Source organism: Rhodospirillaceae bacterium, from assembly GCA_028819475.1.
Classification (GTDB): Bacteria; Pseudomonadota; Alphaproteobacteria; order Bin65; family Bin65; genus Bin65.
This window is the reverse complement of sequence record JAPPLJ010000036.1, coordinates 114,642-170,985: the sequence shown is the minus strand read 5'-3', so window position 1 is coordinate 170,985 and position 56,344 is coordinate 114,642. Positions and strand designations below refer to the sequence as shown.

Below are 56,344 nucleotides of genomic sequence, written 5' to 3'. Positions count from 1 at the left end.
GCGAGGCGGCCATAGAAGTCCAATCGCTGCTCGATTTGGTCAAGCAACGCCTCTTGCGCCGCGCCGGTGTAACGCAGCCAGTATAGACAATATTCTAATGCGTTGAGCAGATGGCCTCGAGACGGACCTCCACATTCCGAGCCCCAAAAGGTCGTGATTTCTTCGTTGTGGGCAAATCCTGAATTTGTTGCGTTATGGCTACCGATACTTAGAATAGACGTCTTTTTCGACAGCAATGTCAGAATTTTTGGATGAAAAGCTGTCGGGTGTACCACCGGTGCCAGCAGATAGTCCTTTCCTGCTCGCGCAGGTTGTCGAAGTGGATCATCCATTGAGGTCGCGAGCTGTCGCGCATCGACGATGACAATATTCAAACGGCTGCCCGCCCGTTCAAATGCTCGAAGCAGGACTTCTTCATAGAACGCGGCGTCAAAGGTAAAGGTCGTGAGAACAGATGCCTCGATCGAGGCCCGACTCTTCACCAAGTTGCGCAAGGTGTCGAGAAGCGGATATCGTGTGATCGACAGACTAGCTTCGGTCATCGGCGGAAGCCAGTCAGCATTTCCAAGCCGAGCTCGGTCAACTCCGGCAGCGCTCCGGCTTGCGACTGGGTAACGCCAAGATCGAGCAGGATTTGAAACGCCTGTCGCAGCCGAGGTTGGGTTTCCACAATATGGTCCAACTGACGATGTACCGACATGCCGGGCTCGGCGATCCGGAACATCAGGGTGTCTTCGCCGGACTCTCCAAGCTTGCGAATTGCAACCCTTTGATGCGCGCAGAGAGTTTCAACGAGGAGACTTTTCATCCATTGGCGACAGGATAAGCCGCGCCAGTGGCTCTTGGCCAATCGATTTAAGCTGTCCAAGGTCAATGGATAAGAAGCAAGCGCACCTTTGTGCAGGGCAAGAGACGCGTAGCAGTCTGGTTCGTCTCCCCAGCGTGCAACTAGACGAATGAACATTTGACATGCGGCTTCAAGGGGTGGCAGCCGTTCGTCTGTCATACGTCGCCAAAGAGCCAATTCATGATTGGAATCCGACAGCAATGAAAGGGTAGGCGCTGCAAGGCGGTCAGCTTGCAGCATTCCGTCGAAGTCGTGTGTTGAAGGAAATGAGAAAGACGGCCGACCCAGGAGCCAATCGGCAAAGTGTCGGACATCGCGAAATGGCTTAGGTCGTCCGTCTAACTCATCCAGAGCAAGCTTGAAAAGTGTGTACCAAGCTAGGCTCATCATTTCATTGCGTGTGTAAAGTGCCCATTTCGATCGCACCGGCGCTAGAATTTCAGGAACGACCCAAGGCTCGTTTCTGATCGCTTCAGTGTAGCAGCTGGACAAGAATTCCTTTACTGGATCCGCGCTAAGCGAGCCGTCGGCGATTTGTAGAAATTCCAAAAGTAGGTGAAATGTCGCTCTTCTCGATTTGCCTGCCACAGTACAATCTTCAAACAACATCTTCATGAGTGAACTCTGCGCAGTATGGCGGCGTCCACTGTGAATGGCGCACGGGCAAAAATCTGCCAAGGCGTCCAAGTCTGTTGCCTTAACAGTAGTTTGTGACAGTACTTCAAAAAAGTTGATTTCGTCGTTTTCATCGGCATAGCTCAATGCCAATGGTTCACCTATTTCGTCTGTATATTTAATTCCAGTCCTGGAATTCCCGTAGAGTACGAAATATTCATCCCTCAGAGGCCCAAGGTAGTACTGTCCCAGTCCTCCTAAAGAATTCTTGAAATATCGCTTCTTATTGTCTTCATCGCGGTTGGCATACTCATTTATGTCAAGCTCGACTCCATTGGATAAGGCTGCTGCCGCTGGACCCAGCTTCCGCCTTCCTGCGCAGGCAGCTCCATGAATGGACGCATTTTGATCATTGCTGACGATTGCATGACGTTCTGCGACCAAAGTGAACAGACAGTCGGCTCGTCGCAAAGCGGTTTTGAACTCCGAATCCGTGGCATTGGGAAATCGCTGTTCGAAAGCTCGGATAAACCAAGGATAGAATCCGAAATAAGCCACCCTATCGGTGACGTTGGTAATACCAGGCAATAGCCGCGAGTAAATTAATATGCACGGTTGTTGCGTGCCAAGATTATCAAGGCCAATCTTATCTTTCGGCCGCTCCAGCCACCCTACGACCGGTTGATCCATCTGCTTCTCCGAGGTTTCATCGTGACCGTTCTCCCATTAGCCAGAATCTTGCCAGACGCTCTCTAAATGAAGCCCAGCTTGTCAAGAGACAGTAGTTCGGGCTGTCCGGTGAGGCAAAGATGAAGGCGATGGGGGAAGGTAATCGCGGGATGGGACAGGACAATGGGGTTGGAGTACGGACCGTCGATTGCCGACCCGCCGCCGCGGATACAGAGCTCGGCTGTGCGCCGGTCAGTATAGCGTCGAGGCGAGGCCGCATGCTACCGTTCCGGGCACCGACCGGCCTCGTCGACGATCGCGCAGCGCGACAGGCTGTCATGGACGAGGTCGCCGGGCGCGCGCGGCGAGCTTGAACGGCTCTGCGCTTGCCGGCTCGACCTGCGGTTCGTCACCGAAAACACCGCGCCCAACCGAAGGGCTGTGGCGCCGCTGCTCGACGGGTCGGACCTCGTGGCGATCTGGACCTCCACGGAGATTTCGCACAAGGCGACAGCGGTGCTGCGCGGACCGAAGGTCCGGAAGGTGCCGAGGCGCGGGGTGGCGGCGCTGGCGGAGGCTGTCCGCAAGCGGTGCGCCGCTGCAGGCGCCTGGGCCGCGAAAGGAGGATGCCGGAGGGCAGTTAACCTTGCGGCGCGGCCTCGGGACCCTCGCCGGACGCCGATGCCGGGAGGGATACGGCACGAGAGCGTACAGCTTCGCGCGCGATTTTTCCCGGATCAAGATTCAAGGAACACAAGCGCCGGAGAGGCGCGGAACCGGCGATATCACGTCTGGGTCTATAGCCGCACCGGCCGGATGTTCCACATACTCCGCCGCGCCTTCCGCTGTCGGAAGTCCGCCCGGACATGGGCATGGATACGTCGGCCGGGCCAGCCGTTCCGCATTTGGCGTTGCTACCTGCCGGACTGCCGCCTGTGCGTCTTTGAAGATGCTCCGGCCGTCGCCGGCGATCCCGGCAGTCTCCAACCGGCCGAACGCAGCTAGCCGTGACGCGATCGTCCCGTTCTGCCGGACTCGATCCACGCCGCATCGCGCCGTGGGACCCTTCCAGCAATCCGGCGACCCTGCCGGGGACAGGCGGAAGACAGCCATTTCCAAGAAAGTCGCGGAGATTTTCGCGGCCCGGAGATCGCCGGGGGAACGTTGAAGCCGGAGCGGGCAAGCCCTATCGTTGTCGGGAGAAATTTTTTTGGGGGAAGGCCGAAAAGTGTTGGGGTGGCTAATGGGCAAGCGCGAGCGCGGCGCCGACAGCATGGTTGCCAAGATCGAAGCCGGCGACCGCGTGCCGACACGGCAGCCGCTGGCCGTGCCGGCCAGTCTGCACGCAGCCTGCGAGGCCGTCCGCGCTGCGTGCGGAGCGGACCTGCTGGCCATGGACCGCGACCAACTGGACGCTTTTCTCTACCCGTTCGAGAAACGCGCCAGGCTCGGCAGGGCCGATGGTGAAATGTGCAAAACAGCGTACTCTGTCCGCAAATGGCGCAACATTGAGCGGGCTGCCGACAGCGGGCGCTATCTCCGGTTCGTCGCCGTCGCGGATCGGAACACGAGCGCGGAACATCTTGCGTGGCATGGGACGGTCCTGCCGATCGATCATCCCTGGTGGCAGACGCACTTTCCGCCGCTGCCAGGCTGCGCGCCGGCAGATGAACCGTACGGCTGCCGCTGCAACGTCATGCAATTGGCGGACCATGACTTGGAGGAGTTCGGCTACCGCGTTTCAGCCGGGCCGCCGGGCGAAGACATCGAGGCCGTTTTGCGCGCGGCCGTCGCGGAGGCCGCCGCGGCAGTCATCGAAAGCGCCGACACAATCGCGGACTGTTTCCGTCCCGATGACCAGGACAGCGCCGTTGCGGCGCTAGAGGCCGCAAACAGCATCGCCGGCGGCGGGGAGATTCTCGACGCAGCCGGGTGGGGGCTGGCTGGCGATGCATTGCGCGTCCTGCAAACCGCCGGCAAAGTCCGGCGATGACTAAATGCACGCGCCCATCCGATCGCTTGCCCTTGCCGCGTCCCTGGCGCTGCTCGCCGCCAGTCCGGCCGCAAACGCGCTGAACGAGCGGCAAAAGTGCGTGTATGTGCTGAAAGGCGAGGGCTGGCCCGACCGGCCCGACAGGATGGACGGCGACGGCCTGACCGCCGGTGATTGGTGCCTCGTACAGTGGGCCGGCCGCCGGAACTTGTCGTGCGCCAACCGGGGCGACGCAGCGGCGTTCTTGGACGTTAGACTTGAAATCTCTCGGCACACCATCCGGGGGCTGAAGCGGAATTCAGCCATGCGAAAGCGATATCGTGCCGCGGAGAGGCGGCACGCTATGGCGCCACCGGCCGCGCCGCCGCCAAGCCGGATGTGGGAGATCGAGCGGCTTACCGCCAAGTTGGCCGAGCAAAACCGCGTAACCGCTCTATACCGCGCCTGCTTGCGCACCCTAGACCGGCTGCGCTCGCACTGAAGCGCTTGAAGCTGCACCCGGTCGCCGGCCGGCCCCTGGCGGCGGTCGCCGGCAGTCCTGGCGGCCGTCCCTGTCGCGGCTGGCGGCGACGATCCCGGATCGGCGGTTGCCAGCCCTGCCGCTCCGGAGCATTTCCGATTGACCATAGAGGCGTGCGAAATGTCGATCGGATGCCGTTACGGCGAACCGCCCACACCATTACGTTTGGGTCATCCACGGCCGGGTGCCTAGACACCGGTGTCCGGTCAACCTTGGGTCTTGTTCGTGGGCTTGCAGGGAATACCGATTGAGGGCGTGCTTCTTTAGTGGACAGATGCGACCGTAACGAGCGGAAGTCTACGACTGCTGGGTCAGGTCGGTAACGTCCGGTGGGGTCGCCTTGATGTTCCCGGCGACGATGGCGATATAGCCGGGGTGAACCGGCGGCTGGAAGGCATCGATCATGAGCGGGAACGGAAACGGCGTGGCGGACAATGTAGTCCGGCTGCGCCCGGAAAAGGAAACCGGGCGGGCATCCGAGAAGAAATGGGGCGAGGAGGTCATCGCCCTGGGCTTCTGCATCGTCCCGTCGCTGCTGCTGCGGGCGCAGAACCGCTTGGGGCTCAACCCGACGCAGCTCGCCGTGCTGATGCAGCTCTGCGATTTCTGGTGGGAACGCGACCGGAAGCCGTATCCCGGCAAGGCCGTCCTGGCCGAGCGGTTGGGTCTCAGTGCCCGTCAGGTGCAGCGCCACATCGCGGACCTCGAAACGGCCGGCCTCGTCAAACGCATCGAGCGTCGGGCCATCCATGGCGGAAAGCTGACCAACATCTACGACCTCGGCGGGCTGGTGGCGCGGCTAAAGAAGCTCGAACCGGAATTCCGCGAGGTGGACGAAGCCGCCAGGACGGCCCGCAGGGCGGTCTCCAGGCGGGGATATCGCCGAAACCGAACCGGCGGTGCGGCCAAACCGTCATGATCGGGTCTGGGATTTAAACAAAAACCCCGGGCGCATACCGGGTGGCAGAGGCGGGTCCGGGGTGTACGCAATGAATATGGAGGACCGGGGGCCGGACGTCAACGACTTCTGCTACACGGACGAAATCCTCGACGATCTCGAGGTCTTCCTCTCGCGCGAGCGTCTCGGCACCTATCTCGACGCCACCCGGGAAAACCGGGAAGGGGCGGTCCGACTTCATGTCTGGAACACCGCGGTCAGCGCCGCCTTCTATGGACCGCTGCAGGGCCTGGAGGTCGCGCTGCGTAACGCCATGAACCGCACGCTTGGCGAACGATACGGCGCGGCCTGGTACGACAACGGTCGCGCGGGGCTTGACAGGGGCGCCCTGGAGCGGATCGCGAAAGCCAGGGCCGAATTGGCGCGGGACGGGCATCGGGACGATCCGCACCGGGTCGTGGCGGCGTTGTCGTTCGGGTTCTGGGTCTCGTTGCTGGGTCCCGGAGGCCGCGTGACCGCAGGGCGCAGGGCCAACTACGAAATGACGCTTTGGCGCCCGGCGCTGCGGGGCGCCTTTCCACATCGTGCCCCGCTGACCCGCAGGCAGGCTCACCGGCCGTTGAACGCATTGCGGACGTTGCGCAACCGGATCGCTCACCATGAACCGATATTCGCGCGGAATATCGTTGAAGACCATGAGCGGATTCTGGAGGTCGCCGGATGGATCTCGCCGGCAAGCCGGGCATGGATCGAACATCACAGCCGTGTCCCAACCGTTCTCGAAAATGCAGGCGGCGCCGGCGATATTCGGTTCTGAGAGGTCGCTGCTCCAGGTTCGGCGAACTGCCGGATCGCGAAAGGAGTCCGCCGTTCGCATCGGCGCTCCGGCACGGCCGGGAATTCCAGGCCCGATCAGTCGATCCCGGATCGATGTTACGAGGCAGCGCAATCGTACGATGCATGGCCAAGCCCGAGTCAGCCGAGCGCGGCGGCCGGGACGGCTACCGTGAAGGCGGAGTCGGGCGCGCGGAACCCCTGGAAGTTCACCACCAGGTCCTCGGCTTCGGGCACGCCCACCGCCTACGCCCTGGGCAGCTCGCGGCGCGCGGCGCGGCCGTCCGCTTCCGCAACGGCACATGACCGGCGGTCACGGATGATGACGAAAAAGGGTTTGGATAAAGATGCTCAATTTCGAAGAACAATTGCGACAGCTCGAAGAGCAAGACGAATGGACTGCCCGGGTACTCGGCAGATTTCAATTGGCCTGGGCAGACATTGAAAGGGATATCCGCACTCTTTGGTTGATGCGGGTAGGCGAGAATGAATTTCGACGGCAAGACACGCAAACCCTCCAAGAACGGCGAAAGCGCCTGCCTGGGCAGAAGTTTCAAAAACTGGTCAAATGCACCGTTCCGGACCGGGAGTTGCAAGCCTTTTGGCTGTTTCCCGAGCATTGGCTGATTCCTGAGCATTTGAGAGAATCCCCCAAATTCACCGTTCCGGGCGGGAATCTACATACTTGGCTGCTGGACAATTGGCCGACACGCAATTTGGTAATCCATGGATGCCTGGGACAAAAAATCGATTTCAGCGGGCCGTCGATACCGTTCATTTCGGATGCTGACGAAATGGCAATGATGCTAGCCGCAGAGCCCGGTGAAAATACAGTCTCTTTCAGGGAATGGATTGACGTGGAAGACCTGGTTCCCCTTACTGAAGAAGCACAGCAGGTAAAGTTCCACCTGATGCAGGTGCACAGGATGGTGCTTCACAATGGAGTCAGCTGCTTCCCTCTCCGGGATCCGGCCTGACCCCCGGCGCGCGGACGCCCATGCAAGTGAACCGCTTCCGGCATGGCGCTTGGCCGGCGGGCGCCGTCGTTGACTCCCGCCAGGGGCCGCCACACCGCACACACCTCGAAATTAGAAACCCGGGAATCCTGTCATTGTACCGTATGCGGGCGCCCCACTTTCCAGCAGAGCCGCAGATTCGAGCAACCGGTATGGCACGCGCCCCGCCGCCCTGACGTCCTCCTCCCGCGTCAGCCAGTTCAGCGTGGGCATGAGCTATTGCTTCCGACCAGTCCAATCATGCCGGCACGATCTCCAATGCTCCTTGAACTTCAGCTATATCCCCTCCAAGGAAATTCCAGAAATCTCTCTCGAATAAGGAAACGGTTCTATGAATATCTCTGGAATCGTTCAGAAAATATTCAGGAAAGCACTGATTTTCTTGCCCAACGTAACTGAATGTATCTACTCGAAACATGCCAGACGCATCGACAAACAGCTTCTCAGCGGTGACTACAAGTTGCAATTGAACGACAAATTCGGCGCCAGGCGCGTCCGCTTGCTGCCTAATTTGATCCGACCATACCAGTATCTGCGCCAGTATCGAGGCGGGCACACCTGCATATAGACTGCCTTCGTGTTCTCCTCCATAGTTGCTGTAGAGTCGGGTTGCGAATAAGCTGATCTCTAAATTGCCACTGCAGTAGATCTCGGAATAGGCGTGCTGTTCTACTTTACTGCCCCACGTCCAACTGTCTTCAGAGCGAGCGGCACGTAGCAAGGGCCGCCAGTTTTCGAATGAAACTTTATGATGATCTTCAACTGCACCTATTGACCATTTTTCATCATCTTTCGTACGATTAAGCTTAATCTTGGGCGGACGCAATTCCGGTATCAGTCTACTGGCGCTAAAGAGAGAGTCTAGTTTAATTTCATCGCCAACGGGAAGAGCCGTAACGCGAAACCCGAAGGCGTCATTGGGGATAGTCAGACGCTTGAATTCCTCCTCAAATTTCGCAGCCCGCTCCCGCAGCCGCCGTTCCAGCCGCTCCGTGTCACGCGCCAGATTGAGGGTCATGTCCCGGATTTCTCGCATGCTCAGGGGTTCGCACCGGTCGGCGCGCCGGATCGGGCACACCAGCGTGGACGTAACACGATGAGGGCCGAGACGCGACTGGCTCGTTCGGAACACGATGACCCCGTCGTCGCCGTTCGTCGGGACCGGGACGATATCGAGCGTTGGGAGTTGCGGTTCGACGGAATCGCGGAACACCAGCCTGAAACGCTCCCCCAAGTCAGCGCAGCGCGGCAGCGGCGTCACGTTCGCAGCGACGGGCGGTTTGGCTCCGTCCTCCGCAATGCCGAGCACCAAGGCGCCGCCATAGGCATTGGCGAACGCCACCACCTCTTTCAATATTTCGTTTCTGGCCCTGTCGCCGATTCTACCATCGCCCTGGATCCAGGGATCGGGATCGCCGGTGCCCCTTGCCGGCAAGCTCTCCTTGAACTCGATCTGCGCCCCTTCCGGCACGCTTTCGTCGATCAGTGCCTGAATATCGCCTGCATCAATCCGGTCGGCCGGTTTGGAGAGGACAGCGGTCATGAGAATTTCATTCCAATGGACAAGGGTCCAAGTTATTCGGAGAAACCGGATTTGAAAACTGCATCCGTCGAAGGGCTCGTGTATTCTTGCCGGCCCGCGATGCAGCGACGGTGATTCTGGCTAAGGCGCGAATGGCGGCCGGTCGTGTCACTGCCACAAAAGAGGAAGCTCCGGGGCCTAGCCTCCAGATTGCGTTTTGTTGGTGTATCTTCCAATCCCTCGCCGGCGCTTCCAAGCTGCCGGGGCGCTCGCCGGTCTTTTGGTTGCGCCTGTGTGTCGGGGCGGGGTAGGTCCGCTCGAACAGCGGGCGGCGGCTCATCCGTTCAGCCGTGTAGGCCATGGCGCGGGCGATGACGGCCGCCGCACTGGCGGCGGAATCGCGAAGCGCCGCTTCGTCGAAATGGGCGTAGATTGCCGTGGTGGCGCGCTAGCGGTGGCCGAGCAGATTGCTCAAGGCGGTCAGCCCGACGCCGTTCATTACACCCTGCGGATTCCGGCAAGCACCCGCAGCTTCAGCCGGCCGCGGCCGAGGTCGGCCGCTGGCGCCGTGCCCTGGTCGTCGGGAAAGACGACCGCATTGATCCGATCCGTGATCAAGGCCACTGATGGGGCTTGCTTCAGAAGCTTCGTTGGAGGGTAGAGGTATTGCACGGGCTCGATGGGCTCCCCCCTGAGGCCTCGGCAGACTAAGTTGAACTATTGAATTGGCACACAAGTGCTCAGGGCCGTCCCCGACACGGGGATCCAGACAACGGACCGTATACTCCGATCATGAAACGCATTTCGCTGGTCCGCTTTGATGCCCTTGCTGGATACGCTCGGCAGCCGATGGCTCGTTTTCAGGCCGAGGAGGTGAGTTGGTTTGAGCTACCCTCCGGGGCTATCGTTGGGGCTGTCATTCGCGACAGGTCGGACCACGATTTCGGGGGTATCGTCTTCGCACGCGACGCAAAACTCAGATTTCGCTGTGTCAACGTCACGAAATTTGAGACCTCGGTTCGCAGAGCTGAAGCAACGCTGAGGCGTGCCATGGAGGAAGCTGCTCTAGCGCCGCCAGAAAACCACTACCAAGGTGATGAAAAGGGTCATCCGGTTGATTTCTTTTCGTTCGCTCGTCCCTTGAAAACTCTTAATTCGGACTTTCTGCAATTGGCAAAATTGGAAGCATACTCACCTGCTAGAGAGATTATTAAAGTTATGATGCGATGGTATGAGGATGCAGATGGCAATTTCATTGAGCAGTTCCAGACGACTGGATTCGATCAAAGGATTTGGGAGCTATATCTCTTTGCTGTTTTCACGGAGATGGGCTACCAGCTCGAGCAAAACGAGCCTATCCCTGACTTCATATGCTCAGGCATAATGGGATCGTTTGCTGTTGAAGCGGTTACGGTCGGACCAACGCGACGGGGCAGAACGGTTATTGACCCGCCGCCACTCACTAGCCCTGGTGAAATCCAAACTTATCTCACGCAATACATGCCAATTAAATTTGGAAGCGCACTATTTTCTAAACTAAAAAAGGAATATTGGAAGCATTCAAACGTGGCAGGAAAGCCTCTTATTTTTGCAATTGAAGATTTTTCCTCGCCGGCTTCTTTGATCCATAGCCGCTCTGCTCTTGAGCGTTATGTTTATGGATACCAGTATGATTGGAGCTTTAATTCACATAACAGTTTAATCATAACACCAAAGAAAATAATGGTGCACTCCTGGGACGGAAAAGAAATTCAATCAGGATTTTTTGATCTACCCGGGGCAGAGAACATTAGCGCCATTCTCTTCAGCAATAGCGGAACGATAGCAAAATTCAATCGCATGGGCATTTTGGGCAACTTCGGTTCGAAACGCGTTCTTTTGGTTCGTGAAGGTACATGCGTTGATTTTGATCCCAACGCCGTAGAGCCCAAGAATTTTCGCCATGTAGTTAATACTCCCAACTATTCAGAGTCGTGGGCCGAGGGTCTGGATGTATATCACAACCCGAAAGCAATAACTCCACTCGATCCTGAGTTAATGCCAAGCGCCGCCCACCATTTCCTCCAGAAAGATGGTACAATCGTCAGCAATACACCAGACTGGCATCCACTTGCTTCAGTAACGGCTCACTTTGCGCCCGTCGACGTCGAATCTGAGGTCAAGAGAATAATGGCTAAGAATGTTGATCGAGGCTTGTAGATTGTGGAGCGTCTGGATCGTAGTGTAGGAGATAGGATTCCAACAAGTATGGTGCGCGAGACTTAAAATGACGGCATACTGATGCTTTGTATTTTTCGGGAGAGGTTTCGGCCTCAATTTTCTTCAACATTGGGCGAAGTTCGTAATGATCTAGCCACGCCTCTAGTTCCGGCTTACTAAGATTCGATTGAATAGTGCGGTCAATTTTTCTTGCAAGATTGATTGTCATTGCAATCAGGCATGAAATATCCTTAAGCGTCGGCCTCTGTTCATCAAAGTGAGAAAGAAGTCTAATGACATTTAGGTCTCGATATTCTTGTGAAATTATATCCATATTGTTTAACAAAATTCGCTTTTGGCGTGCGGCCAATTTTGCGTTTGAGCTTGGGTGTACAACTCGATTTCGCCAATGTACCAGTAGCACTGCTGCAGGGATCAGATAGTCGTCTTTGTCAAGAGCTGCAGTAGCGACGGATGTAAGTCTTTCCGCTACAGAAGTATATGAGTCCCATTTTTTTCGCACATCCTCAAACGAGGGCAATACGCTCACAGCAGCAATAAACTGATTGATTGTCTCGGACGCGCGCACCATTACACTTTCGAGAATAAATTTTCGAGTCTCTCGAGCGGCGCACTTTTGATTTCGCGGAGCCCAAGAAACATCTAATGTATCTGGTTTAGGATACCCTTCTTCTACAGCGTGTAGTCCGACGACCGAAGTATTCATATAGAATACCGCCGGACCAATTTCTTGAAGTAGGGAATGCAGAGCTTGAGAGTGAACCTTAGTTGTAGATAAGACGTCGTCGGGAATCGAACCCGCTCTTCCTGCTTTCATTGGTGGTAGTCCCATACTCGGCAGGTGTGCTGCCATTACACTACGACGTCGTCGGTACGGTAGCGGAAATAGAGGATGTGCACCACAGAAAAGTGACGAGTACGGAAAATACATCGCTCGGGCTTGACTGGGGTGCTTAGCAAATAGCCCTGATGGACGGTGATAGGTCAGGAGGAGGCGCGGGCGCGCCAAGGTGGACAGAGATGGCTGGTTTACACGGGCGTTCAGGTAGGCTGTCGGCAAGACTCCGCACAGGGCGTCCATTGGCATGTGCAGGTCGGCGGAGCCATTGTGGGCTGACAGATGGCGTACCGCCAGGATCAGTGTTTCATCGGAGAGCGACAGCACTTTACCGAAGATTGGCGCTATCGCTCGGTGCCGAAGTTTGACCCTATATGGCCACGGGAAATCAATGAATTAGCGCGCCGATCAGCGCTCAACCTGCGAGCCGATCATCATTCCGCTACCCGGACACCGCTGCGATCCGGTTGGCGATGCGGTTGGCGGCTGACTTGAGCGGGTCGTTGGCGAGGTGGGCGTAGCGGGCGGTCATGTGCACGTTGGTGTGGCCGAGCAGCTTGCCGATCATCGGCAGACCCTCGCCGACCAGCAGGCCGCCGCTGGCATAGCTGTGCCGCAGGTCGTGGATGCGCACGCCCTCCAGCCCGGCCCGCCGGCGGATGCGCTGCCAGTAATGGTGCAGGTCCTTCATCGGCCGGCCGGGCGCGCTCCCGGCGATGACGAAGGGATCGCCGTCGCGCCGCGGGATGGCGCGCAGCACGGCGATCGCCGGGTCGCCCAGATGCACCGTCTTGGCCCCGGTCTTCGAATCCGGCAGGCGCAGCTCCCCGGCCTCCAGGTCGACATGGTCCCAGTGCAGGGTCAGGATCTCCGCGCGCCGGCAGCCGGTCAGCATCAGCAGGCGGATCGCCGCCACGACCTCGGGCGGCTCCAGCCGCTCCTCCTCGCCCGCCTTCAGGGCGGCGCCGAGGCGCGCGTATTCCGCGTCGGACAGGAAGCGCTCGCGCTTCTCCTCGCGGAACCGCCTGACGTGCCGGCACGGATTGGAGCCGTCCGGGCGCAGGCCCCAGACCTCGGCGAGCGTGAACAGGCGCGACAGGATCTGGACCGTCCGGTTGGCCTGGTAGGGCGTCGCCCGCAAGGCATGGTGCAGGGCGACGATGTCGGCGCGCTCGATGTCGGCGACCCGGCGGCTGCCGAGCCTGGGAACGACATGGTTCACCAGCGCACTGCGGTAGACCGTCCGGGTCCCCGGCTTGCAGTGGGCGGGGACATACTCCTCCAGGAACCGCTGCGCCAGCTCGGCCACGGTCGGCCCCCGGCTGCCGCGGCCGCCGGCCGCTGCCGGGTCCCGGCCGGTGCGCGCCGCGGTGATGATCTCGGCGGCCCGGGCCCGCGCCTCGGCCGGGGCGATCGGGCCGTGCGGCCCGATGGTGGTCTTTACGACCCGGCCCCTGTGGCGGTACTTGACGATGTAGACCCGCTTGCCGGTCGGATGGACGCGCACGCCGAAGCCCTTGATCTCGTCGTCCCAGACGACACGCTCGCGCTCCTGGGGTCTGAGGGCGTCGACGACGCGCTTGGTGATTCGAGGCATGACAGCTGCTATCCTGGCTGAGCAATGCGGTACCCGATAGGTACCCGGAATACGCAATTCGGGGTGCAGTGTAGAGCAAGGGATGTCGCGCCGTAAACCTCTTATCTCACTGAAAAACACGAAGAAAAAGCAAGCCCGTCGACAAGAGGCACCGCTCTCGCTTAGATATCTCCGCTCCGCCGCCCGTTGGGCGGCTCCGGTCGATATGACGACGGTCGGTGTGCGAGGCGGCGACTCTGCCCCGTCACCCGCACAGCGCGGGATCGACGGCGACGGCGATCTTGCCGGTCTGTTGGCCGGATTCGAGATAGGCCAGGCCGTCGGGCACCTGTTCGAGCGGCACCACCCGGTCGATCGCCGGCACGAACAGCTTGCGTTCGGCGGCGTCAACCAGGGTGCGGAATTCCTCGAAATTGCCGATGGTCACGCCGATGATGTGCAGCTGGCGGATGAAGACCCGCTGGAGATCGGCCGGCGGGTTGGGCCCGGTGGTCGCGCCGAAGACGACGAGGCGGCCGCCGCCGACCAGCGCCCTGAGCGATATACCCCAGGTGTCCGCCCCGACATTCTCGATCACCACGTCGACGCCGCGCTTCGCCGTGAACCGCCGCACTTCGGCCAGCACGTCCTGCTCCCGGTAGTTGATCGTATGCGTGGCGCCGCGCTCCCGCGCCGCGGCCAGCTTGGTGTCGGAAGAGGAGGTGACGATGGTCCTGGCCCGCCGCATGGCGCAGAACTGCAGGGCGGCCGTCGAGCCGCCGCCGCCAACGCCGTGGATCAGCACCCAGTCCGCGGAGCGCACCTGCCCGGCGGTGGTCACCGCGCGCCAGGCCGTGAGATAGGCGGTCGGCAGCACGGCGGCTTCCAGGAAGCCGAGATCGTCGGCGATCGGGAAGGCGCAGGCCTCGGGCATCGCGATATAGTCGGCGAAGCAGCCGTCGATATTCTCGCCGGGAATGGCGCGGGAGAAGGACAGCATCTGGTCGCCGCGCCGGGTGAATTCGTCGAGGCCGTAGCGCGCCGGGTAGATGACGACCCGCTCGCCGACCCGGCGCGCCGTGCAACCGGGGCCGAGCGCCTCGATGACGCCGGCGCCGTCGACGCCGAGCGTGAGCGGCAATCCGTGGCGGAAGCCCGAGCCGTCGTTGGCCATGTAGAGGTCGACCCGGTTCAGGCCGGCCGCCGCGATCCGGATCAGCACCTCGCCATGGCACGGTTCCGGCTTCGGCCGCCGGCCGACCGTCAGGCTGCCGATCCCCTCGTGCCCCTCCAGAAAGGCGGCGCGCATCGTCTCCGTCATACTTCTCCCCTTTGACGCCGGTGTGCGCCGCCTGCCTGCCGGTGACGCGCCGCCGGACCAAGGATCATTTTGCCGCGACGACGGACTCCGTACGGTTCGGAGACACTCTTCGGACTGTCATGAAATGTCATGACGCTATTATAACCTTGACATAAGGGGCGCGTCATGACATGAAAACTGAATGGACACAAAACACAGAGCGGTCGGCGCCTCTATTAGCGCTGGATGGCTGGCAATATTTGGTCGAGAGCTTATCACCCTCGACCCGCAAAGGACAATAGACGTGTTGGGCGATATTGTTAGCCCAGCATCGCTGTTTTTGGGCTTGGTTGTGATTGGGTGCGGCGGGTTAGTGTATTACGGATGGCCGGTCGTTTATTGGGCAGGAACGTATGGCCGGAGAAAAGCAAAGCGGCAAGAAGTACGAAATAGAGAAATGGAAGAGAAAGCGAATAAGGAGAGAAAAAGGCAAATTGAAGCAGAGCAGCGTTCTAAGGACCGGGCTGTAAACACATTAGAATTGCTGCAAGGCCTTTGTAATTCAATCTTAAAAAATCGCCAAAGACGCAGTATTGGACCGGTAAGCAAGGAAATTGAACACGAGACAACTGCTAAAGTGCTAATAAAGAAATTACTAGAGGCCGGCATAATTACACCAGAATTCTCTACTGAAAGCTACTACCTACTCCACGTTAGGGTGAGCAAGCTAATTCCATACGTCAGAATGTATGGTATTGAACGCGGCAAGAAACAAATTCCAGAAATATTAAAAGACGAGGAATATGATGATGAATGATCGATTTAGCGAAGCCGACACTTGGCGGCGCTTCCATGCGCTCTGCGATGCGATGTTTGCTAAAGGCTCGCCACCAACTCGGCGAACATCGAAGCGGGCCGCTTCCGGCGATTGTAGCGGAACTCAAACTCGCCCAGATACTTCGACAAGTGCTTCTTCGAAACCCAAACGTGCGTCCCACGGATCGACCGCTTCAGGATCAACCAGAAAGCCTCAAGGTTGTTAACGTGATCGATTCCGCGCACATATTCTTTCGACCGATGCTCGACCGTTCCGTGGCTGTAGCCCATCTTCGGCAGCGCCCGGTATGGCATCCATTCGTCGGTGCTGATGTGCGAACCTGGGGCAACGTGCGCCCGGACATGCGGGAAAAGATCGCGGCGCCCAGCGGCTTCGACAACGCGGGTAATGACCTCGCCCTCGCGCTCCAGCATTCCAAAGACGATGGCCTTCTTTGTGCCGCGTCCGGTCAGCCCCTTCTTCTTTCCGCCAACAGCGCGCCCGCCGATGTAAGCTTCGTCCAGTTCCACAATTCCGTCCAACGTACCGTCGCCGTCAACCTTCGCCATGTACTGCCTGATAACGTGGCCCATGCGCCAAGCCGACTTGTAGGAAATATCCAACTGGCGCTGCAATTCCTTAGCCGAAACACCGTGGCGCGACGTTGTAAAAAGGAACATCGCGTAGAACCACTTGTGCAGCGGCAGATGCGTCCGCTCCATTGGAGTGCCGACTGTCGGGTGCAGATGATGGCCGCAATGTTCGCAGACGTACCCGCGCTCCTTGGTCATGCGGTAAAACTTCCCCTGCTTCCCGCATTTAGGGCAATCCAGTACCGTTCCGCCGTAGCGCACCTTCATGATGTGCCGAAGGCAGGCTTCATCGTCGGGAAACTGTTTCTGGAACTGGTAAAAGCCGGTCATTGTCGTCTCCTTTCACCGCATATGGTGATTGGATCGTCTTATGTCAAGGTTATAATAGCGTGTCATGATTTGTCATGTCCGGCTTCCCGGCCGTCCAAATTGCCTACAGTCGTCATTCCGACCGGAGCGATCGGAACGATCGCGCAGTGGAGGAATCCCGTCGCCGTCGTTCGGGGCTGGTGTTTCGTGCCGAGCCGGGATCCCTCCACTCCCTTCGGTCGGTCGGGATGACGGGAGAGAGTGTGCGCCGGGCGGGATGACGGGAAGGGGTGTGCGGCGCAGATCGACCGCCGCCGGCAATTTCAGCCCGGCTGTTCGACCGCGACCGGGTCGAGCATCGCCCGGCGGGCGGCTTCGGCGGCAGCCTCGGCCTCGGCCTCCGCGGCCTTGGCGGCTTCGCGGGCGGCGCGGCGCTCCTCGCGGTCCATCATGGCAATGGCGACTTCGTCGTTGAGCGTATCCTCGTCGCCTTCGGCCCGGCCGAGCACCACCGGGTCTTCGCCGCGGGCGGCGCGTTCGGCCTGCATCTGCGCTTCCTCCGGCGAGCGCGCGACGTTGACCGTGACGGTCACCGACACCTCCGGATGCAGCACGACGCGGATCGGGAACACGCCGAGCATCTTGATCGGATGTTCGATGACGACCTGGCGCTTGTCGACCGTGTAGCCGGCTTCGGTGAGGCCGTCGGCGATGTCGCGCGCGGAGACCGAACCGTAGAGCTGGCCGGCCTCGCCGGCGTTGCGGATCGCCGTGACGGCTGCACCCTCCATCTTTTCGACGACCGATTCGGCTTCGGCCTTGCGGGTCAGGTTGTCCGCTTCGAGCTGCGCCTTGCGCGCCTCGAACAGGGCGACATTGTCGTCGGTCGCGCGCAGCGCCTTGCGTTGTGGCAGCAGGTAGTTGCGGGCAAAGCCGGGCTTGACGGAGACGATATCGCCCATCTGGCCGAGCTTCTCGATCCGCTCGAGCAGGATCACGTCCATGGCGCAGCCCTCCTAGCCCGAAACGTAGGGGATCAGGGCCAGGAAGCGCGCGCGCTTGATCGCCCGGGACAGCTCGCGCTGCTTCTTGGCCGAAACCGCGGTGATGCGGCTCGGCACGATCTTGCCGCGCTCCGACATGAAGCGCTGCAGCAGCTTGACGTCCATATGGTCGATCTTCGGCGCGTTCGGGCCGGAGAAGGGGCAGCTCTTGCGGCGGCGGAAAAACGGGCGGCGGGCCATCAGGCGTCTCCCCCTTTGCTTTCGGCGGTCTTTTCGGCGGCCTCGTCGGCGGCGTCATTGGCCGAGTCTTCAGCGGCTTCCGCGGTGTCTGTAGGGGAGGGTTTCAAACCCTCCCCTACGGTTTCCTCGGCGGACTCTTCGGCAACTTCTTCAGCGGGCGTTTCTTCGGCAGGCGCTTCTTCGGCGGCAGCCGCCTCGACCGGCGCTTCTTCGGCGGCGGCCTCGGCAGGCGCCGCTTCAGCCGTTTCCCCTGCGGAGTCTTCGGCCGGTTTCCCGGCGGCTTTTTCGGTGGCTTTTTCGGCGGCCTCTTCGACTGGCGCTTCTTCGGCTGGCTTTTCTTCGGCCGGCTTTTTCGCAGGAGCGTCTTCGGCGGGCGCCTTGCCGGCCGCCTCCTTCTCCGCGGCAGCCGCCCGCTCGGCCCGGCGCTCCTCGTCGCGCCGGCTGCGCCGCTCGCCGCGGTCGCGCCGTTCCTCGCGCCGCTGCATCATGATCGACGGGCCCTCGTTCAGCTCGTCGACCCGCAGGGTGAGTTCGCGCAGCACGTCGGCGTTGAGCCGCATCAGGCGCTGCATCTCGTGCACCGCGGATGCCGGCGCATCGATATTCATCAGCACATAATGCGCCTTGCGGTTTTTCTTGACCCGGTAGGCGAGATTTCGGAGGCCCCAGTATTCCCGCTTCTTCACCTCGCCGCCGCCCTCGGCGATCGTTTCGGCGAAGCCGTCGCTCAGGGCATCGACCTGGCTGGCGGCAATGTCCTGGCGCGCGAGATACACGCATTCGTAATACGGCAAAACAAACCCTCCTTACGGCTGTTTCGCGACCTGCCGCTTTGTTTTCCGGTTTCGGTGCCGGCCCTCTCCCCCGCCCGGCCACCCATTCAAGGATAATCCCGTTGGGTGGCCGGGCGGGGGAGAGGGCCGGTGCAGCAACAGAAAACTTCAAGCCGCACAGGTCTAGCCGGAGTCTCGGAACGACGTGCCCTCACCCCGGCAAGGAGATATGGCAAGCGCGGAATATACGGCGGGGCGTATCCGGCGCAAGGGTCCGGCCCGGCACGCTATTGCCGCATGTCGGCCCGTGACAACGGTCAGAGGTCCGGGCTAAGAACCGGCGACCCGCGACACGGCAGCAAGACAGGTCATGGCAGAGCGCATTTTCGTCTTTCCGGGGCAGGGTTCCCAGGCCGTCGGCATGGGCCGGGACCTTGCCGAGGCTTCGGCCGCCGCCCGGCTGGTGTTCGAGGAGGTGGACGATGCGCTGTCGCAGAATCTCTCACGGCTGATGTTCGACGGGCCGGGCGAGGAGCTGACGCTGACCGAGAACGCGCAGCCCGCCCTGATGGCGGTCAGCATGGCCGTCCTGCGCACGCTGGAGGAGGCCGGCCTGGCGCTGGCCGAGAAGGCGCGCTTCGTCGCCGGCCATTCGCTGGGCGAATATTCGGCGCTGTGCGCGGCCGGCGCGTTTTCCCTCGCCGATACCGCCCGGCTGCTCAAGGCGCGCGGCCGGGCGATGCAGGCGGCTGTGCCGGTCGGCGACGGCGCGATGGCCGCCCTGCTCGGCGCGGCCCTGGAGCAGGCGGAAGAGGCGGTGGCCGCGGCGGCGGGGGACGAGGTGTGCGCCATCGCCAACGACAACGCGACCGGCCAGGTCGTGATCAGCGGCCATGCCGGCGCCATCGACCGGGCGATCGCGGCGGCGCAGGACATGGGCGTGCGCCGGGCGATGAAATTGCAGGTGAGCGCGCCCTTCCATTGCAGCCTGATGCAGCCGGCCGCCGACGTCATGGCCGAAGAACTGGCGCGGGTGCCGCCGGGCATGCCCGCCGTGCCGCTGGTCGCCAACGTGACGGCGCAGGCGGTGAGCGACGGCCCGACGATCGGCGGCCTGCTGGTGCAACAGGTCACCGGCCTGGTGCGCTGGCGCGAGAGCATGCTGTTCGCCCGGGACGAAGGCTGCTCCGAACTGGTCGAACTGGGCGCCGGCAAGGTGCTGGCGACCATGGCGCGGCGCATCGACCCGGAGATCACAGGAACGGCGGTCAATTCGCCGGACGATATCGACACATTCCTCGCCGCCGCCTGACCGGCCGCGCGGCTCATCGGAACGGCAACCGGAAAAGCACCATGTTCGACCTTACCGGCAGGACCGCCCTCGTCACCGGCGCCTCGGGCGCCATCGGCGGGGCCATCGCGACAGCCCTGCACGCCCAGGGCGCTTCGGTCGCCCTCTCCGGCACCCGGCGCGCGGCGCTGGACGCGCTCGCTGCTGAGTTGGGCGAGCGGGCCCATGCCGTGCCCGCCAACCTCGGCGATGCGGAAGAGACCGAGGCGCTGCCCGGCCGGGTCGAGGCGGCGCTGGGCGACCTGCACATCCTGGTCAACAATGCCGGGCTGACCCGGGACATGCTCGCCCTGCGCCTGTCCGACGAGCAGTGGCAGAGCGTGCTCGACGTCAACCTGACCTCCGCCTTCCGCCTGAGCCGCGCCGCCCTGCGCGGCATGATGCGCCGGCGCCACGGCCGGATCGTCAACATTGCGTCGATCGTCGGCGTCACCGGCAATCCCGGCCAGGCCAACTATGCCGCCTCCAAGGCCGGCATGATCGGCATGACCAAGAGCATGGCGGCCGAGGTCGCCGCGCGCGGGGTGACGCTCAACTGCATAGCACCGGGCTTCGTCCGCTCGCCCATGACCGACGCGCTGAGCGAGCAGCAGCAGGCCGGCCTGCTCGAACGGATACCGGCCGGACGGATCGGCGAGCCCGCCGACATCGCCGGTGCCGCGGTCTTCCTGGCGAGCGACGAAGCGGCCTGGGTCACCGGCCAGACGATCCACGTCAACGGCGGGATGGTCATGGTTTGAGGGGCGGGTTACTACTTTTCGGTAATGGTAATCTCTAATTTGCCGTCTGGGAGAATTAAGCACCGTGCCCGATGCTGAATCTCAACGTCGAAGCTGTTCTTCGTGGAGAACTCCTGAATGACGGTGCGGTTTCCGTTGTTGTGGACTTTCGTTGCGTATCCGAAGAAGTGATGCATATCGAGCGTCGAGGAATGTAAGACTCGGGCTTGTATAGCCCGTTCACATGCTTGCCGAGATTGAGCCTCCGGATAGGGTGTAGGAACTGTAAGAGAAGTGCCGCTCTCTACTTCGTCAGGAGTGAACCAGACATTGAAAGATGGGCCTCCATTCCTAGCTTTACAGGTGACGTAGTAAGCGCCTTTTCGTGAACCGCTGCGGTATCCATCGATAATTTCGGCGCAGTTGGCTTCGTCCTTTAGAACCTTGAGCGCGCCGCGCTTTACAATTTGCTTTTCTCCATCGGTGAATTCGTTCTCGCCATCGATATCCCAGAGCAACCCGGCTTTCATGTTGTCGGAGGCCCGGCTAGTGACAAACTGCTTATGGACCCAGCCGGTCTCCCAATTGACCACCTTGCCATCCGCCTTGACGATCCGGACTTGTACCCATTCGACTGTTTCACACCGACCTTCGAGCAACATGGATGGCCAAAGGGTGCGGTAATGGGTCTTTCCAAGTACACGGGAAGCCTTCCGATTGACTACACGGGCCTGATTGTTGCCCGGCCCTACCCGAATATTGATGTTTCTGCCCTTAACAAAAAATGTGCCCGAAACTGGGGTGCCCCGTTCGCAGCTAGCTAAGAGGCTCTTGGGCACTTTAGGTTCAGAGCGGTTTATGGCCGATGTATGGTCTTGGTCGTCACGACTTGCAAGAATGCCAATGAGACCCAGAATACCGACTAGGACAGCTAAGCTCTTTAGAATCTTCACAGCTTCTCCGTAAGGCCGTCTTCTCGTCAGCAGGTAGGCGAAGCGAACTTGGTCACTCGCACATGCTTGTAGAACGAAGGTGTTATCACGGTTTCACTGGCGGCGTAGGGCGATGATCTGAGGCTGCCGAATCGGGCGCCCCTACTGCCCCATGAAGCGTTCGCGGCGGGAGAGCCACCAGCCGTATTGCTCCGGCCAGGCATCCCAGCGGCCGTCGGCGCCGAGCGCCTTGGCGGCGTGGTGCGGCCAGAACGGGTTGTAGAGCGCCTCCCGCGCAATCGCGATCAGGTCGGCGTCGCCGGACTGCAGGATTTCCTCGGCGTGGGCCGGCTCGACGATCAGGCCGACGGCCATGGTCGAAACGCCGGCCTCCTTGCGGATCTGCGCCGAGAAGGGCACCTGGAAGCCGTATTGCCGCGGCAGGCGGGTCGCGGTCGCCGGGCCGCCGATGCCGCCGGAGGAGCAGTCGACCATATCGACGCCGATCTCCCTGAGCGCGCCGGCGAAGACGACCGAGTCTTCGATCTCCCAGCCGCCCTCGACCGAATCGATGCTGGAAATGCGGTAGAACAGCGGCTTGGTCTCCGGCCACGCGGCGCGCACCGCCTGCGCGACCGAAAGCGGAAAGCGCATCCGGCCGGCCCGCTCGCCGCCCCAGGCGTCGCTGCGATGGTTCGAGATCGGCGACAGGAAGCTGTGCAGCAGGTAGCCGTGTGCGCCGTGGATTTCGAGCACGTCGGCGCCAGCCGCATCCGCCCGCCCGGCCGCCGCCACGAAGGCGTCGCCAATTTGCGCGAGGCCGGCCTCGTTGAGCTCCGCCGGCATCAGCCAGCCCTCCTGCATCGGCAGCGGGCTGGGCGCGACCGGGTCCCACGGCGTCTCGCCGCGCGCGGCGTCGCGCTCGTCCATCGGGCCGTTGCCGTGCCACGGCCGCTGCATGCTCGCCTTGCGCCCGGCATGGGCGATCTGCACCCCGGCCGCCGCGCCCTGGCCCTGCAGGAAGCGGATCGCCGGCTTGAGCGCGTCGGCGTGGGCGTCGCTCCAGATGCCGAGGTCGCCGTAGGTGATGCGCCCGCGCTCCTCGACCGACGCGGCCTCGGTGAAGACCAGCCCGGCGCCGCCCATGGCGAAGCTGGAGAGATGGGCGAAGTGCCAGTCCTGCGCCAGCCCTTCGACCGCCGAATACTGGCACATCGGCGCGATGACGATGCGGTTGCGCAGGGTCAGGCCGCGCAGCGCCTTGGGCTGGAACAGCAGCGGCGTTCCGGCCGCCGCTCGCTTTGAGACGTCTACGGATTCGGGCATCTAGAGCTTCTTTTTCAGGATTTCGTTCACAACCGCCGGGTTGGCCTGGCCTTTCGTCGCCTTCATGACCTGGCCGACGAACCAGCCGGCGACCTTGGGCTGTTCCTTCGCCTGGGCGACCTGTTTCGGGTTCTCGGCGATCAGCCGGTCCACGATCTCCTCGATGGCGCCGGTGTCGCTGATCTGCTTCAGCCCCTTCGCCTCGACGATTGTCTTGGCGTCCCCGCCGGTCTCGAACATCTCGTCGAACACGTCCTTGGCGATGCGGCCGGAAATGTCGCCGCTCTCGATCAGCGCCAGCAGGCCGGACAGCTTCTCCGCCGTCACGGGCGAGTCCGCGCGGCGCTGGCCTGCCTTGTTCAGCCGGCCGTAGAACTCGTTGATCACCCAGTTGCCGGCCAGCTTCGGATCCCTGCGGCCCGCGGCCACGGCCTCGAAGAAATCGGCGTCCTCCCGGTCGGCGGCGAGCGTGGCCGCGTCCCCCGCACTCAGGCCGTAGTCCGCTACGAAGCGCGCTTTCTTCGCGTCCGGCAACTCCGGCAGGCCGACCCTCATCTCCTCGACCCAGTCCGGGTCCAGTTCCAGCGGCAGCAGGTCCGGGTCCGGGAAATAGCGGTAGTCGTGCGCCTCTTCCTTGGAGCGCATCGCCCTGGTCTCGCCGCGGCCGGGATCGAACAGGCGGGTCTCCTGCTCGATCGTGCCGCCGTCTTCAAGAATTTCGATCTGCCGCCGCGCCTCGTGCTCGATGGCCTGCCTGATGAAGCGGATCGAGTTGAGATTCTTGATCTCGCAGCGCGTGCCGAGCGGTTCGCCCGGCTGACCCTTTTTGACTCTTCGGCGCACCGAGACGTTGACGTCGGCGCGCAGGGAGCCCTGCTCCATGTTGCCGTCGCAGGTGCCGAGATAACGCAGGATCGAGCGCAGCTTGGCGAGATAGGCGCCGGCCTCGTCGGCCGAGCGCAGGTCCGGCTTCGAGACGATCTCCATGAGCGCGACGCCGGCCCGGTTTAGGTCGACGAAGGTGCGCTTCGGGTCCATGTCGTGGACCGATTTGCCGGCGTCCTGCTCGAGATGCAGCCGCTCGATTCGCACCGTGCGGCTCGTGCCGTCGTCCAGGTCCACGGTGACTTCGCCCTCGCCGACGATCGGGTCCTTGTACTGGCTGATCTGGTAGCCGGCCGGCAGGTCGGGATAGAAATAGTTCTTGCGGTCGAACACGCTACGCAGGTTGATCTTCGCGTTGAGGCCGAGGCCGGTGCGCACCGCCTGCTCGACGCAGCGCCGGTTGATGACCGGCAGCATGCCGGGAAAGGCGGCGTCGACCAGCGAGACCTGCGTGTTCGGTTCGGCGCCGAAAGCCGTCGCCGCGCCGGAGAACAGCTTGGCGTCCGACATCACCTGGGCGTGGACCTCCAGCCCGATGACGGTTTCCCACGCGCCGGTCCGGCCTTCGATCAGGGTCATGGTGCGTTCCGGGATTCTGTCGGAAATCCAGCATTGCCACCCCGGCCGACCGCAGGGAGAGCCGGGGTCCAGAGCCCGCCCTGAGCCTGTCGAAAGGGCCGACCCGAAAGGCCTGTGCTTGTCGCTCTGGTCCCCGGATCGTCGCTTCGCTCCGTCCGGGGCGACACGAAGGGGAATTCGGAAAACCGACTCCCCGTATCGACACTCACCGTTCCTATCCGCCCTCAGTCCGCCTCGCTCATCACCTGCTCGCGGGCCTCTTTCTCGCAGTCCTCGAGCTGGCGGCGGATCTGGTGGTCGCTTTTCTCGACGCTCCTGGCCTCGAAATCGCCCTTGATCTTGCGGATCACGTCTTCGGGGCCGGGTTCCTCGAAATCGGCCTCGACGACCTGCTTGGCATAGGCCTCGGCATCCGCGCCGGTCAGGTCCATCAGCTCGGCCGCCCACAGGCCGATCAGCTTGTTGCGCCGCATTTCGACGCGGAACTGGAGCTGCTGGTCGTGCTCGAATTTCTTCTCGAACGCTTTTTCTCGGTCGTCGAAAGTCGCCATCGTCCGGTCGTCGTCCCTGTCTTGCGGCCGGGACACGTTGCCGTGGCCCGTGTTTCCTGGATCGTCGGGCCCTTATATAAGGGCGCGTCCCCGGCAGGTAGCGGATTTTATGTGCACTGTTGTCATCCTGCGCCGGCCCGGCCACCGGTGGCCGCTGCTGCTCGCCGCCAACCGCGACGAGATGAAGGACCGGCCCTGGCGGCCGCCGGACCGGCACTGGCCCGACCGGCCGTGGGTCGTGGCGGGCATCGATCTCGAGGCCGGCGGCACCTGGCTCGGCATGAACGATTCCGGCGTCGTCGCGGCGGTGATGAACCGGACGGCGAGCCTCGGCCCGGCGGCGGACAAGCGCTCGCGCGGCGAACTGGTGCTGGACGCGCTCGATTCGGACGATGCAGCGGACGCCGCGGAGCGGATGCGCCATCTCGACGGCAACGCCTGGCGCGAATTCAATCTGGCGATCGCCGACGACCGCGACGCCTTCTGGCTGCGCAGCCGGGGCCGCGCCGCGGGCGGGCGGGTCGAGTGCTTTCCGCTGCCCGAGGGCCTGTCCATGCTGACGGCGCGCGAACGCAACGACCGGGTCTCCAGCCGGATCGACCGCTATCTCGACCGGTTCGCCGACGCCCTGGCGCCGGACCCGGACGCCTTCGGCGGCGACTGGGCGGAATGGCGCGACCTGATGGCCGATACGGAGCGCGGCGCCGACGGCGAACCGGACTCCGCCATGTGCATTGATACGGATTTCGGCTTCGCGACAACGTCCAGTTCGCTGATCGCCCTGCCGGCGGCCGGGTCGCGTGCTTTACGGGCGGGCGCGGCCTCGATCTGGAAATTCGCCGCAGGACCGCCCGCCGCCTGCCCCTACGAGCCGGTTGCCGCGCTCGACGGGCCGGCCGCTCCCGCCCGCGCTGCCGGCTGAAACCCGATCCGCCGCGGTGCGTAAATTTGTTTTGAGAGGCCCGGGTTGCTAAACGTGCCCTGCGGCCAACATTCCAAGGGACCGTGGATGCCGGCCGCCGGACAGGCTGCGTAATCCGACAGTCCGATTTCCAGTATCGTCGGGGGGTTGAGGAGCACCATGGCCAGACGCAGACGGATTTACGAAGGCAAGGCCAAGGTCCTGTACGAAGGGCCGGAACCGGGCACGATCGTCCAGTATTTCAAGGACGACGCCAGCGCCTTCAACGCCCAGAAGAAGGGCGTGATCAGCGGCAAGGGCGTGCTCAACAACCGCATCTCCGAATATATCATGCTGCGGCTGAACGAGATCGGCGTGCCGACCCATTTCGTGCGCCGGCTGAACATGCGCGAGCAACTCGTCCACGAGGTCGAGATCATTCCCCTCGAAGTGGTGGTGCGCAACGTGGCGGCGGGGACGATGTCCCAGCGGCTCGGCATCGAGGAGGGCACGCCCCTGCCCCGCTCGATCGTCGAGTTCTACTACAAGAACGACGATCTCAGCGATCCGCTGGTCAGCGAAGAGCATATCACCGCCTTCGGCTGGGCGACGCCGCAGGACCTGGACGACATGATGGCGCTGGCGCTGCGCATCAACGATTTCATGGTCGGCCTGTTCCTCGGCGTCGATATCCGGCTGGTCGATTTCAAGCTGGAGTTCGGCCGCTGGTACGACGAGAACGACTATATGCGCATCCTGCTGGCCGACGAGATCACGCCGGACAGCTGCCGCCTGTGGGACGTCAAGACCAACGAAAAACTGGACAAGGACCGCTTCCGCCGCGACATGGGCAATGTCGAGGAAGCCTATCAGGAAGTGGCGCGCCGCCTCGGCATCCTTCCCGACGCCGGCCCGCAGGATCTGAAGGGCACCAAGAGCATCAACTGACGATGGCGGCCCCCCTTGAGAGCGCCCTCCACGAGAGTGCGCCCGTGAGAGCGCCCCGATGAGAGCAAGAGTCCATGTCACGCTCAAGCCCGGCGTGCTCGATCCCCAGGGCAAGGCGATCGCCCACGCCCTGGAAGCGCTCGGCTTCGACGGCGTGGCCGACGTCCGGCAGGGCAAGTATATCGAGATCGACCTGAAGGACGGTTCCGGCGGCGATGACAGCGCCGGAGGGGCCGAGGCCCGGGTCGGCGACCGGGTCAGGGAGATGTGCGAGAAGCTGCTGGCCAACACGGTAATCGAGAATTACCGCATCGAGATCGAAGCCTGAGCGTGCGGCGGGCCGGCCGTCAGCGGGATCGGACATGAGGCGCGGCCGGCGATGAAATCCGCCATCGTGGTCTTTCCCGGCACGAACCGGGAGCAGGACATGGCCGAGGCGCTGGAAATGGCGTCCGGCCGGCCGCCGGCCATGGTCTGGCACCGGGACAGCGCGCTTCCGGACGCCGACCTGATCGTGGTTCCCGGCGGCTTTTCCTATGGCGACTATCTGCGCGCCGGGGCGATGGCGGCCCACTCGCCGGTGCTGCGCAGCGTTGCAGAGGCGGCGCAGAGGGGCGTGGCGGTGCTCGGCGTGTGCAACGGCTTCCAGATCCTGGTCGAAGCCGGCCTGCTGCCCGGCGCCCTGCTGAGCAACGCCTCGCTCAAATTCGTCTGCCGGGATATCGGCCTCAGCGTCGCCAGCGGCGAGACGATGTTTTCCGCCGGCTACGAGGCCGGGCAGGTCCTGCGCATGCCGGTCGCCCATCACGACGGCAACTATTTCGCCGATGCCGACACCCTGGACCGGCTGGAGGACGAAGACCGGATCGCCTTCCGCTACGCGCCGCTCGGCGGCGAAGGCGCGGACCGCTTCAACCCGAACGGCTCTGTGCGCGACATCGCCGGCATCTACAACGGGTCCGGCAACGTCCTCGGCATGATGCCCCATCCGGAAAACGCCATCCGCGCCGACCAGGGCAGCACCGACGGGCGCGGCCTGTTCGCCGGCCTGGCCGCCGCGCTGGGATAGCCGGGCTTGAGACCGGCCGGCCCGCCGTGACCCGGACCCTGCCCCTGACGCTCGCGCTGCTCGGCGCCTGCGTCGCCGTCTTCGTCTATGCGACGACCCTGTCCGGCGAGGACTATGCGCAGTTCCTCGTGCGCCATGCGCTGATCCCGCGCCTGCTGTTCGGCGAGCCGGTGGACACCGCCGGGTACAGCCCCCTGCCGGCGCCGGTCACGCTCGTCACCTCCCTGTTCGTCCACGGCGATACGGCACATCTGGTGCTGAACATGATCGTGCTGATCTCGTTCGGCGCCATCGTCGAGCGCGCCCTCGGCGCGTGGCGGCTGGCGGCGATCTATTTCGTTGCCGGGATCGCCGGCGGCCTGCTCCACGCCGCGATCGAGCCGAACAGTATCGTGCCGATCGTCGGCGCCAGCGGCGCACTCTCCGGCGTGTTTGCGACCGCCTTCCTGCTCGAACCAAGGGGCCGGATCATCCTGGTGGTCGTTCCGATGCCCTACTGGCTCGGCATGATCGTCTTCGTCGCCGCCCACGCCGTCTTCATCGCGACCGGCTGGTCGCCGGGAATTGCCTGGCTCGCCCATGTCGGCGGCCTGCTGGGCGGCTTCGCCGCGACGGCGGTACTCGCACCGAGACTGTTGGGCCGGGTGTAACGCCGGCATGATCTCGACGACCGTCCTGCTGGCGGTTCTCGGCTCCGCCCTGCTGCACGCGGCCTGGAACGCGGTGGTCAAGTCGCGCGCCGATCCGGTGATCGGCATCGCCTGGCTGTCGGTCGGCTCCGGCGTCGCGGCCGGACTCGCGCTGCCCTTCGTCGCCTTCCCGGTGGCGGCGGCCTGGCCCTTCATCCTGGCCTCGACGGCGATCCACACCGTCTACAACCTGATGCTGGCGACCGCCTACAGCCACGGCGATTTCAGCCGGGTCTATCCGATCGCCCGCGGCGGCGCGCCGCTGATCGTGACGCTGGTAACGCTTGCGTTCCTGGCCGAGGAGCTCAACGCCCGGTCGCTCGCCGCCATCGGCCTGATCCTGCTGGCGATCCTGGGCGTCGCCTGGCGCCGGGCCGGCGAACGGCGGGCAGCCCAAGAAGGCGGAGGCGGCGACCGCTCCCTCGTCTTCGCCGGCCTGACGGCGGTCGCCATCGCCGGCTACACAATCGCCGACGGGCTCGGCGCCCGCGCCGCAGGCGATGCCGTGCCCTACATCCTGTGGCTGTTTTTCGTCGACGCCTGGCCGACCGTCCTGATCGTCATGTGGATGCGGCGCGGGCGCTTCAGGCAGACGCCGCGCGGCGACATCGTGCGCTCGGTGGCCGGCGGGCTGCTCTCCATGCTCGCCTACGGCATCGTCGTCTGGGCGATGGTGTCGGCCCCGGTCGCCGTGGTCGCGGCCCTGCGCGAGAGCAGCATCCTGTTCGCCGCGCTGATCGGCGTGTTCGTGCTCAAGGAACGGCCGGGCCCGGTGCGCATCGCCGCCATCGTCCTGCTCGTCGCGGCGGTGGCATTGCTGCGGCTTTCGTAACCCGTTGCGCTAACCCTGGATCAGCAGGCCGATGCCGGCGAAGAGCAGGAACCACAGCACGACCAGCCGGAAGGTCTCGGCGCTGATCCGGCGGAACAGCTTCACGCCGACGAAGGTGCCGGCGAGCGTCACCGGCGCGCAGTAGACGACCAGCCAGACGACCTCTTCGGTGAAAAACCCGGCGGCGATCTGGACGCCGCAGGCGATCGACAGGATCAGCGTGTTGAAGGGCTGGTAGATGCTGCGCGCCACCGTCGGCGACCAGCCGCGGAACTGGGACCAGATGACCGGCAGCGCGCCAGCCAGGCCGATCATGCCGCCGAGCACCCCGCCGATAAAGCCGACCGCGCCGTCGGCCACCGGCCGCTTGCCGGGAAACGGCGGTTTTATCCGCACCAGCAGGCCGAAAGCCGCATACAGGACGATCACGACGCCGACCGCCATCTTCACCGTATCGGCCGGCAGATGATCGAGCAGCCAGACGCCGAGCGGAATCCCGACCGCGCCGGCGGCCACCATCGGCATGGTGCGTTTCCAGTCGAGCTGGTCCTTGAAGGCCGGCAGGCCGGCGACCTGGGCGATCACCGAGGCGGCGAGGATCAGCGGCACGGCGACCGTGGGCGCAAGCACATAGAGCCAGAAGGCCGAGGCGGCGAGCGCCGTGCCGAAGCCGGTCAGCCCGCTGACCAGCCCCGCCGCCAGCGCACCCAGCAGCACGAAGAGGAGTTCGAGGGTCATGGGGTCAGGCGGGCGACCTGTAGGCGCTCAGATTTTTCGGACGGTCGAGCGCGCTTTCCAGCAAGCCGCGATCCCGCAGCCCGGAACTACCGCCGGAAGCGGCAAGAACCTCGCGGTGTATGGCTTCGACCATTGCGGCGGTCAGCCATCGCGGAGTCTTCACCGCTCGGCAAGTTTCTTCAGCGCCTCCCGGTGGCGGCGTATATAGCGGCGGCTCGCGTCGAGAACCGTGTCGAAATCGGGATCGTGCGCGGCGGGCGCAATCCTCTCCGGCGCCCGGTCGCGCGAATCCGCCGTCGAGGCTGCGCCGCCCGAATGGCGCGCCTTACCGGTCTTCGAATACTGGACCCTGGAGGTCGGGGCGCTCATTGCTGCGCTTCCGGCTCGGTTCAAGAGGTGTTTGTTGATATGACAGACTTGACGACAGCGGCAACCCCTGCCGTGCATCGACGATCCGGACAGCTGCGTCCCTGCGACCGGATTGTCACTGCGGTGAATCATTTCTCGCAGGCGGGCGGCACGGCGGCGCTATACTGGCCGGCAATGGGGCCCGCAGCACGCCTGGCAGCATGGGGCGACGACCATGAGCGACAGCAGCAAACCGACCCTCGAAGACTGGCGCGCCGTCGCGGCGAAGGAGATGCGTGGCGGGTCGCCCGACGACCTTGTGTGGCAGACGCCCGAGGGCATCCCGGTCAAGCCGCTCTACACGGCCGAAGACCTGGAAGGGCTGGAAAGCGCGGAGAGCCTGCCCGGCCTGTTCCCCTTCCTGCGCGGGCCCAAGGCGACCATGTATGCCGGCCGGCCCTGGACGATCCGGCAATATGCCGGTTTCTCGACCGCCGAGGACTCCAACGCCTTCTACCGGCGCAACCTGGCGGCCGGGCAGATGGGCCTGTCGGTCGCCTTCGACCTCGCCACCCACCGGGGTTACGACAGCGACCATCCGCGGGTCGTCGGCGACGTCGGCAAGGCCGGCGTGGCGATCGACAGCGTCGAGGACATGAAGATCCTGTTCGACGGCATCCCGCTCGACCGCATGTCGGTCTCCATGACCATGAACGGCGCCGTGCTGCCGGTGCTCGCCGGCTTCATCGTCGCCGGCGAGGAACAGGGCGTCGCGGCCAAGAACCTGTCCGGGACCATCCAGAACGACATCCTCAAGGAGTTCATGGTCCGCAACACCTACATCTATCCGCCCGAGCCCTCGATGCGGATCGTCTCGGACATCATCGGCTACACCGCCGAAAACATGCCGCGCTTCAACTCGATCTCGATCAGCGGCTACCACATGCAGGAAGCCGGCGCGACCTGCGCCCAGGAGCTCGCCTACACCATCGCCGACGGGCTGGAATATGTCCGCGCCGCCAAGGCGAGCGGGCTTGACGTCGACCGGTTCGCGCCGAGGCTCAGCTTCTTCTTCTGCCTCGGCATGAACTTCTTCATGGAGGTCGCCAAGCTGCGCGCCGCCCGGCTGCTGTGGGCCGAACTGCTGGCGGCGGAATTCGCGCCGCAGGATCCGCGCTCCATGATGCTGCGCACCCACTGCCAGACCAGCGGCTGGTCGCTGACCGAGCAGGACCCGTACAACAATATCGTGCGCACCGCCTACGAGGCGCTGGCCGGCGCGCTCGGCGGCACCCAGAGCCTGCACACCAACAGCTTCGACGAGGCGATCGGCCTGCCGACGGAGTTCTCGGCCCGCATCGCGCGCAACACCCAGCTCATCCTGCAGAACGAGACCGGGGTGACCAAGGTCGTCGATCCGCTGGCCGGCTCCTACTATGTCGAACGGCTGACCGCCTCGCTGGCCGAGGTCGCGCGCGGCCTGATCGCCGAGGTCGAGGCGGCCGGCGGCATGACCCGCGCGGTCGCCGAGGGGCTGCCCAAGCGGCGGATCGAGGAAAGCGCCGCGCGGCGCCAGGCCCGCATCGACCGGGGCGAGGAGGTCATCGTCGGGGTTAACAAATTCCAGCCGGCCGAGGAAACCCGGGTCGACGTGCTGGAGGTCGACAACACGAAAGTCCGCGAGCAGCAGGTCGCGCGGCTGAACCGGATCCGCGAGAGCCGCAACGGCGCGGCCTGCGACGCGGCGCTGGCGGCGCTCACGACGGTCGCCGGGACCGGAGAGGGCAACCTGCTCGACGCCTGCGTGGCGGCGGCGCGGGCGCGGGCCACGGTCGGCGAAATCTCCGACGCCATGGAGCGGGCCTGGGGCCGCCACCGGGCCGACGCCCATGTCATCGGCGGCGTCTATGGCGCGGCCTATGGCGACGACGCGGAATTCCTGCGGATCCGCGAGTCGGTCGCCGATTTCGCCGGTTACGAGGGCCGCCGGCCGCGCCTGCTGGTCGCCAAGCTGGGCCAGGACGGCCACGACCGCGGCTCCAAGGTGATCGCCACGGCCTTCGCCGACATCGGCTTCGAGGTCGATATCGGGCCGCTGTTCGCCACGCCGGAAGAGGCGGCGCGCCAGGCGGTCGAAAACGACGTCCACGTCGTCGGCGTGAGCAGCCAGGCCGCCGGCCACAAGACGCTGGTGCCCCAGTTGATCGACGCCCTGCACGACCAGGGCGCCGGCGACATCCTGGTGATCTGCGGCGGCGTCGTCCCGCAGCAGGACTACGAGTTCCTCAAGGCCAAAGGCGTCGCCGCGGTCTACGGCCCCGGCACCAACATCCCGAAGGCCGCCGGCGAAGTGCTCGGCATGATCAAGGCGGGGCGGGAGATGGCGGCGGAATGAGGCCGGGCAACCGGAAAACGGGATAACCGATCTTCGTTTTTGTACAATCGTTCAAAATTAGATTCCGGCGATTGGCGCGGAAAATCAGGCGCTTGGCCCGCTTCCCTGATCTGGACAGACCGGTCCATCTTTTCGAAAAAAAATTTCGGGACGGCCCGGCTGCGGCCCCGTGACGATCCCGGCAAAGCCTTGCACCGCAACGCTTTCGGGGAGAGCGGCTACCCGGAGCGCCATGCCGGATAGGGCGCAAAAAATTCCGATGTAGGATTATATTCCTCATTTACTCCTGCCCGGCCGTTCATTCGCCGTTTCCGGAGAACAGGCTGGAAAAACAGAAGGTCGCCCGGTCTTCCTGACTTGGTCCGGCTTGGAGACGGCGCACCCCGTTGTGCAGCAAATTTGCCGGGATACGGCATACTTCACAGGATTCGTCTGCGAAATGAGCGCCGACCGAATCCCCCTCCCCCAGGGGATTCCTCTGCGAAACCCTTCGTCGTCATTCCGACCGAAGCCGCGCCCCTGCGGGCCGGGGCGTAGCGGAGGAATCCCGGCTCGATCCTGACGAACGGGAACCCGGAGTCTTGCGACGAGATTCCTCCACTCCGCGCCCCTGGCGGGGCGCTCCGGTCGGAATGACGGGATGGGAGACAGAAAGCAGGCGCACGGTCTCGCCCCTTGCACAGGGGAATCCTTGGGGGAGGGGCGAATGCGGTGCTTTGCCGGCTGGATCGGACGGGGAAAGGCGCCCGCGGGGCGTTTTGGGCGCAGTTCGGGCGTTGGCAGGGACCCATATAGGAGACGAAAACCGGGACGTCAAGGTAAAAAGTAACATAATAGGTAAATAATTTAATTTTGTCTGACCGTGCCGGATTTCCGCCCCCCAACGCCCACGCGGTCTTGCTCGCCGCCCGGCTACCCCTACCCCGCCCGCACGACGCTCACGAAATTCTCATACAGGATCCGCGCGTCGCGGTTGAAGCCGGGCATGTTGCGGGCGGTTTCGGCGGCGAAGGGGGCGAGGCTGCCGGGCCCGAGGGTCTTTTCCAGCGAGGCGGCGTAAGCCGGCACAGCGCCCCATTCGTCGACCGTCGTCGGCGTCTGCTCGACATGATACTGGATGCCCCAGGCATTGCGCCCGACCCGGAAGGACTGGATCGCGCAGACCGGCGACGACGCCAGGGTAACGCCGCCCTCGGGCAGTTCCGTTACCGCGCAGCCGTGCCATTGCAGGCAGGTCACCGTGTCGTCCAGACCGGCGAGCAGCGGGTCGGCGCGGCCGGCCCCGGTGAGTTCGACCGTGAGCACGCCGACCTCGGCCTCGGCCATGCGCTCGACCCGGCCGCCGAGCGCGTCGGCGAGCATCTGGTGGCCGAGGCAGACGCCGAGGAAGGGCATCTCCCGCCCCCGTACCGCCTCGCGGATCGCCGCCTTTTCGTCGATCAGCCAGGGGAATTCCGCCTCGTCGAACACGTCCATCGGCCCGCCCATGGAGATCACGGCGTCGTAGCCGCCGAGCGCCGGGATCGCCTCGCCCTCGTCGAGCTCGACGGCGTCCCATTCGATGCCGTCTTCGCGCATGAAATCGCGGAACACGCCGGGATGTTCGATCTCGATATGCTGGAGGACGAGGAATTTCATCGCCGGGCTCTCCGGGAAGCAAGGGCCGCCGTCCGATCCGGGCGCGCGGCGGCGGAAGCGCTTCGCGTTAAATCACAGCCGGACGGCGCGGTGAAGCCGCAATACCGCCGGCAACCGCCGACAAAACGGCTTGACAGTGACGCGAACATATCGTGTACATTAATGTTGCTTCGCGACTGTTCCCACGGGCAGGCGGCAGGCGGGGCGAGGGCTTGCGGCCCGACCGTCCGCAAACCACCGGAGCTGCCCGATGACCGGCCGCGCCTCCACCGGGACTCTGCCTGCGGCGCAGCGCGCCCAGGCGCTGATCGCCGGCTTCCTGAAGCGGCACAGGCAGCTGGTTGCCGCCTGCGCACCGGAGGGCCGCGCCGCGCCCGCTGCCGGCGGCGGAGCCCCGGATGCCGACCCGGACGCATCCGCCCCGCCGGCCCGCCCCCGGGGCTATGTGGCAGGCGATTATGCGGTGTATGCCGTGCATTTCGCCAACCGTGCGAGCGCCCTGTGCGCGGCCGCGCTGCCGGGGCCGATGGACGACGAAGCCACGTTCGCCTTCGCCTGCGAACCGCTCGGCGCGGGCCTGGGCCTCGCGCCGCGCGAAGCGGCCGAGTTGATGGTCAGGATACTGCTGCAGACGCCGCACAATGCGGACGGCAGCGAACTCGACGATACCCAGATCAGTGCGCTGTCGAAAGACGAGCTGCGCTGGATCCTGATCGCGGAGATCGCCCAGCGCGACGCGGAAACCGCGGCGGCCGCCTTCGAGGGAGGCGAGTCGTCCGTCACCCTGTCCCAAAGCGACATCGAGCCGCTCGCCGGCCTGCTGGACCTCTCCTTTATCCCCGATCCGGACCACGAGCGGCTTGCTGCGGAAATCGAGCGCAGGCAAAGTTGAACCGGAGGCCGCATCACCCGCCAGCCGCGAGAAGACGCCATGTCCGGACCCGTCACCTTCTATACCAACCCGATGTCGCGCGGGCAGATCGTGCGCTGGGCGCTGGAAGAGTCCGGGGCCGCCTACGAGACCGTCATCGTCGAATACGGCGCCGACATGAAGGCACCGGACTATCTGGCGATCAACCCGATGGGCAAGGTGCCGGCGATCCGGCACGAAGGCCGGGTCGTGACCGAGTGCGCCGCGATCTGCGCCTGGCTCGCCGAGGCCTTCCCGGAGGCCGGGCTGGCGCCGGCGGCCGACGAGCGCGCCGCCTACTACCGCTGGATGTTCTTCGCCGCCGGCCCGCTGGAACAGGCGATAACCGCGCAGGCCATGGGCTGGACGACGGAGGAAGACAGGAGCGCGATGCTCGGTTACGGCAGCTTCGACGATACGATCGACGCCGTCGAAGCCATGCTCCGCGACAACGACCATGTCTGCGGCAGCCGCTTTACCATGGCGGACGTCTATGTCGGCAGCCATATAGAGTGGGGACTGAACTTCGGCACGCTGCCGAAGCGGCCGGCCTTCGAGGCCTACGCCGGCCGGATCGCCGGGCGCGCGGCCCACAAGCGCGCCCGCGGGATCGACGCGGCGCTGATCGCCGAGCGGGAAGCCGCCGGGTCCTGAAAGCCATGAGGATCAGCGCAATTGCGCATATCCTGTCGGAACGAAACCGGAAACCTGCTATATCTTGAGCAACGGCCACGATCGCGCTATTGTCTGCCGGGAAGACACCGGGCGAAAGCCGTGCCATGTCCGCAATGCCTGATCTGTTCGCCGATCCGCCGAAACCGCCCGCGCGCAATGCGCGAAACGGCGCCAGGCCGAACGCGAAATCCGGAGCCCGGTCCGATTCCCGATCTGAGTCTGGACCGTCCCGGAACCCTGCGGGCAAGCCGGCGCGCAAGCAGGCCTATACTGCGCGCGACATCGAGGTCCTCGAAGGGCTGGAGCCGGTCCGCAAGCGGCCGGGCATGTATATCGGCGGTACGGACGAGCGCGCCCTGCACCATCTGGCGGCCGAGGTGATCGACAACGCGATGGACGAGGCGGTCGCCGGCCACGCGACCCGCGTCGAGGTCGCGCTGGGCGCGGACAACTGCGTCACCATCCGCGACAACGGCCGCGGCATCCCGACCGATCCGCATCCGAAATTCCGCGACAAGTCCGCCCTCGAGGTCATTCTCACGACCCTGCATTCCGGCGGCAAGTTCGGTGGCGAGGCCTATACCACTTCCGGCGGACTGCACGGCGTCGGCCTGTCGGTCGTGAACGCGCTGTCCGACCGCCTGGAGGTCGAGGTGGCGCGCGACGGGCGCCTGTGGACCCAGCGCTACAGCCGGGGCGCGCCGCGCGGCCGGCTGGACGAGGCCGGCCCGTGCCACAACCGGCGCGGCACGACGGTGCGCTTCCATCCCGACCCGAAAATCTTCGGCGACGGCGTGGCGTTTCGCGCGGCGACGCTGTACCGGATGGCCCGGTCCAAGGCCTACCTGATTGGCGGCGTCGAGATCCGCTGGAGCTGCGCGCCGGAGGCGTTGCCGGCCGAAGGCGGCCTCCCGGAGAAGGAGACCATCCGCTTTCCCGGCGGCATCCGCGACTATCTTCAGGAGGCGCTGGGCGATCGCGCCGGCTTTACCGGCTCGGCCTTCGCCGGCGCCGCGCCGCTCAACGGCGAGGGCCGGGTCGAATGGGCGGTCGCCTGGCCGGCGGACGAAAAGGGATTCGTCCATTCCTACGTCAATACGGTGCCGACGCCCCAGGGCGGCAGCCACGAACAGGGGTTCCGCGCCGCCCTGGTCAAGGGCCTGCGCAGCCATGCCGAACTCGCCAACATCCGCAAGGCCGGGCAGATCGCCGGCGAGGATGCGATGGACGGCGCCAGCGCGATGCTCTCGGTCTTCATCGCCGATCCGCAGTTCCAGGGCCAGACCAAGGAACGGCTCGGCATGCCGGAGGCCGCCCGCCTGGTCGAGCAGGCCGTGCGCGACCATTTCGACCATTTCCTGTCCGGCGACCCTTCGGGCGCGCGGCGGCTGATCGACCACCTGGTCGAAAAGGCCGAGGACCGGGCGCGCCGCAAGGCCGAGCGCGACCGCAAGCGCGCCAACGCCGCGGCCCGCCTGCGCCTGCCGGGCAAGCTGGCCGACTGTTCGACGCGCTCGGCCGATAATACGGAGATCTTCCTGGTCGAGGGCGATTCGGCCGGCGGCTCGGCCAAGCAGGCGCGCAACCGGGCGACCCAGGCCGTGCTGCCGCTGCGCGGCAAGATCCTGAACGTCGCCAGCGCCTCGGCCGACAAGATGCGCGCCAACCTGGAGCTGAACGACCTGATCCTCGCGCTCGGCTGCGGCACCCGCGGCACCTACGACGCCGACAAGCTGCGCTACGAGCGGGTGATCATCATGACGGACGCCGATGTCGATGGCGCCCACATCGCCTCCCTGCTGCTGACCTTCTTCTATCGCGAGATGCCGGAGCTGGTGCGCAGCGGCCATCTTTACCTCGCCATGCCGCCGCTCTACCGGCTCGCCCAGGGCGGCACGGTCGCCTTCGCGCGCGACGATGCGCACAAGGACGCACTGCTGCGGGAAACCTTCGACGGCCGCGGCAAAGTCGAGATCAGCCGCTTCAAGGGGCTGGGCGAAATGCCGCCGGCCCAGCTCAAGCAAACCACGATGGATCCGGGGAGCCGCACCCTGCTGCGCGTGACGGTGCCGGCGGACAGCGACCCCCACGAGGCCGGCGCGGCGCGGGAAACCGGCGAGCTGGTCGAGAAACTGATGGGCCGCAAGCCCGAGCCGCGCTTCGAATTCATCCAGGAACGGGCGAAATTCGTCGAGGATATCGACCTGTAGTCCGGATTTTCCGCCCGGCTACGGCCGGCGCAGCCCCTTCCGGCGGCCCGCACGCCAGCCTTCGAAACAAGATTGCCGGGGGCGACTCCGGCCCCTTGTCTTGCCGCGTATCAGACGATGCGGCGCCCGGTTTCCGGCAGCTCATACGAATTTGTGACATATCGGAAAAAATATTCCTCTTTACTTTAAGGGCTTTTGACTACATCTTCATCGAAATCCGTAAGTACTCATCTGTCTTTGGAGCATCCGGTCATGTCTCTTAAAAGAATGCTTCACGTCACCCTGGCATTGCTGTTCCTGGGCGGCCTGGGCGGCGGGCTGGCAGCCTGCAACACCATCGAAGGCGTCGGCGAGGACATCTCGTCGACCGGGCGCTTCGTCAAAGACAAGGTGTTCACCGAATAGGGCCGATGCGGGCGACCGGAGCCGGCCGGCCGGTTTCCAGCGCCCTCGCCCAGCGTCTGACCCGGGCCCTGTTGACGCCGAAATCCCAAATTCCGTACTGCGCACGGCTATAGATCGCCGGCGCCGAACTGTTGCTTTGCGCGCCGGGCATCACCGCCACGCTGATCCTGTCGGGAAAGCGGAAGATTCGGCCCGGCCTGCGGGAGCCTACCGGATGAGCGCGGAGACCGCGCGGAATTCCGGGTGGCCGGCCGTGCGCAGCCATTCGAACAGGACCATTTCGGTGCTGACGATCCCGATGCCGGCGGTGCGCATCCGCTCGACCGCCAGGTCGCGGTTCTCGGCCGTGCGGGATGTAACGGCGTCCGCCACGACATGGACCCGGTAGCCGGCGCCCGCCAGATCGAGGGCGGTCTGCAGCACGCAGACATGGGCCTCCATACCGCACAGTATGGCATCGCGCCGCCCGGTTTCGGCCCCGGTTTTGGCCCCGGTTTCGGCCCCGGTCTCGGCAAGGACGGCGGCCAGCCGGTCGTCGGCCTGGCACGAGAAATGGACCTTGTCGAAGATCCGCTCCGGGTCGGCCTTCTCCCGCACGGCGGCGACGGTAGGCCCGAGGCCGCGGGGATACTGTTCCGAGACGGTGTGCGGCACGCCGAGCAGGGCCGCAGCGTCGAGCAGAATGCCGGCGCGTTCGACGACCCGCGCACCGTCCAGCGTGGCGGGCGCCAGCCGTTCCTGGATGTCGATCAGCAGCAACTGGCTCGAATCGGCGTTCATCATGGTGTCACGTTCCTTCGCTATCGTCGCGCACCCTCAGCGGACCGGTCGCCGCCCGATCGCGGGCCGGCGGGCCTGCGTCCCGATGTGGCGTTGATTTGCGCCGCAAAAGGACGATGTAGACCCCGCGTGGCGTGCACCCAAGAATAACCTCTTCTGCCAGGCCTCACGACTTCATGACATTCGATGCTCTCGGACTGAGCGACCCCGTTCTGCGCGCGGTCGCCGAGACCGGCTACACCCAGCCGACCCCGATCCAGGAAAAAGCCATCCCCACCGTCCTGATGGGGCGCGATATGGTCGGGCTGGCCCAGACCGGCACCGGCAAGACCGCCGGCTTCACCCTGCCGATGATCGACATTCTGGCCGCCGGCCGCGCCAAGGCGCGGATGCCCCGGTCGCTGATCCTCGAGCCGACCCGCGAGCTGGCCGCCCAGGTGGCCGAGAGCTTCGAGAAATACGGCAAATACAACCGGCTGACCCACGCCCTGCTGATCGGCGGGGAGAGCTTCGACGGCCAGGACAAGCTGCTCGACCGCGGCGTCGACGTGCTGATCGCGACGCCGGGCCGGCTGCTCGACCAGGTCGAACGGGGCAAGATGCTGCTGCGCGACGTCAAGGTCTTCGTGATCGACGAGGCCGACCGGATGCTCGACATGGGCTTCATCCCGGATATCGAGCGCGTCGTCAAACTGCTGACGCCGCTGCGCCAGACCCTGCTGTTCAGCGCCACCATGCCGCCCGAAATCCGCCGGCTGGCCGACGCCTACATGATCAATCCGAAGGAAGTCGCCGTCGACCGGTCGGCGACGACGGCGGTGACGGTGTCGGATGCGGTTGCCGTCGTTCCGGAACGCGACAAGCGCGCGACCCTGCGCACCATCCTGCGCGCCGAAGACGTGGCCAGCGCCCTGGTCTTCTGCAACCGCAAGCGCGATGTCGACATCCTGAAACGGTCGCTCGACCGCCACGGCTTCGACGTGGCCGCCCTGCACGGCGACCTGGCGCAGGAGGTCCGCACGGCGACCCTGGATTCGTTCCGCGAGGCCAAGCTGACCATCCTGGTGGCGAGCGATGTCGCCGCCCGCGGCCTCGACATTCCCGACGTGTCCCACGTCATCAATTTCGACGTCCCGTACAATCCGGAAGACTATGTCCACCGGATCGGCCGCACCGGGCGGGCCGGCAAGGCGGGCCGCGCCATCACCATCGCAACCCCGGCCGACGGCAAGTCGCTCGACGCGATCCAGCGGCTGATCGGGCGGCGGATCGAACGCCTGGACCTGGACGGCGCGCTGGACGACAGCGCTTTCGAGGATGCGGACCGGCCGCGGAGCCGGGGCCGCAGCCGAAGCCGCGGCAACGGCCGGAGCCGCGCCGAAGCAGCGCCGGAGACGCGCAAGACGGCGGAGAAACCCCGGCCGGAAAAGACCCGGCCGGAAAAGACCCGGCCGGACAAGCCCCAACGCAGCAGCCGGCCGGCGCAGAAGCCGCGCCGGGCCGCGGAATTGCCGGACGAACCGCCCGACAAGCCGGTCGTCGGCCTGGGCGACCACGTTCCGGCTTTCCTGCAAAAGCCGAACCGCAGGGCGGGCTGATCCGGCGCCTCGCCGTTCTGCACGGCAGCCTCGCACAATGGTGCGCCGGTCGGCGCGCGCGCATGGGCCTGCACCGTCTCGCCCAGCCCGACATGCCGCCGATCACCTGGACCGAAGACCAGCTCTGGCGCGGCATCTTCTATCACGGCGGCGAGGAAGCCGGGACGTTCACCAGCGTTCATACGTGAGGGTGGAACCGCTGTTTACCGGTTCGGCAACTCTGGACCGTCATATCGACCGGAACGGACCCGCAGGGGCCGTGGAGCGGAGATATCTTTCACGCCCGGAGCCCGGTCCGAAGCACTGTACCGGAAAGATTTCTCCGCTTCGCGGCTGACGCCGCTCCGGTCGAAATGACGGATTGAGCGTGGCCGCGAGCGCCGGTCAGTTCTCGGACGGGAACAGGAGCACATTGTCGGGCTCGAACGAAAGATAGACGGGATCGCCCGACCGGAGGCCGCCGCCGCTCTCCGTGGAGACCGCCGGCTGACGGGCGAGGAATTCGATCCCCGCCGCCGTCCCGACATAAACCTCGACATGGGCGCCTTTGTAGACCGTCGTCTCGATCCGGCCGGAGACGATGTTGACGGCGTCCTCGGGCGGCTCGGCAGAGATCCGGATATGTTCGGGCCGGATGCCGACCTGGGCCGTCGCTCCCGCGGCGAGGCGCGTCTCGGCGGCAACGAGGACCCGAATGTCTCCGTTCGACAATTGAAGATACGGCCCGTCGGCGGCATCGACCGTCGCCTGCCAGATGTTCGACGTGCCGAGAAACGACATCACGCCCCGCTGCTGCGGCGCGTGATAAAGCTGCTCGGGCGAACCCGTCTCGACAATGCGGCCGTCGAACATCACGGCAATCCGGTCGGACAGGGACAGGGCCTCCTCCTGATCGTGCGTGACGAAGACCGTCGTGATTCCGAGGTCCCGCTGGATGCGTTTGAGTTCGACCTGCATCTCCTCGCGAAGCAGCCTGTCCAGGGCGCCGAGGGGCTCGTCGAGCAGCAGCACGTCCGGCTCGATCACGAGCGCCCGGGCGAGCGCGACCCGCTGCCGCTGGCCGCCGGAGAGCTGGTCTGGCCGGCGCTCTTCGAGCCCGTCGAGATGGGTGATCGCCACCATCTCTTCAACGCGCTTCGCCAGTTCGGCCTTGCCGACCTTCCGGCGCTCCAGGCCGTAGGCGATGTTCTGGCGGACCGACATGTGCGGAAACAGGGCGTAGTCCTGGAACACGAGCCCGACATTGCGCTGGTTCGGCCGCAGATCGACGACCGATTTGCCGCCGATCCGCACGTTGCCGTGCGTCGGCACGACGAAGCCGGCGATGCAGCGCAGCGTCGTCGTCTTGCCGCAGCCCGACGGGCCGAGCAGGGCGAGGCACTCGCCTTCCGCGATCGTCAGGCTGACGTTACGGAGGATTTCCGTCGCGCCGAGCGCATAGCTGACGTCTTCGAGATCGACCTGCGCCACGACTCACCCCCGGACCGACAGGGAGATTACGCCGAACCGGCGCTCGACCAGGACGATAATCGCGCTGACAATGACGATATAGATCGTCGAGAACGCCGCCGGCGTCGGATCGAGCTGCTGGCTGATATAGTTGAAGACCTCGATCGGCATGGTGGTCACGCCGCTGCGCACCAGGAAGATGCTGATCGGGTAATTGTCGAAGCTGATCAGGAAGGCGAACAGGAAGCCGCTGATCAGGCCCGGCGTCAGTTGCGGCAGCGTGACGGTGCGGAACACGGTCCAGCGCGTGGCGCCGAGCGACGCAGCGGCTTCCTCGAGCGACGGGTTGGACAGGGTCAGCGAGGCGACGATCGTCCGTACCGGGTAGGCGCTGGTCAGCACGACATGGCCGACGAGCAGGGTGATCCAGTTGAACGGCAGGCCGGTCCAGACAAAGAATTGCAGGATCGCGATACCGATGGCGATCATCGGCACCGCAACCGGCGACAGCAGGAACGCCACGATCATCGGCTTGGCCGGAAATCCATGACGCGCAATGGCAAGCGCCGCCGGGATCGCCATCAACACCGTGAAAATTCCGGTGAGGGAGGCGACCAGCAGACTCAGCAGGGTCGCTTCGCCGATCTTGTTGATCTTGGCGATGTTGGCATACCAGTCCATCGAAAAGGACTTCGGCGGGAACTCGATGAACTGGGAACCGCTGAAGGAAACGACGATCGTCAGAATGACGGGAAACACGAGGACGGCCATCGCCGTCCAGCCCAGGGTGGCGACAACGCGCTGAAAGCCGCGGTCCTCAAACATCGGCCTTCATCACCCGCCGGATGACCCAGCCGTAGGCGAAGACGACGGCGAAGGTGGCAAGCGTCAAGATCGTCACGATCGCCGAGCCCCAAGGGAAGTTCTGCTGCACCAGCAGCTGTTCGGCGGCGACCTGGGACATCATCGCGGTCGCCGGCGAGCCGAGCATCAGCGGCGTGACGAAGGCGCTCATGCAGATCGCGAAGCTGAGTATCGTGCCGCCGAACACGCCGGGCATCGACAGGGGAAAGACCACCTTGCGCAAGGTGGTCCACGGGCCGGCGCCGAGCGAGATCGACGCCTCGCTGTAACTGTCGGGTATGCGCAGCAGCGCGCCGTAGATCGGCAGGATCATGAACGGCATGACATAGTGCACGAGGGCGACGATGGTCGCGCCCTCGGAATACACCATGCGAAGCCCCCGGCTTGTGAACCCCAGCGCGACCAGAAAAGCGTTCAGCGGCCCCTGATCGGCCAGCACCACGAGCCAGCCATAGTTTCGCACGATCAGGCTGGCGGCCAGGGAGATGAAAATGACCAGCAGCATGCCGCTGCGCAGGCGCGGGCCCGCCCGGATCAGGAGCAGGGCCACGGGGTAGCAGATGACCAGCGCGATGAGCGTCGAGACCAAAGATATCCGGAAGGTGCGCGTCAGCGCGCGGCTCGTGCGCGAGGATTGAAAGGTCTTCTTGTAATAGTCGAAGGTCGGCTCGGCCTTCGGTTCGTCCTCGCCGTCCCAGGACTGGAAACTCTCCTGCGCGAGATAGGCGAAGGGCACCGCATAGAAGACGACCATGAAGCCCAGCAGCGGGCCCAGCATGCAGGCGATAAGCAGCCACCGGCGGGACCGTCCGCCGGAACGGCGCCGCACGGGGAGCGTCACCCCCGATGCGGCGCCCGCGTCCGTCATCCAGTCGGTCCTAACCGAAGACTTCGTTCCACTTCTCGGTGATCTTCGGCCGGTTCTTCGACAGGAACGCCCAGTCGGCATAGCCGATGTTGTCGGCCGGGCCGTTCAGTTCGAGCGTCCGTTTCGACGCCGACACGTCCTTGTGGGCGGCCGGCGAGCGCAGGATGCTGTCGATCTTGCTCTGAAATTCCTTGGACAGGCTCAGATTGACATACACCTCCGCCAGTTCGCGGTTCTTGGCGTTGACCGGCATGTTCATGCCCACGATTTCGCCATGCTTCTTTTCGGCGAGATCGGTCGACGGTGCGATCGGCGCGCCCTTGTCGATCAGCGGGTTGATGAAGATGCCGTAGAACGGCACCACCGGAACCTGCCCGCTCTGCAGCGACTGGATCGCCTGCGGCGCGCCGGTATAGGCGATCGCCCCGTTGGCCTTCAGCTTCTTCATGTGCTCGATGCCGGCCTGCCATTCGTACTGCGCTTCCTTGAGCGGCTTGCCGGTTGCGACCTGGGCCGACGAGGTCACCATACGCACGCCGCTGTTCCAGGTGACCGGCGGAATCATGACCTGGTCCTTCAGATCGGGCTTCCAGAGGTCGGCCCAAGCGCCGGGCGTCTTCTTGATGCGGTTGGTGTTGTAGAAGATCGTGTGCGTCGCATCGACGACGCCGGCCGAGAAGTAGTCGGCGAGGTTGAACGCCGGGCGCACGAACGCGAAGTTCGGGATGTTCTTCACATTGTGCTGGCGGATCAGGCCGCGTTCCTTGGCCAGGAACACGCCCGCTTCGGAAAACTGCATCAGGTCCGGCGGACTGGCCTTCTGGGTCCGCAGCATCACGAGCATCCGGCTCGTCACCGACTGCTGGAGGTTGATCTTCGCGCCGGTCATCTTCTCGAACTGCGGATGCAGATGATCGATCCACAGTTTCGCGAGAAGGCCCTGGTTGAGGACGACATTGATCTCCCCGGCGGCACGCGCCGCGGTGGTCACCCAAGGGGCGGCAAAGGCGACGGTGCCCGCGGCGGCCGCCTTGCCCATGAAACTGCGGCGCGTCTGCCGGCGCTCAAAATCCGGCTGCAAATCCGTTTTGCCATGTTTCGTGTCGGTCAACTTCATTCCTCCCTCTGCAATGCGGCGCTGCACCCAATCGATGGCCGCCGCGGAAAAACCGGGCCGAACCGTAACCGATCCGTTTCGAGATGTCAGCCGGGCCGGCAGGGGCAGTAGCTATATTCCCGGCGCATGGCTGCCCCGGCGGCCGGCTTGTCGTTCGGCGCCCCGGCTTGACCCTCTGCGATTGCGGAAAGTCGATGAGTTGGCCTGCCGCTCGAAATAGGGCGAACGCCGCGACTGTCCGCGGTCGACCCCTATTCCATCGGCGACATGCGTCATGCTTCAAGCTGCTACCGAATGGGCAGGGTGAGGACCGTGCTCTCCACCGGGTCCTTCTCCGGAATTTGCCCTCTACGCCCTGATCAACAACAGCGCCCGCGACCTGAACTTGCCGCCGCCGGTGGCCTACGCTCCGGGCGGCCGGTACGGCACCGTCTTCTTCACCGCCTCGTCCACCGTCTCGGGCGTGAGCAGCACGGTGGCCCTCATGTTGAGGGCGCCCGCCTTGGCGATGTTGAGCGAGACCGCCGTGGCCGTAGCGTCGTCGGGAAGATCGCAGATGATGTAAAGGTCCGTCTCGCCGAAGGCGTAGTAGAGCCCCTCCACGTTGCCGCCCATCGCCTCGATGGTCTGGGTCAGCGCTGCCCGCCGGCGGCTGCCGCCCTCCTTCAAAAGGCCCACGAGCCCTTCGCCCGTGTACGTCGCGTGGAACATGTATTTGCCCATGGGACTACCTCCAGATTTTGCAGTCCTGGATGATGGGCGATGCCCGGTGTTTCTTCAAGGCCGCAGCGACGAAGCCGCCGAGCGCGGCAGTCGGAACCGAGCGCGCTGCCCGCCTCGCTGTGCTCGTCGTCGGAACAGACACCTGCGTCGCCGGCGCCGGCCAGCCGGGCGGCCGCTTGCCGGTTAGGTCTCATTCAACCGTCATATCGACCGGAGCGGCCGGCCGGCCGCGCAGCGGAGATATCTTTTCTGCACGCATCACGGACCGAGGCGCCGTACCGGAAAGATTTCTCCGCTCCCTACGGTCGGTCGAAATGACGGATGGGAAGCGCACAGCCGGAAAACCGGCGAGGCGCCCCCTCCACCAAGCGAAGACTGCCCTAATACGCCAGCGGCTTGATCTCCGCGCCGGTGGCGATTTGCGGCGCCGACTTGTTGTTGACGATCACCAGGTCGTACTTGAACTTCTTGCCCTTGACCCACTGGCCGCCGACCAGCGGCGTCCGGCAGATATTCTTTACCGGGTTGCGCCGGTCGCCGAATTTCCACGACACCGGGCCGACGATCGAATTGTAGTTGGTCTCCTCGATCGCCTTGAGGATCGCCTCGGGATCGCCCGGATCGCCGCAGCGTTTGAGCACGTCGATCGCCACTTCGATATTGGCGTGCTTGAAGCCCATAGGCTGGGTCCACTGCTTGCCGGTGGCCGCGATATACGCCGCTGCGAACTCCGCCGACGACTTGCCGTTCAACGCAGAGCGGAACGGGTGGGACGGCGACCACCAGACCTCGGTGGTGAGCCCGACGCCGCGGTCGCCGAGCGCCTCGACGGCCGCCGGGAAGAGCAGCGCCTTCGCGATCGTGGCGGCCTTAAGCTGGCTGGCCAGCCCCTGCTGGGCGGCCTGGCCCCAGAAGGTCGAGAAGTCCGGCGGCGTGGCGAGGCCGGTCAGGATTTCCACGCCTTCCTTCCGCATGTCGCCGATTTGGCCGCTGAAGTTGAACGTGCCGGGATTGAACAGGCCGCGCTGGAAATACTTGAAGCCGCCGGCCTCCATCGGCGGCTTGAAGCCGCGCTTGGGATCGCCGGCGACCACGCCGTCGGAATCGTTGGCGATCAGCGCCCCGATCTTCCTGTTCGTGTCCAGGTCGTTCCACATGTTCATGAACACGCCGATCATGTCGTCGATGCCCCAGAAGAAGTGGTAGGTCCACTTGAAGCCCTTCTGCGGCGTGCCGCCCCGGCCGAAATAGACCACCTGCCACGGCGTATCCGACGTCACGCAGGGCACTTCGTTGGCCTCGCACTGGTCGGAAACCGGGTTGACGGTATCGCCGGACGACGACCCCATCATCAGGTTGACGTTTTCCTTCAGGATCAGCTCCGCCGCGACCTCCGCGGCCCGGTTCGGGTTCGACTGCGAATCCTTGGCGACGATTTCGACCGGGTAGGTCTTCGAGCCGATCCTGATGCCGTTCTTCAACGTCTCGCGCGCATCGGCCAGCACGAAGCGGTCGGCCTCGCCGAACGGCGCCAGCGGGCCGGTCTGCGGGCTGACGAAGCCGATCTTCACCGTCTTCGCCGCATGCACCGCGGGCGCCCCGAGCGTCGAGGCCGCCACCGCCGCGGCCGCACCGCCGCCGGCCGCCAGAAAACCGCGCCGTCCGACCCGTTTCGGCCCAATCCGTTTTGGGGCCGCACCGGTTTGCCGTTTTGCCATGATCTCTCCTCCCGTGAAGCGCGCGGCCGGGATCGCCGCGGCGCCGTTGTTCGACAGGTCCGGCCCGTCGGAATCTTTCCGGGCAGCCCGCCGGTAACTGTAGCCCGCGCGCCTGCACGATTCCACCGCCGGGACGGCAGGCGTCGCGCGGGCGCCCTCCGCGCACCGAACCGGTCGAAAGCGAACGGTCTATCCGAAGCCGACGCTCACCACGCCGAGGTCGCCGAAATCGGCGCGCAGCGTATCGCCCGGCTCGGCCCAGACCGGGCGGACGAACGAGCCCGAAAGCACGATATGGCCCGGCTCCAGCCCGACGCCATGGGCGCCCAGCTTGTTCGCCAGCCAGGCGATGCCCATCGCCGGATGGCCGAGCACGCCGATGGCGACGCCGGTCTCCTCGATATCGGTGTTGCGGTACATCGCGCCGCCGACCCAGCGCAGGTCGATATCGTGCGGCCCGACCGGGTGGCCGCCCAGCACGATGCCGGCCGCGGCGCCGTTGTCGGCAATGGTGTCGAAGATCTTGCGCGGGTTCTGCACCCGGGCGTCGATGATCTCGATCGACGGCACGACATATTCGGTCGCGCGCAGGACGTCGAGCAGGCCGACGCCCGGTCCTTCCAGCGGCGCACCCAGGACGAAGGCGAGTTCGAGCTCGACCCGCGGGATGCAGTAATCGGCACGGCGCACGGTCGCGCCGTCGGCGATCATCATGTCGTCCAGAAGGTGTCCGTAGTCCGGCTCGTCGATCTGCGACGAGCGCTGCATCGCCTTCGAGGTCAGGCCGACCTTGTGGCCGATCACCCGGGCGCCGGCGGCGACCTTGCGCGCGGTCACCTCGGCCTGGATGGCATAGGCGTCCTCGAACGTGATCTCCGGCCAGGTCGTGGACAGCTGGAGCACCGGCGTGCGCGTCTCCCCGGCCTGCATCAGCAGGTCGGCCGCCCTGTTGCGATCGGCATCCGACAGCATGGTCTTTCCTCAGACAAATCCGCGTTGACCGGAGGGTATAGGGGCAGGGAGAGCGACAGTCCAACGGCGTCTTGCCAACGGCGTATTGACAGCGCCTTCCGGCTGCACCGGCCGACGTAGTCAGTTCAGCGGGATCGCGTTGACCCCGGCCGCCGGCGCGTCGCCGCCCGCGTCCACCATGAATTCGTCGAGGCGATGGACACCAAAGCCGACCAGACGCTGTGCCAGCCGCGCCTCGTAGGCCCGGATCACCGGCAGGCTCTTGCGGTAGGCCTCCAGCCCGAAATCCGACGCCATGACGATGACGGCCCGCTGGTCGCGCTCGCTCTGCTTGCGCAGGACCAGCGAGCGCACGACCATCCGGTCGACCAGTTTCGACAGGGCCGAAATCTGGATGGCGGACTGTGCCGACAGGCCGCTCATGGTCCGGCCCTTGCCGTCGCTCAGACTGTCGAGCACCCGCCACTGCACGAGGGACAGGTCGAGCGGCCGGAGCAAGCCGTCCAGGTCCTGGGCCACGGACTGGCCGGCCCGCATCAGGATATCGGCCAGGCTACCGGAGAAGGCCATTTATATCTCCCTTGGGCGGTCGCCCGGCGAACGGCGCGCGGGCGAAACCGCGTGGCGCAAGGGCGCCGGATTGGAGTAGGATTCGGGCCGGCAGAAATGCGCACCGAAATTCGACCCCGGACAGCATCCCGGACAATATCCCGGACACGCCATGGCGAGCACGCACCGGATCGGCGTATTCATACCCACGAGCGGCCCGGCCGGCATCTGGGGCCCGTCCTGCCGCGCCAGCGCCGAACTGGCCTGCGCCGAAATCAACGCCGCGGCGACCGATGATACGGTGTTCCGGCTGCGCTTCGTCGATGCCGGGTCGAAGCCGCAAGCCGTCGCCCGCCGCGCCGCCGATCTGATCGCCGCCCGGCGGATCGATTCGGTCGTCGGCATGCACACCAGCGACGTGCGGGACGCGCTGGCGGCGGCGGTCGGCCGACGCGTGCCCTACATCTACACGCCGCTGCACGAAGGCAGCGCGCCGCACAACGTCCACTGCCTCGGGGTGACGCCGGATCGGCAACTGCTGCCGGCGCTCAACTGGCTGAGCGCGCGCTACCGGCTGCGCCGCTGGTATTTCGTCGGCAACGACTATGTCTGGCCGCGGGTTTCCCACACCCTGGCGGCGCGGGCGATGGCCCGGCAGGGCTGCGAGGTCGTCGGAAGCGATTATGTCGATTTCGACGAGAGCGCGACCGACATCCGCCGCTTCGACGCCATCCTCGACCGGATCGAAACCCGCCGGCCCGATGCCGTCCTGCTGTCCCTGATCGGCCAGGATTCGGTGCTCTTCAACCGGGCCTTTCACGCCGCCGGGCTGGCCCGTTCGGTCCTTCGCTTCTCCTGCGCCATCGAGGAGAACATGCTGCTGGCCATGGGCGCGGCGGCGACCGACGGGGTTTTCGTCAGCGCCGGCTATTTTGCGGCGCTCGATACGCGGCGCAACGGCGCGTTCCGCGAGCGCTACCATTCCATGTTCGCCGAGCGGGCGCCGATGCTGAACGATCTCGGCCAGTCGATCTACGAAGGCATGGCCCGCCTCGCCGTCCAGGTGACACGCAACCGCCGCATCGCCGCTGGCGTCCGCAGCGAAACCGGCCCCGGAGAATTGCCCGTCTATCTGGCCGAAGCGCATGGGTTCGATTTCAGGATCGTCCGCCAACTGGCCCGTTGACCGGCGCGTTCGGGCGCACCGGCCTCCCGACAATTTATTTGACATGGAAAATAAAGCAAGGATAACTTGATCCGCGCTGCGAGGCTGTCAGAATTGCGCCCGGAATTGCGCCCGGAATTGCGGAGGTCCGAAGAGCGAGGCAACCCATGGCGACCTTCATCACCATTGTCATCGTTGTCGTGGCGCTGGCGGTATTCATCGCCTTCCTGCAGCGCTTCTACCGCAAGGCCACCCGCGAGACCGCCCTGATCCGCACCGGCTTCGGCGGCCAGAAGGTGGCGATGGACGGCGGCTGCATCGCCCTGCCCTTCCTGCACCGGGTCGAAGAGATCAACATGCGCGCCATGCCGCTCGAGGTGGCGCGCACGGGCAACGCCTCCCTGATGACCGAGGACCGGCTGCGCCTCGACGTCGAGATGGAGTTCAACCTGCGCGTCCTGCCGACGCCGCAGGGCGTGGCGACCGCAGCCCAGGCCATCGGCTCGCGCTCGCTGAGGACCGACGGTCTGCACGAATTGCTGGACGGCCGGCTGGTCGGCGCCATGCAGGCGGTCGTCGCGACCAAGACCATGGACCAGCTGCACGAGAACCGCGGCGCCTTCGTCAGCGAAGTCGAAGCCCTGCTGGTCGACAATCTCGAGCAGAACGGCCTGCGCCTCGAATCGGCGTCGCTCACCCGCTTCGACCAGGCGTCGCTGGCGTCGCTCGACGAGAACAACGCCTTCAACGCCGTCGGCATGCGCCGCCTGGCCGAGATCGTCGCCGCCAACCGCAAACAGCGGGCGGATATCGAGGCCGACGCCGACGTCTCGGTGCGCCAGACCCAGCTCGATTCGCTGAAGCGGAAGCTGGAGATCGAGCGCGAGCAGCAGGAAGCGGAGATCGCCCAGCACCGGACGGTCGAGGAAGCCCGCGCGGCCGGCGACGCCGCCGAGGAAGCTGCGCGCCAGCACGCGAAGCAAGAGGCCGAGCGCGCCCGGATCGACGCCGAACGGCAGACCCGCCTTGCGGAAATCCAGCGCGACCTCGCCCTGCGCCAGGAGGAATCCCAGGCCCTGCTGGCCGCCGAATCGACCAAGATCGACAGCCAGATCGCGCTCAGCCGCAAGCGCGCCGAGGAGTTCGACGCCGAGGCCGAGACCGAACTGCGCCGTATCGGCGTCGTCGCGGCGCAGGAGCAATTGCAGCGCGAGAAGGAGAAGCTGGCGGCGGAACGCGACGCGACGACCGCACTCCTGCGCGCCAGGCGCGACGCCGACGTTTCCGAAGAGGTCACCAAATCCGAGGTCAGGACCCTGCTCGACAAGGTACAGGCCGAAGCCAAGGCGACCTCCGTCAAGGCCGAGGCCCGGCGCCACGAGTTGAAGGCCGAGGCCGAAGGCAAGGCGGCGCTTGCCGAGGCCGAGAATGCGGTGAGCGAGCAGGTGCTGAATACGCGGCTGGAGCAGCACCGGATCGACCGGATGCCGGCGATCATCGAACAGATGGTCAAACCGGCCGAGAAGATCGAGTCGATCCGCATCAACCAGGTGAGCGGGCTCGGAACCGGCGGATCGGGCGGAGAAAGCGGCGGCGCAACTTCGCCATTCAACCAGGCCGTCGAGGGCGTCCTGAACATGGCGGTGCAGCTGCCGGCCATGCAGAAGCTCGGCCGGCAGCTCGGCGTGAATCTCGATGTCGGCGGCGACGCCGACGCTTCAGACGGCGAATCGGCCGACAACGACACGGACGAGGACAAGACCGGCGGAGACCGCTAGCCGGCAGGAATTCAATCCAGAGGGAGTAGCATCATGACGATCAACCGCAGACAGTTCGTGCAGGGGGCGACCGCGGCCGGCGCATTGGCGACGGTGCCGTCGGTCGCGATGGGCGCCGACACCATCAAGTTCGGCAGTATCCTGGACACGTCGGGCATCTTCGAGGCCTACGGCAAGCCGATGGAAAAGGCGCACCGGCTGGCGATCGACGAGATCAACGCCGCGGGCGGCTTGCTCGGCAAGAAGATCGAGATGATCCCCTACGACACCCAGTCAAAGATGGCGCTCTACACCCAGTATGCCCGCCGCATGACGCGCAAGGACAAGGTCGACGTGATTCACGGCGGCATCCTCTCGGCGTCGCGCGAGGCCATCCGGCCGAGCCTGCGCAAGGCCAAGACGCTGTATTTCTACAACACGACCTATGAAGGCGGCGTCTGCGACCGCAACGTGTTCTGCGTCGGCACAACGCCGGCCCAGCAGTCCGCCATCCTGGTGCCGGAAGCGATCAAGCGCTGGGGCAAGAAGATCTATGTGCTGGCGGCCGACTACAACTACGGCCAGATCACATCGAACTGGATCAAGTACTACGCCCAGCAGGCCGGCGGCGAGGTCATCCAGGCCGATTACTTCCCGCTCAACGTGTCGGATTTCGGCTCGACCATCGCCAAGATCCAGAAGGCCAAGCCGGATATGGTCTGCGCCGTGCTGGTCGGCCTGGCGCACCTGTCCTTCTACCGCCAGTGGGCGGCAGCCGGCATGAAGAAGAAGATCCCGATCGCGACGACAACCATGTCGTCGGGCAACGAGCACAAGATCCTGACGCCCAGCGAAGGCGACGGCATCGTCGTGTGCCAGAGCTTCTCGCCCCAGGCCGATTTCCCGTCTAACCGGCAGTTCCTGGCCGCGTGGAAAAGGAAGTTCGGCCACACGAACGATATCCACGAGATCGCGGCGTCGAGCTACGACGGCGTCCGGCTGTGGGCCGAGGGAGTCAAGAAGGCCGGTACGCTCGACCGGATGAAGGTGATCGAGGCGCTGGAAAGCGGCATCAGCTACACCGGCCCGACCGGCAAGGTGACGATCGACCCGAAGACGCATCATGTCACCCACGACATGCATCTGATCGAGGTCAAGAATCAGACGCTGACAATTCTCAAGAGCTACAGCCAGATCCCGCCGTCGGACACGCAGCGGGTCTGCGACCTGGAGAAGAACCCGAACGATACCAAGCAGTACGAGATCAAGATCTGATCCCGGCTGCTTCCAAGGTCTCGTTCGACTGACGGAAAAGGACGGCAGCGCTTCGATGGATCTGGCGGCGGTTGTCGTCTACGAGGTCCTGTACACGATCGCGTTTCTGGCGCTCATCAGCGCCGGACTCGCGGTCGTGTTCGGGATGATGCGCGTCATCAACCTCGCCCACGGCGAATTCGTTCTGCTCGGCGGCTACGCCGCGATCGTCTCCCACAACACGCTGGGCATCGATATCTTCGTCTCGATGCTGGTGATCGCCCCGCTGGTCGTGGCGGCGTTCGGCATCGTTGCCGAACGGCTGATCATCCGCTTCCTCTACGGCCGGCTGATCAACACCATGCTGGCGACCTGGGGCCTGAGCCTGGCCATGATCGGCGCCTTCACGCTGATCTTCGGGCCGACCACGACCAGCATCAAGGCGCCGATCGGCGGCTTCGCGGTCGGCGACTACTCGCTCAGCGGCTATACGATCTTCATCATCGCCAGCGCCGTCGGCGTCGTGCTGCTGGTCTACGGCGTGCTGAAATATACCCGCGCCGGCCTGATCGCCCGCGGCGCCATGCAAAACGCCGATATGGCCACCGCCTTCGGCTACAACACCTCAAAGGTCTACATGGTGACCTTTGCGGCCGGCTCGGCGCTCACCGGGCTGGCCGGCGGCGTGCTGGCGCCCCTGGTCGGCATCGGCCCGACCGCCGGATTGCTCTACATCGCCAAGGCGTTCATCACGGTGATCTCCGGCGGCGCGTCGGTCGTCTCCGGCCTGATCGCCAGTTCCGGCTTCTTCGGCATCGTCTCGCAGCTCGTCACCTTCGTGACGAATTCCGTGATCGGCGAGATCGGCCTTCTGGTCGCCGCCGTTATCCTGCTGCGGCTGCTGCCGACCGGCATTTCCGGCCGCTTCTTCCGCAACCGGCTGTAAGGGCGCCCGGCCATGACCGCCCGGCAGATCCTTTCCTCGGTCGTCGTTGCGGCGATCCTCATGTTCGTGCTGCCGGTCTTTTTCGACGTCCTGAACCTGACGACCTTCGCCGCCTATGCGCTGCTGGCCCTCAGCCTCGGCTTCGTGTGGGGCTACGGCGGCATCCTGTGCTTTGGCCAGACGGCCTTCTACGGCCTCGGCGCCTATGTCTACGCCCTGACCGCGATCAATACCGGCGAAGCCTGGAGCGGCTTTTTCCTCGCGATCCTCTTGCCCGCCCTGTTCGCCGCCATTCTCGGCGCCATGATGTTCTATGGCCGGCTGAGCGACGTCTATCTTGCCGTCGTGACCCTGGTGGTGAGCCTGATCCTGTTCCGCTTCATGAACCACACGGCCGGCGAGCAATGGGTGATCGGCGAGGCCCGGCTCGGCGGCTTCAACGGCATTCCGGGCTTTCCAACGCTCCACATTCCCGGCGATCCGGAAGCCTACATCTACGACGAGAACCTGTACTACCTCACCTTCGTCGTCCTGGTGCTGTGCTACCTGCTCACCCGCTGGCTTCTCGGCAGCCCGTTCGGCCGCATCCTGGTCGGCCTGCGCGAGAATGAGCAGCGCATCGAGCTGCTGGGCTACGACGTACGCGCCCGCAAGACGGCGGCCTTCGCCTTCGGCGGCGCGCTCGCCGGCCTCGCCGGCTGCCTCTACGCCAACGCGGCCGAGATCATCACGCCGGAACTGTTCGGCCTCGGCCTCGCCGCGGAAATCATCATCTGGGTCATCGTCGGCGGCGCCGGCACCCTGATCGGGCCGATGATCGGTGCCGCCGTGCTCGGCTATCTCAAATTCGTCCTCGGCCTGCGCGCGGTGAAAGAGGTGTTCGGCAGGGAGAACCCGCTCGAGGCCACGCTGGTCTTCGGGGTGATCCTGATCCTGTTCATCCTGTTCCTGCCGCGCGGCGTGGTGCCGTCGATCCAGGGCTGGATGGGCAAGGCGCGGCCGGGCCGGGCCGGCAGGGCCGGGGGGGGGCGGGGCCCGGGGGCCCCGCGGGCGCCGGGGGGGGGGCCCGGGGGGGGGGGGGGGGGGGGGGGGGGGGGGGGGGGGGCGGGGGCGGGGGGACCTGGGCGTAATGGGCGCGCCCCCTTGGGTTGGGGCGCGCGCGACGGAGTCGTGGAGGCGCGCGGGGTCAGCGTCCGCTTCGGCGGCGTGACGGCGCTCGACTCGGTCGATTTCGTCCTCGCCGACAAGGAGCTGCGCTGCCTCATCGGCCCGAACGGCGCTGGCAAGAGCACCTTCTTCAAGTGCCTGACCGGCGTCCTGCGGCCGAGCGAGGGCGACATCCGCATCCGCGGCATCGATTGCGTCGGCGCCCATCCGCACGAGATCGCCGGCCTCGGCGTCGGCATCAAGACCCAGGTGCCGAGCGTGATGAACGGCCTGAGCGTGCGCGAGAATATCTGGATCGCCGCGCGCAAGCGCAATTCGACCCGCGAGGCCGACCGCATCGTCGCCGAGACCCTGGAGCGCATCGGCATCGCCGACAGCGCCGGCGAACCGGTCGGCAACCTGGCCCACGGCCGGCGCCAGCTCGTCGAATTCGGCACCGTGCTGGCCGGAGACCCCTGGCTGATCCTGCTGGACGAACCGGCCGCCGGACTGACCGCCGAAGAAGCGGAGCGCGCCGTCGAGATCATCGTCGAAATGAACGACCGCGCGGCGATCATCGTCGTCGAGCACGACATGCATTTCATCCGGCAGCTGGCGAAAACCGTCACGGTGCTGCACCAGGGGCGCATCCTCACCGAAGGCCATGTCGATACGGTGCTGGGCGACCCGCTGGTGCGCGACGTCTATCTGGGCAAGTCGCAATGAACGCCGAAGCCCCGACGAACGGGAATC

General features: G+C 64.8%; 55 protein-coding genes, 1 tRNA gene and 1 pseudogene (2 of these 57 only partly in view). 28 read left to right on the top strand and 29 right to left on the bottom strand.

The annotated features are described in order from the left end of the window. From OXM58_11860 to OXM58_11850, 3 genes are all read right to left on the bottom strand, one after another. Nucleotides 1-542, bottom strand: the start of a protein-coding gene (locus OXM58_11860; GenBank protein MDE0149056.1) for a hypothetical protein. The gene continues 2,119 nt to the left of window position 1, outside the view; the window shows 542 of its 2,661 coding nt (coding positions 1-542); its start codon is at nt 540-542; its stop codon lies beyond the left edge, outside the window. Beyond that, nucleotides 539-2,152: a hypothetical protein gene (locus tag OXM58_11855; GenBank protein ID MDE0149055.1), complete on the bottom strand. Its 1,614-nt coding sequence runs from the start codon at nt 2,150-2,152 to the stop codon at nt 539-541. Before OXM58_11855 ends, OXM58_11860 begins: the two co-directional genes overlap by 4 nt. A 260-nt stretch (nt 2,153-2,412) precedes the next feature. Continuing rightward, the gene (locus OXM58_11850) at nt 2,413-2,718 is read right to left on the bottom strand and encodes a hypothetical protein (GenBank protein MDE0149054.1); all 306 of its coding nucleotides are present in this window, start codon (nt 2,716-2,718) and stop codon (nt 2,413-2,415) included. 656 nt (nt 2,719-3,374) lie between these two features. Between OXM58_11850 and OXM58_11845 the strand changes: the two genes are divergently transcribed. The 5 genes from OXM58_11845 to OXM58_11825 all read left to right on the top strand — a co-directional run bounded on the left by OXM58_11845 (nt 3,375) and on the right by OXM58_11825 (nt 7,353). After that, entirely contained in the window at nt 3,375-4,124 is a 750-nt protein-coding gene (locus OXM58_11845; GenBank protein MDE0149053.1) for a phage minor head protein, read from the top strand. 4 nt (nt 4,125-4,128) lie between these two features. Continuing rightward, entirely contained in the window at nt 4,129-4,605 is a 477-nt protein-coding gene (locus OXM58_11840) for a hypothetical protein (GenBank protein ID MDE0149052.1), read from the top strand. Between the two features lie 442 nt (nt 4,606-5,047). Continuing rightward, nucleotides 5,048-5,563, top strand: coding sequence for a helix-turn-helix domain-containing protein (locus OXM58_11835; GenBank protein MDE0149051.1), 516 nt, complete (start codon nt 5,048-5,050; stop codon nt 5,561-5,563). A gap of 70 nt (nt 5,564-5,633) precedes the next feature. Beyond that, nucleotides 5,634-6,359, top strand: a complete 726-nt coding sequence (locus tag OXM58_11830; protein ID MDE0149050.1) for a hypothetical protein — start codon at nt 5,634-5,636, stop codon at nt 6,357-6,359. 364 nt (nt 6,360-6,723) lie between these two features. Further along, nucleotides 6,724-7,353: a hypothetical protein gene (locus OXM58_11825; protein ID MDE0149049.1), complete on the top strand. Its 630-nt coding sequence runs from the start codon at nt 6,724-6,726 to the stop codon at nt 7,351-7,353. A 277-nt stretch (nt 7,354-7,630) separates the two neighbouring features. Here OXM58_11825 and OXM58_11820 read toward each other — a convergent pair whose 3' ends face one another. Then, nucleotides 7,631-8,935: an ATP-binding protein gene (locus OXM58_11820; GenBank protein ID MDE0149048.1), complete on the bottom strand. Its 1,305-nt coding sequence runs from the start codon at nt 8,933-8,935 to the stop codon at nt 7,631-7,633. A 477-nt stretch (nt 8,936-9,412) separates the two neighbouring features. Further along, nucleotides 9,413-9,538, bottom strand: a complete 126-nt coding sequence (locus tag OXM58_11815; protein ID MDE0149047.1) for a hypothetical protein — start codon at nt 9,536-9,538, stop codon at nt 9,413-9,415. 168 nt (nt 9,539-9,706) lie between these two features. Between OXM58_11815 and OXM58_11810 the strand changes: the two genes are divergently transcribed. Beyond that, entirely contained in the window at nt 9,707-11,113 is a 1,407-nt protein-coding gene (locus OXM58_11810; protein MDE0149046.1) for a hypothetical protein, read from the top strand. On the opposite strand, the gene OXM58_11805 is transcribed toward OXM58_11810, so the two are convergent. From OXM58_11805 to OXM58_11790, 4 genes are all read right to left on the bottom strand, one after another. Next, the gene (locus OXM58_11805; GenBank protein MDE0149045.1) at nt 11,088-11,951 is read right to left on the bottom strand and encodes a hypothetical protein; all 864 of its coding nucleotides are present in this window, start codon (nt 11,949-11,951) and stop codon (nt 11,088-11,090) included. The genes OXM58_11810 and OXM58_11805 overlap by 26 nt on opposite strands. Further along, nucleotides 11,912-12,001, bottom strand: a tRNA-OTHER gene (locus tag OXM58_11800). Before OXM58_11800 ends, OXM58_11805 begins: the two co-directional genes overlap by 40 nt. Before the next feature lie 413 nt (nt 12,002-12,414). Continuing rightward, a complete protein-coding gene (locus tag OXM58_11795; GenBank protein MDE0149044.1) occupies nt 12,415-13,569 on the bottom strand; it encodes a tyrosine-type recombinase/integrase in 1,155 nt (384 codons plus the stop codon). A 244-nt stretch (nt 13,570-13,813) separates the two neighbouring features. After that, entirely contained in the window at nt 13,814-14,869 is a 1,056-nt protein-coding gene (locus OXM58_11790; protein ID MDE0149043.1) for a zinc-binding dehydrogenase, read from the bottom strand. 181 nt (nt 14,870-15,050) lie between these two features. On the opposite strand from OXM58_11790, the gene OXM58_11785 reads away from it, so the two are divergent. Further along, a complete protein-coding gene (locus tag OXM58_11785; GenBank protein MDE0149042.1) occupies nt 15,051-15,665 on the top strand; it encodes a hypothetical protein in 615 nt (204 codons plus the stop codon). A 59-nt stretch (nt 15,666-15,724) separates the two neighbouring features. Here OXM58_11785 and OXM58_11780 read toward each other — a convergent pair whose 3' ends face one another. The 4 genes and pseudogenes from OXM58_11780 to rpsF all read right to left on the bottom strand — a co-directional run bounded on the left by OXM58_11780 (nt 15,725) and on the right by rpsF (nt 18,605). Next, nucleotides 15,725-16,588, bottom strand: a complete 864-nt coding sequence (locus OXM58_11780; GenBank protein ID MDE0149041.1) for an IS1595 family transposase — start codon at nt 16,586-16,588, stop codon at nt 15,725-15,727. Nucleotides 16,589-16,890: 302 nt separating this feature from the next. Further along, nucleotides 16,891-17,571 carry a 50S ribosomal protein L9 gene (rplI, locus tag OXM58_11775; protein ID MDE0149040.1) on the bottom strand — a complete coding sequence of 227 codons (681 nt, stop codon included), beginning with the start codon at nt 17,569-17,571 and terminating at the stop codon, nt 16,891-16,893. Between the two features lie 12 nt (nt 17,572-17,583). Next, the gene (gene rpsR / locus OXM58_11770; protein MDE0149039.1) at nt 17,584-17,811 is read right to left on the bottom strand and encodes a 30S ribosomal protein S18; all 228 of its coding nucleotides are present in this window, start codon (nt 17,809-17,811) and stop codon (nt 17,584-17,586) included. Nucleotides 17,812-18,239: 428 nt separating this feature from the next. Further along, a pseudogene (rpsF, locus tag OXM58_11765) lies at nt 18,240-18,605 on the bottom strand (30S ribosomal protein S6). A gap of 349 nt (nt 18,606-18,954) precedes the next feature. Between rpsF and fabD the strand changes: the two are divergent. After that, a complete protein-coding gene (gene fabD, locus OXM58_11760; GenBank protein ID MDE0149038.1) occupies nt 18,955-19,896 on the top strand; it encodes an ACP S-malonyltransferase in 942 nt (313 codons plus the stop codon). Nucleotides 19,897-19,937: 41 nt separating this feature from the next. Next, nucleotides 19,938-20,675: a 3-oxoacyl-[acyl-carrier-protein] reductase gene (gene fabG / locus OXM58_11755; protein ID MDE0149037.1), complete on the top strand. Its 738-nt coding sequence runs from the start codon at nt 19,938-19,940 to the stop codon at nt 20,673-20,675. Nucleotides 20,676-20,686: 11 nt separating this feature from the next. Here the strand turns inward: fabG and OXM58_11750 are convergent, their stop codons facing one another. The 4 genes from OXM58_11750 to OXM58_11735 all read right to left on the bottom strand — a co-directional run bounded on the left by OXM58_11750 (nt 20,687) and on the right by OXM58_11735 (nt 24,927). Continuing rightward, on the bottom strand, nt 20,687-21,607 hold the full coding sequence (locus tag OXM58_11750; GenBank protein MDE0149036.1) for a hypothetical protein: 921 nt from the start codon (nt 21,605-21,607) through the stop codon (nt 20,687-20,689). Between the two features lie 141 nt (nt 21,608-21,748). Beyond that, complete coding sequence (locus tag OXM58_11745; protein ID MDE0149035.1) at nt 21,749-22,912, bottom strand: NADH:flavin oxidoreductase/NADH oxidase; 1,164 nt, start codon at nt 22,910-22,912, stop codon at nt 21,749-21,751. Then, nucleotides 22,913-24,376 (bottom strand): Asp-tRNA(Asn)/Glu-tRNA(Gln) amidotransferase subunit GatB, encoded by a 1,464-nt coding sequence (gene gatB / locus OXM58_11740; GenBank protein MDE0149034.1) that lies wholly within the window; start codon nt 24,374-24,376, stop codon nt 22,913-22,915. 224 nt (nt 24,377-24,600) lie between these two features. After that, nucleotides 24,601-24,927 carry a DUF1476 domain-containing protein gene (locus tag OXM58_11735; GenBank protein MDE0149033.1) on the bottom strand — a complete coding sequence of 109 codons (327 nt, stop codon included), beginning with the start codon at nt 24,925-24,927 and terminating at the stop codon, nt 24,601-24,603. A 109-nt stretch (nt 24,928-25,036) separates the two neighbouring features. Between OXM58_11735 and OXM58_11730 the strand changes: the two genes are divergently transcribed. From OXM58_11730 to OXM58_11705, 6 genes are all read left to right on the top strand, one after another. Beyond that, on the top strand, nt 25,037-25,849 hold the full coding sequence (locus OXM58_11730) for an NRDE family protein (protein ID MDE0149032.1): 813 nt from the start codon (nt 25,037-25,039) through the stop codon (nt 25,847-25,849). A gap of 159 nt (nt 25,850-26,008) precedes the next feature. After that, the gene (locus OXM58_11725) at nt 26,009-26,776 is read left to right on the top strand and encodes a phosphoribosylaminoimidazolesuccinocarboxamide synthase (protein ID MDE0149031.1); all 768 of its coding nucleotides are present in this window, start codon (nt 26,009-26,011) and stop codon (nt 26,774-26,776) included. A 58-nt stretch (nt 26,777-26,834) separates the two neighbouring features. Then, nucleotides 26,835-27,104: a phosphoribosylformylglycinamidine synthase subunit PurS gene (gene purS, locus OXM58_11720; protein MDE0149030.1), complete on the top strand. Its 270-nt coding sequence runs from the start codon at nt 26,835-26,837 to the stop codon at nt 27,102-27,104. A 51-nt stretch (nt 27,105-27,155) separates the two neighbouring features. Further along, entirely contained in the window at nt 27,156-27,845 is a 690-nt protein-coding gene (gene purQ, locus OXM58_11715) for a phosphoribosylformylglycinamidine synthase subunit PurQ (protein ID MDE0149029.1), read from the top strand. A gap of 26 nt (nt 27,846-27,871) precedes the next feature. Beyond that, the gene (locus OXM58_11710; protein MDE0149028.1) at nt 27,872-28,495 is read left to right on the top strand and encodes a rhomboid family intramembrane serine protease; all 624 of its coding nucleotides are present in this window, start codon (nt 27,872-27,874) and stop codon (nt 28,493-28,495) included. A 7-nt stretch (nt 28,496-28,502) separates the two neighbouring features. Further along, nucleotides 28,503-29,366 (top strand): EamA family transporter, encoded by an 864-nt coding sequence (locus tag OXM58_11705; GenBank protein MDE0149027.1) that lies wholly within the window; start codon nt 28,503-28,505, stop codon nt 29,364-29,366. A gap of 9 nt (nt 29,367-29,375) precedes the next feature. Here the strand turns inward: OXM58_11705 and OXM58_11700 are convergent, their stop codons facing one another. Continuing rightward, a complete protein-coding gene (locus OXM58_11700) occupies nt 29,376-30,104 on the bottom strand; it encodes a sulfite exporter TauE/SafE family protein (GenBank protein ID MDE0149026.1) in 729 nt (242 codons plus the stop codon). A gap of 159 nt (nt 30,105-30,263) precedes the next feature. After that, nucleotides 30,264-30,473, bottom strand: coding sequence for a hypothetical protein (locus OXM58_11695; GenBank protein ID MDE0149025.1), 210 nt, complete (start codon nt 30,471-30,473; stop codon nt 30,264-30,266). 214 nt (nt 30,474-30,687) lie between these two features. On the opposite strand from OXM58_11695, the gene scpA reads away from it, so the two are divergent. Further along, nucleotides 30,688-32,847, top strand: a complete 2,160-nt coding sequence (scpA, locus tag OXM58_11690; protein ID MDE0149024.1) for a methylmalonyl-CoA mutase — start codon at nt 30,688-30,690, stop codon at nt 32,845-32,847. Nucleotides 32,848-33,765: 918 nt separating this feature from the next. On the opposite strand, the gene OXM58_11685 is transcribed toward scpA, so the two are convergent. Continuing rightward, nucleotides 33,766-34,485 (bottom strand): type 1 glutamine amidotransferase, encoded by a 720-nt coding sequence (locus OXM58_11685; protein MDE0149023.1) that lies wholly within the window; start codon nt 34,483-34,485, stop codon nt 33,766-33,768. Nucleotides 34,486-34,735: 250 nt separating this feature from the next. Here OXM58_11685 and OXM58_11680 point away from each other — a divergent pair, with 250 nt between their 5' ends. From OXM58_11680 to OXM58_11665, 4 genes are all read left to right on the top strand, one after another. Then, nucleotides 34,736-35,377 (top strand): hypothetical protein, encoded by a 642-nt coding sequence (locus OXM58_11680; protein MDE0149022.1) that lies wholly within the window; start codon nt 34,736-34,738, stop codon nt 35,375-35,377. A 39-nt stretch (nt 35,378-35,416) separates the two neighbouring features. After that, on the top strand, nt 35,417-36,049 hold the full coding sequence (locus OXM58_11675; protein ID MDE0149021.1) for a glutathione S-transferase family protein: 633 nt from the start codon (nt 35,417-35,419) through the stop codon (nt 36,047-36,049). A 134-nt stretch (nt 36,050-36,183) separates the two neighbouring features. Next, the gene (gene parE / locus OXM58_11670; GenBank protein MDE0149020.1) at nt 36,184-38,280 is read left to right on the top strand and encodes a DNA topoisomerase IV subunit B; all 2,097 of its coding nucleotides are present in this window, start codon (nt 36,184-36,186) and stop codon (nt 38,278-38,280) included. Nucleotides 38,281-38,532: 252 nt separating this feature from the next. Continuing rightward, a complete protein-coding gene (locus OXM58_11665) occupies nt 38,533-38,685 on the top strand; it encodes an entericidin (protein MDE0149019.1) in 153 nt (50 codons plus the stop codon). Between the two features lie 207 nt (nt 38,686-38,892). Here OXM58_11665 and OXM58_11660 read toward each other — a convergent pair whose 3' ends face one another. Next, nucleotides 38,893-39,468 (bottom strand): hydrolase, encoded by a 576-nt coding sequence (locus OXM58_11660; protein MDE0149018.1) that lies wholly within the window; start codon nt 39,466-39,468, stop codon nt 38,893-38,895. Nucleotides 39,469-39,641: 173 nt separating this feature from the next. On the opposite strand from OXM58_11660, the gene OXM58_11655 reads away from it, so the two are divergent. Both OXM58_11655 and OXM58_11650 read left to right on the top strand, forming a co-directional pair. Next, nucleotides 39,642-41,063 (top strand): DEAD/DEAH box helicase, encoded by a 1,422-nt coding sequence (locus OXM58_11655; protein ID MDE0149017.1) that lies wholly within the window; start codon nt 39,642-39,644, stop codon nt 41,061-41,063. Between the two features lie 62 nt (nt 41,064-41,125). Continuing rightward, the gene (locus OXM58_11650) at nt 41,126-41,251 is read left to right on the top strand and encodes a hypothetical protein (GenBank protein MDE0149016.1); all 126 of its coding nucleotides are present in this window, start codon (nt 41,126-41,128) and stop codon (nt 41,249-41,251) included. A gap of 196 nt (nt 41,252-41,447) precedes the next feature. Here the strand turns inward: OXM58_11650 and OXM58_11645 are convergent, their stop codons facing one another. The 8 genes from OXM58_11645 to OXM58_11610 form a co-directional block, all read right to left on the bottom strand. Next, nucleotides 41,448-42,533, bottom strand: coding sequence for an ABC transporter ATP-binding protein (locus OXM58_11645; protein MDE0149015.1), 1,086 nt, complete (start codon nt 42,531-42,533; stop codon nt 41,448-41,450). A 3-nt stretch (nt 42,534-42,536) separates the two neighbouring features. Beyond that, nucleotides 42,537-43,337, bottom strand: coding sequence for an ABC transporter permease (locus OXM58_11640; protein MDE0149014.1), 801 nt, complete (start codon nt 43,335-43,337; stop codon nt 42,537-42,539). After that, nucleotides 43,330-44,244 carry an ABC transporter permease gene (locus OXM58_11635; protein ID MDE0149013.1) on the bottom strand — a complete coding sequence of 305 codons (915 nt, stop codon included), beginning with the start codon at nt 44,242-44,244 and terminating at the stop codon, nt 43,330-43,332. Before OXM58_11635 ends, OXM58_11640 begins: the two co-directional genes overlap by 8 nt. 10 nt (nt 44,245-44,254) lie before the next feature. Further along, on the bottom strand, nt 44,255-45,355 hold the full coding sequence (locus tag OXM58_11630) for an extracellular solute-binding protein (protein MDE0149012.1): 1,101 nt from the start codon (nt 45,353-45,355) through the stop codon (nt 44,255-44,257). Between the two features lie 408 nt (nt 45,356-45,763). Beyond that, nucleotides 45,764-46,072, bottom strand: a complete 309-nt coding sequence (locus OXM58_11625) for a GYD domain-containing protein (GenBank protein ID MDE0149011.1) — start codon at nt 46,070-46,072, stop codon at nt 45,764-45,766. 392 nt (nt 46,073-46,464) lie between these two features. After that, complete coding sequence (locus OXM58_11620) at nt 46,465-47,802, bottom strand: ABC transporter substrate-binding protein (GenBank protein ID MDE0149010.1); 1,338 nt, start codon at nt 47,800-47,802, stop codon at nt 46,465-46,467. Between the two features lie 189 nt (nt 47,803-47,991). Further along, on the bottom strand, nt 47,992-48,774 hold the full coding sequence (gene hpaH / locus OXM58_11615) for a 2-oxo-hepta-3-ene-1,7-dioic acid hydratase (protein ID MDE0149009.1): 783 nt from the start codon (nt 48,772-48,774) through the stop codon (nt 47,992-47,994). A gap of 120 nt (nt 48,775-48,894) precedes the next feature. Beyond that, nucleotides 48,895-49,344, bottom strand: coding sequence for a MarR family transcriptional regulator (locus OXM58_11610; GenBank protein MDE0149008.1), 450 nt, complete (start codon nt 49,342-49,344; stop codon nt 48,895-48,897). A gap of 151 nt (nt 49,345-49,495) precedes the next feature. On the opposite strand from OXM58_11610, the gene OXM58_11605 reads away from it, so the two are divergent. From OXM58_11605 to OXM58_11580, 6 genes are all read left to right on the top strand, one after another. Further along, on the top strand, nt 49,496-50,509 hold the full coding sequence (locus OXM58_11605) for a substrate-binding domain-containing protein (GenBank protein MDE0149007.1): 1,014 nt from the start codon (nt 49,496-49,498) through the stop codon (nt 50,507-50,509). 146 nt (nt 50,510-50,655) lie between these two features. Then, complete coding sequence (locus tag OXM58_11600; protein MDE0149006.1) at nt 50,656-52,266, top strand: SPFH domain-containing protein; 1,611 nt, start codon at nt 50,656-50,658, stop codon at nt 52,264-52,266. Nucleotides 52,267-52,299: 33 nt separating this feature from the next. Continuing rightward, on the top strand, nt 52,300-53,520 hold the full coding sequence (locus tag OXM58_11595) for an ABC transporter substrate-binding protein (GenBank protein MDE0149005.1): 1,221 nt from the start codon (nt 52,300-52,302) through the stop codon (nt 53,518-53,520). A gap of 55 nt (nt 53,521-53,575) precedes the next feature. Beyond that, a complete protein-coding gene (locus tag OXM58_11590; protein ID MDE0149004.1) occupies nt 53,576-54,445 on the top strand; it encodes a branched-chain amino acid ABC transporter permease in 870 nt (289 codons plus the stop codon). Nucleotides 54,446-54,457: 12 nt separating this feature from the next. Continuing rightward, entirely contained in the window at nt 54,458-56,317 is a 1,860-nt protein-coding gene (locus OXM58_11585) for a branched-chain amino acid ABC transporter ATP-binding protein/permease (GenBank protein MDE0149003.1), read from the top strand. Next, nucleotides 56,314-56,344 carry the 5' end (the start) of an amidase gene (locus OXM58_11580; protein ID MDE0149002.1) on the top strand. It continues 2,459 nt past the right edge of the window, so only the first 31 of its 2,490 coding nucleotides appear in the window; it begins with the start codon at nt 56,314-56,316; the stop codon falls past the right edge of the window. The genes OXM58_11585 and OXM58_11580 overlap by 4 nt, the downstream gene beginning before the upstream one ends.

Bases quoted from the DNA above. Each gene is read 5' to 3' on its own strand.
- OXM58_11735 (MDE0149033.1), bottom strand. From the start codon at position 24,927: ATGGCGACTTTCGACGACCGAGAAAAAGCGTTCGAGAAGAAATTCGAG.
- OXM58_11855 (MDE0149055.1), bottom strand. From the start codon at position 2,152: ATGGATCAACCGGTCGTAGGGTGGCTGGAGCGGCCGAAAGATAAGATT.
- OXM58_11655 (MDE0149017.1), top strand. From the start codon at position 39,642: ATGACATTCGATGCTCTCGGACTGAGCGACCCCGTTCTGCGCGCGGTC.
- OXM58_11700 (MDE0149026.1), bottom strand. From the start codon at position 30,104: ATGACCCTCGAACTCCTCTTCGTGCTGCTGGGTGCGCTGGCGGCGGGG.
- OXM58_11675 (MDE0149021.1), top strand. From the start codon at position 35,417: ATGTCCGGACCCGTCACCTTCTATACCAACCCGATGTCGCGCGGGCAG.
- OXM58_11685 (MDE0149023.1), bottom strand. From the start codon at position 34,485: ATGAAATTCCTCGTCCTCCAGCATATCGAGATCGAACATCCCGGCGTG.
- OXM58_11590 (MDE0149004.1), top strand. From the start codon at position 53,576: ATGGATCTGGCGGCGGTTGTCGTCTACGAGGTCCTGTACACGATCGCG.
- OXM58_11805 (MDE0149045.1), bottom strand. From the start codon at position 11,951: ATGAAAGCAGGAAGAGCGGGTTCGATTCCCGACGACGTCTTATCTACA.
- OXM58_11790 (MDE0149043.1), bottom strand. From the start codon at position 14,869: ATGACGGAGACGATGCGCGCCGCCTTTCTGGAGGGGCACGAGGGGATC.
- OXM58_11730 (MDE0149032.1), top strand. From the start codon at position 25,037: ATGTGCACTGTTGTCATCCTGCGCCGGCCCGGCCACCGGTGGCCGCTG.
- OXM58_11610 (MDE0149008.1), bottom strand. From the start codon at position 49,344: ATGGCCTTCTCCGGTAGCCTGGCCGATATCCTGATGCGGGCCGGCCAG.
- OXM58_11665 (MDE0149019.1), top strand. From the start codon at position 38,533: ATGTCTCTTAAAAGAATGCTTCACGTCACCCTGGCATTGCTGTTCCTG.
- OXM58_11705 (MDE0149027.1), top strand. From the start codon at position 28,503: ATGATCTCGACGACCGTCCTGCTGGCGGTTCTCGGCTCCGCCCTGCTG.
- OXM58_11600 (MDE0149006.1), top strand. From the start codon at position 50,656: ATGGCGACCTTCATCACCATTGTCATCGTTGTCGTGGCGCTGGCGGTA.
- OXM58_11840 (MDE0149052.1), top strand. From the start codon at position 4,129: ATGCACGCGCCCATCCGATCGCTTGCCCTTGCCGCGTCCCTGGCGCTG.
- OXM58_11695 (MDE0149025.1), bottom strand. From the start codon at position 30,473: ATGAGCGCCCCGACCTCCAGGGTCCAGTATTCGAAGACCGGTAAGGCG.
- OXM58_11605 (MDE0149007.1), top strand. From the start codon at position 49,496: ATGGCGAGCACGCACCGGATCGGCGTATTCATACCCACGAGCGGCCCG.
- OXM58_11810 (MDE0149046.1), top strand. From the start codon at position 9,707: ATGAAACGCATTTCGCTGGTCCGCTTTGATGCCCTTGCTGGATACGCT.
- OXM58_11585 (MDE0149003.1), top strand. From the start codon at position 54,458: ATGACCGCCCGGCAGATCCTTTCCTCGGTCGTCGTTGCGGCGATCCTC.
- purS (MDE0149030.1), top strand. From the start codon at position 26,835: ATGAGAGCAAGAGTCCATGTCACGCTCAAGCCCGGCGTGCTCGATCCC.
- OXM58_11625 (MDE0149011.1), bottom strand. From the start codon at position 46,072: ATGTTCCACGCGACGTACACGGGCGAAGGGCTCGTGGGCCTTTTGAAG.
- OXM58_11745 (MDE0149035.1), bottom strand. From the start codon at position 22,912: ATGCCCGAATCCGTAGACGTCTCAAAGCGAGCGGCGGCCGGAACGCCG.
- gatB (MDE0149034.1), bottom strand. From the start codon at position 24,376: ATGACCCTGATCGAAGGCCGGACCGGCGCGTGGGAAACCGTCATCGGG.
- OXM58_11640 (MDE0149014.1), bottom strand. From the start codon at position 43,337: ATGTTTGAGGACCGCGGCTTTCAGCGCGTTGTCGCCACCCTGGGCTGG.
- OXM58_11725 (MDE0149031.1), top strand. From the start codon at position 26,009: ATGGCCAGACGCAGACGGATTTACGAAGGCAAGGCCAAGGTCCTGTAC.
- parE (MDE0149020.1), top strand. From the start codon at position 36,184: ATGCCTGATCTGTTCGCCGATCCGCCGAAACCGCCCGCGCGCAATGCG.
- OXM58_11620 (MDE0149010.1), bottom strand. From the start codon at position 47,802: ATGGCAAAACGGCAAACCGGTGCGGCCCCAAAACGGATTGGGCCGAAA.
- OXM58_11785 (MDE0149042.1), top strand. From the start codon at position 15,051: ATGGACACAAAACACAGAGCGGTCGGCGCCTCTATTAGCGCTGGATGG.
- OXM58_11680 (MDE0149022.1), top strand. From the start codon at position 34,736: ATGACCGGCCGCGCCTCCACCGGGACTCTGCCTGCGGCGCAGCGCGCC.
- OXM58_11595 (MDE0149005.1), top strand. From the start codon at position 52,300: ATGACGATCAACCGCAGACAGTTCGTGCAGGGGGCGACCGCGGCCGGC.
- OXM58_11635 (MDE0149013.1), bottom strand. From the start codon at position 44,244: ATGACGGACGCGGGCGCCGCATCGGGGGTGACGCTCCCCGTGCGGCGC.
- OXM58_11835 (MDE0149051.1), top strand. From the start codon at position 5,048: ATGAGCGGGAACGGAAACGGCGTGGCGGACAATGTAGTCCGGCTGCGC.
- rpsR (MDE0149039.1), bottom strand. From the start codon at position 17,811: ATGGCCCGCCGCCCGTTTTTCCGCCGCCGCAAGAGCTGCCCCTTCTCC.
- OXM58_11780 (MDE0149041.1), bottom strand. From the start codon at position 16,588: ATGACCGGCTTTTACCAGTTCCAGAAACAGTTTCCCGACGATGAAGCC.
- purQ (MDE0149029.1), top strand. From the start codon at position 27,156: ATGAAATCCGCCATCGTGGTCTTTCCCGGCACGAACCGGGAGCAGGAC.
- fabG (MDE0149037.1), top strand. From the start codon at position 19,938: ATGTTCGACCTTACCGGCAGGACCGCCCTCGTCACCGGCGCCTCGGGC.
- OXM58_11650 (MDE0149016.1), top strand. From the start codon at position 41,126: ATGGGCCTGCACCGTCTCGCCCAGCCCGACATGCCGCCGATCACCTGG.
- hpaH (MDE0149009.1), bottom strand. From the start codon at position 48,774: ATGCTGTCGGATGCCGATCGCAACAGGGCGGCCGACCTGCTGATGCAG.
- scpA (MDE0149024.1), top strand. From the start codon at position 30,688: ATGAGCGACAGCAGCAAACCGACCCTCGAAGACTGGCGCGCCGTCGCG.
- OXM58_11820 (MDE0149048.1), bottom strand. From the start codon at position 8,935: ATGACCGCTGTCCTCTCCAAACCGGCCGACCGGATTGATGCAGGCGAT.
- OXM58_11825 (MDE0149049.1), top strand. From the start codon at position 6,724: ATGCTCAATTTCGAAGAACAATTGCGACAGCTCGAAGAGCAAGACGAA.
- OXM58_11830 (MDE0149050.1), top strand. From the start codon at position 5,634: ATGAATATGGAGGACCGGGGGCCGGACGTCAACGACTTCTGCTACACG.
- OXM58_11845 (MDE0149053.1), top strand. From the start codon at position 3,375: ATGGGCAAGCGCGAGCGCGGCGCCGACAGCATGGTTGCCAAGATCGAA.
- OXM58_11795 (MDE0149044.1), bottom strand. From the start codon at position 13,569: ATGCCTCGAATCACCAAGCGCGTCGTCGACGCCCTCAGACCCCAGGAG.
- fabD (MDE0149038.1), top strand. From the start codon at position 18,955: ATGGCAGAGCGCATTTTCGTCTTTCCGGGGCAGGGTTCCCAGGCCGTC.
- OXM58_11660 (MDE0149018.1), bottom strand. From the start codon at position 39,468: ATGATGAACGCCGATTCGAGCCAGTTGCTGCTGATCGACATCCAGGAA.
- rplI (MDE0149040.1), bottom strand. From the start codon at position 17,571: ATGGACGTGATCCTGCTCGAGCGGATCGAGAAGCTCGGCCAGATGGGC.